The organism is Trabulsiella guamensis ATCC 49490, from assembly GCF_000734965.1.
Taxonomy (GTDB): domain Bacteria; phylum Pseudomonadota; class Gammaproteobacteria; order Enterobacterales; family Enterobacteriaceae; genus Trabulsiella; species Trabulsiella guamensis.
In genome coordinates this window covers 1-57,671 of the sequence record NZ_JMTB01000128.1, presented here as the reverse complement: position 1 = coordinate 57,671, position 57,671 = coordinate 1, and the positions used below count along the sequence as shown (strand labels likewise).

The window sequence follows — 57,671 nt, the reverse complement described above, 5'->3', positions numbered from 1 at the left end:
GCTCACCAGGGATTCGCCGCGTGCTGAACGGCAACCTGCGTGCCGGGCTACACGAAATGAAGAATTCGCTGTGTAAAAGCGGTTATCTGCGGCTGGTGCAAAAGTACTGCCCCAGCCTGCGTGCCGACGATTTACAGCCCTGGCCCGCGGGCGTCAGAGCACAGGCGGTTTCACCGGATGGCAAGCTCATCGACGATTTTCTGTTCGTCACCACACCACGCTCGATTCATACCTGTAACGCACCGTCGCCGGCCGCGACGTCGGCCATTCCTATCGGCGCGCACATTGTCAGTAAAGTGCAGCGTCTGCTCGACAGCCAGCAAACCACGACTATCGGGAGAAAAAAACATGGGACAATCGTCTGAATCACATACGCTTGGCGGCGGGCTAAAGTCGCGTCATGTTACGATGCTTTCCATCGCCGGGGTGATCGGCGCCAGCTTATTTGTCGGATCCGGCGTGGCGATTGCCGAAGCAGGACCTGCTGTGTTACTGGCTTACCTGTTTGCTGGTCTGCTGGTGGTGCTGATCATGCGCATGCTCGCTGAAATGGCGGTCGCCTCACCCGATACCGGGTCGTTTTCGACCTATGCCGAACGCTCGATTGGCCGTTGGGCCGGTTACACCATCGGTTGGCTCTACTGGTGGTTCTGGGTGCTGGTGATCCCACTGGAAGCTAACATCGCCGCAACCATTCTGCATGGCTGGATCCCCGCGGTGCCGATCTGGCTCTTTTCGCTGGCGATCACCCTAGCATTAACCGGCAGTAATTTGCTGAGCGTTAAAAATTACGGTGAGTTTGAGTTCTGGCTGGCGCTGTGCAAAGTGATTGCCATTCTGGCGTTCATCGCCATTGGCGCGGTGGCGATCAGCGGTTTCTGGCCGTCGACGGAAGTCAGCGGTATCTCGCGACTGTGGAACTACGGCGGTTTTATGCCCAACGGCTTCGGCGCTGTGCTGAGCGCCATGTTGATCACCATGTTCTCGTTTATGGGCGCGGAGATTGTCACTATCGCGGCGGCGGAATCTGATACGCCGGACAAACACATCGTGCGGGCGACCAATTCGGTCATCTGGCGGATTTCCATTTTCTATCTTTGTTCGATTTTTGTGGTGGTGGCGCTGATCCCGTGGAACTCACCTGGGCTTCGCAGCGTGGGCTCATACCGTTCAGTGCTGGAACTGCTACAGATCCCATACGCCAGAGTGATTATGGATGGTGTGATTTTGCTGTCGGTAACCAGTTGCCTTAATTCAGCGCTGTACACCGCATCGCGTATGCTTTATTCCCTGAGCCGTCGTGGTGATGCGCCCGCCGTGATGGGTGCCACCAATCGCAGCAAAACGCCGTATGTGGCGGTATTGCTGTCAACCGGCGCGGCTTTTGTCACGGTAGTCGTCAATTACTATGCGCCGGCGAAGGTATTTAAGTTCCTCATCGACAGTTCGGGCGCGATTGCTCTGCTGGTTTATCTGGTGATTGCGGTTTCGCAACTGCGGATGCGCAAAATTCTGCTGGCTGAAGGGGGCGACATTAAACTACGCATGTGGCTTTATCCGTGGCTGACCTGGCTTGTCATCACGTTTATTACGATGGTGCTGGTGGTGATGCTGTTCCGTCCGGCGCAGCGCATTGAAGTTATCTCTACCGCGTTGTTAGGGCTGGGGATTATCTGCACGGTGCCGGTTATGTCTCGCTGGAAAAATCGGGTATTGTGGCAAAAATCACCACTACAGAATCTGCGTTAAACGTGACGCCCTGCAGGAGCTTTTGCTATGACAGCCTCGATCCATTCAACCGCGTTTGACGGTTACCGGCGGCTTAAGAACGACATTATTCGCGGCGTCTGGCAACCGGAAGAGAAACTGCGAATGAGCCTGCTGACGTCTCGTTACGAACTGGGCGTCGGGCCGCTGCGGGAGGCGTTATCGCAACTGGTGGCCGAGCGACTGGTTACAGTAGTGAATCAAAAAGGCTATCGCGTGGCGCCGATGTCAGAAACGGAGCTACTCGATATCTTCGATGCGCGCGCCAGTATGGAGGCGATGCTGGTGGGGCTGGCAATTGCGCGGGGAGGGGACGCATGGGAAGCGGAAATTCTGGCGCGGGCGCACATGCTGAATAAACTCTCCGCCAGCAAAGCGAGCGAAGGGATGCTTGAGGAGTGGGACCAGCGGCATCAGGCGTTCCACACGGCGATTGTGAATGGCTGCGGCTCGCAGTATCTGTTGCAGATGCGCGAGCGGCTGTTTGACCTTGCTGCGCGCTACCGGTTTATCTGGCTGCGCGAAACGGTGTTATCGGTCGAGATGCTGGAAGACAAACACGACCAGCATCAGGAACTGGTCGAAGCGATACTGGCGCGCGACGCCAGTCTTGCCAGCGAACGGATGCGCCAGCACTTGCTGACGCCCATTCCCATTATCCAGCAAGCGATGGCGCAGAGGCGTCAGCAGAGTGCAGTATGATTCCGGTTAGCAAATAAGCAATAGCGCAGTAGAAACGCCGGGTTGGGGGAAAAGCCATTGACTCAGCAGGCGTTGACCGTATAATTCCAGGCGTTTCACACCGCGAAGTTTCTGACTTCTCAGTGCGCCCTTAGCTCAGCTGGATAGAGCAACGGCCTTCTAAGCCGTAGGTCACAGGTTCGAATCCTGTAGGGCGTGCCATTTCCTTGTCAACTCTATTATTCCCCAGTCAAGCGGTTTCAGTTTGCCTTCAGAAAATCCCCGACGGTTTGCATACAGCGTTGCCGCTCTTCGATATTGGGCATATGGCTGGAGTTCTCAAAAATGACCCACTGCGCGCCGGTTATCTTGTCCATAAAAGGCTGCACAACTTCCGGGTTGCCTCGTCGTAACGTCCGGAAATGAGCAGGGTTGGCACCGCAATTTTCCCGAGCCGGTCAACAATGCTCCAGTTTTTCAACGAGCCAATAATGTTAAATTCCGAGGGACCGTTCATGGCCAGATACACACCAGGGTTGGACTCCAGCGCTGCAAAGGTACGCAAGAGTTCTTCTGGCCAGGGATCAAGGCGGCAAACATGGCGCTGATAAAAAACCATACTTGCCGCTTTGTATTCCTCACTGTCGAGCGTTCCCGCTTTTTCATGTTCCAGCAACGTGGCCTGCACTTCCGCTGGCAGCTCAGCGCGGAGTCTGGCGGCAGCCTCCATCCACAGCGCCATGGACGCCGGAGTGTCGGCGAGGATGAGCGCTTTCAGGCCTGATGGCTGCGTGACGGCATGTTCCGCCGCCAGCATTCCGCCCCAGGACTGACCGAGCAACGCGTAATCGTCCTCAATTCCCAGCGTCAGAAGCAGGTTAGTCAGCTCGTCAAGAAAAAGGGATGGTTGCCAGAATGAGGGATCGACATCTGGCAGATGGGTTGAACGTCCGTTTCCCAGTTGATCGTAATGGATAACGGCGCGTCCGGTTTCGGTAATATCTTTAAACGCATCAACATAATCATGAGTACAGCCCGGGCCGCCATGAGCCACTACCAGCGGCGTCTGCCCGTTATGCAGATCGCCGCAGATGCGAAACCAGGTCTGATAGCCCTGAAAGGGTGCAAAGCCTTCGCGAATGGTGTACATGGGACGTTTTCCTTTGAAGTGAACCAACTCTCAGGGTAGAACGTCCAGGGCCGCGTTGAATACTAGTAAAAATGCTAGTTCTTAACTGTCGAGCAGGCGGTAGTGCATCGCGCGTACCACAGCCTGTACGCGATTCGTCGCGCCGAGTTTTTTCGCCGCCGTGTTCAGATGCAGCGTGATCGTTGCGACCGATCGATGCAGTTTACGGGCGATTTGTTTTGCCGTCAGCCCTTCGGCGGACCACGCCAGACATTCGCGCTCGCGGTTGCGTAGTCGGATGTGGTGACAGGTACGCATTGAGGCGTCAAACAGTGGAAAAGCTGTCTCCTGAAAGTGATGTGCAAGAAACATCATCCGGGCGAGAGTATCATTGATACCAGGAGGCGGATGCTGGCTGGTTAAAATGCCTGTCAGGGTAACAAATCCGCCATTCGGTAGATGCAACGGTACGGTTGCGCCACTGGACATATTGTTCTCGCACATGTAGCGGCTGACTTCACGCGCGTTATTGTCCAGCATATGGCGCAGCACGCTGCTTGCCGGGTGTTGATATGACCAGACAAAAGGCGCGCAGCTCTGCAATGCGTAATGTTGCACCGGGTCGGCCTGATAATAGCCGCGCTCGCACCATAACTGGTGCATATCGTCCGGCGCATTACGCATTTCCAGTAGCGAAGGGGTAATCAGTTCCCCCTCAGGCGAACGCGGAACCGGCGTATAGTGGTAAATCACTGCATCAAAACCCAATGATTGCGTCCGGGCAAACAGCCTGGTGAACGCCTCTTTAAGCCTGGTGGAATCCGTGTTTCCAGGGCGCTTGATCTCAACTTTCATGCTTATCCCCTCACGTTGAACGGTGCCACGCCACGGGCATGGTTTGTGCAAACTCATACTGAATTATGCAATTTTGGTGCCGCTCAGGGCGCCGGTAAAAACGCGTACTTTTGCTGATTACCCGGCTCCCATTGATAACGTTAGCGTAATTGAATTCTTCCGAACAAAAACCGATAACGGGGGGATGATGTTGCACTTTGTGGGGGGGCGCATAGCGCAGCCGTCATCGAAATAAGCAACTGGCGCGGAACGAGTGGGGTATAGCGGTCAGAGTGATGATAAAGACGGTAAGACCGTGACCGGGTAAGCGAATCTTTAGTGGTCACAACTCTGAATACAGAGCTGCAACGACTCACCAATGTCAGAACAACGGAAATTCTCTGTATACATTCCGCTGACCAGCTACCCGCGATTACAAACGTCCGGTCAGAAAATTACTACAAGTTTTATTCTTGATATCCCAGAATTTTGGTTTAGACATTAAATCTAATTCCTGAGGGGGTATGTCAGGTAGTCTATCTAAGAATTCTTTTGCTGTATTGTCAGGAATGATTACTATTGACGTATCGTTAATATAATAAATTTTTTTGGTTCTGGTATGAATGAACGTGATGAGATATAACTTCTATTATCGCTATAGCTAATTGTTCTTAAAGCATATGTTCTATTAGGCCTTATGGTATATCTTTTTAATTCAACTGACTCGTTACGTGTAAACGTATCGAGAGTTGTTAATTGCTCTGAATTTTCTTTTTCATAACAATTATCTTTATTGTTGAATGTATAGGTGACGAGAGAATGCTCACTTTTGTTGTTAGTGTGCAGGTATATTGTTGAAGCATCCGCTCCAGTATAGTTTTCTAGATCAGGTGTAAAAGTTCCTGATGTGGGACATCCCGTAATAGAAAATGCTATAATAGGTAAGAAAAGAGTTTTTAGATAAATTAACTTCATTAATTCAATCCTTATTTAAATCAGTTTTAAAGTCTACTCTTTTTGATGCCTGGATACAATTGAGTCGTTGTAGGACAAATTGAATTTTTTGCTACATCTAGGCTAAGGTCATCGAAAATATAACGAGAACAGCGGCATCCACTGGTTCTTTGTCGTTTCCGCATCCTTGCGGTTCAGGGGATCGCGTTTCTGCTATTCTTCCGACGTCAGTTCCTTTTTTTATTAAGATACATCTGGAGACTTATCTCTGAATTAATGAGATAGTTATTCTCAACATAGTTTGTGACTACTTAAGTTTTTCTCTCAATCCTTCATAGATATCAAGTGCTTTCATCACATTAGCCTCATCCATCGATATTTCAGAGAAATCTATAAACCAACCGCCAGAATGATGTTTATTGACGACAAATAATTTTTTATTGTGAACGAAGCGATATTCAACATCGTAGTCTTTTTGAAAATATGACACTGTGTCTGGAATAGTGAACTTTGTCATCTGCTCTGAATTCTTTGGATCCCATTTTAAAAAGCCAGTATAAAGATTAATCCAGCTTTCAAGATTGCTTTTTGTAACATAGCCAAAATGACTGACGACATTACCTCCATTATAGATAACAATCACTGCATAATCGCCGTCATCGTCGAGGCGTAACGTCCCATGAAAAGCATTATTGTATTCAGGATTTTTTGGTAGTTGAATATTCACACCAGTCCAATACTGAGTCCAAGGGTAGTAGAAAGCAGGCTTGCCAGGTCTAGAGCATCCTACTAATACTAACAAAAATATAACTACCAATATTCTTTTCATATCCTTTCCCCAAAATATAATGTTAAATAGTTACGCCGCTGTCATCATTACCGGCAGACAAGCCCGGGATTTAGTTAATTATCTATAAAATTCTCTTGGTTAAAAGGTTCTGTCCAAACGCATTTCGAATTCTATAGTTTCAATCTCAAAAAGAACAATGTTTATTAAACTCACCATAAATACCCACCATAAGGTATTTTTTATGTTTGAAGGAGAGCTCCCAATAGTTTGTTTTTTATTAATATTACGCAGAAGCGAACGAAGTTTAATCATCGCAAAAAAACACTCTAGATCCCAGATCAAGTAGCTGAGTTTCTTTTCTACGTTTAGGCTCTACGTCACCCTGGTCTTATTCACAGCATCTAATAAATCTTCGAGTTCTTTCCCGTAATCATTTGGCTCAAAACTTTCAGTGATGCCATTCAGCATAAATTCATTAGATATTAAGTTGCAAAGTTCCTCAATCTCATCTGTTGTAAGCATTCCAACAATAGCTTTTGCAGCAAGGGCTCGCTTAGAAGCACCTCCACAACTACATAAACTAGTAATCAAATTTTGCTGACGAAAATTTAGAATCTCATTCATTTTGCTGTTCCCGATGATGATTTAGCCCAACCTGTAACTACCTTTCTATCCTGGTTTACAACAATGGCGGCATCCTTCCCTGTATATCTAAAGGTTGGTCCGTATTTTGATGGAACATATTCTATTTTCAATGGGTTTGACCGGGCATTATCGATTGCACTTTTGCTTACACCTATACCATCCTTGCCCGCTATTTGCTCCAAAGCATATTGAGAATAACTAGTTATCCTGGTGGGAGACCTGGCCCCAGCAGCCTGCTCAGCAGCAAGTTATTAATTGAGCTTTCTGCCTGTGCACTGCCACTACCCGGTTTTGCTGAAGATCCGGAAGGTTTCGCTCCTGGTATTAATCCATCATCCGCTGCTTTACCAGCGTCGATCCCGGCAATACCACCTGCAATATACATCGCCCCAAGCTGATAGCTCACCGCTGATTTGGTTGCATCCTCGCTCATCCCACTACGAACATATGCGGCCACCATGCCATTATAGAGTGCCTGGATCTGCTTCGCCTCGTCACTGGTGCCATTAAGTAACTGTTGTATCTGCTGGTAACCCGTCTGCGTTTCTTTTTGGTTCTGATAACCCAGACTCTGGTAGGTTGCCTGTTTCTCCATCGCATCCAGCCGTGGTTTCGACATCCTTACGGTTTAATTGATCGCGATCCTGCTGTTCCGCTGGTGTCAGATTCTGTTTGTTATTCAGGTAGGTCTGACGACTCTTGTCCGGACTATTGATGTAATTGTTCTCAGCAACAACTCTCTCTAACATGGATTGTGGTGACGAAAACAATTTTTCCCTGTGCTTTCCGTCAGTTACCACCGTTTTTGCCTTCTACATTTCCGGAGTGGCAACTTTTTGCCCGACGCGCCTTTTTCACCTGGACAAGCTGCCGCACGGCGAAGAGCCCACAGGGTAAATAGCCTGATTCTCCGGATCTGACACAACACAGCGTATTTCATCCATTCAGAGCTGTTTACATCTATTTTTGCCAAATCTTGGCCATTCCACTGCTGTACGTAGGCTTTGGCTTCATCACTGGTCATTACTTCTGCGCCAATGTTACCCAGCCAGGGCGCTGTGTCATATCATATCCGCCCCCCGCAACTTCCTTATCCCAGCCAACAGCTGTTAAAGGATCGTCCTTCAGCCATTCATCAACGGTGGCACTCTGCTCATCACTGACTTTCTTCCATTTATCAATAACAGCCTGACAGTCACCACCGGATTTTCGGCAGTCCGACAACTCCTTGTCAAAAGTCAGTGCCTGAGTGCTGCTAAGATAGTTATTCTCAACGACTATTTCTTCCTATGACGCTCATGCAACTTATTTTTCAACCATACTGCTGTACCTAATATTATTCCAGCAATGCTCCCTTTTTTTAATGCAATATGTAATGCCTCCTCCCAAGAAAAAAGGAATGATCCATCATTAAAGTAGAAAATTGTTGATACTCCTAGCTGGCATATGAAAAGAACAACAGAGATTAAAGTCGTACAGTACACAACCAAGAAAAGAAGCCAAGGGATGCTAACCTTTCGGAACAGATTCATTGCTTCTTCTCCCGCTTGTCTAACTCATCTTTTACAGCTTTTCCTGTAAGTTCAGATGCAGTAGAACCTGTAACGGCACTAATAACATCCTTTGTTACTTGATCGGTTACCGGAGACAATGAATCAACAACTTTTCCCCCTAAACTACCAGCTACGCTACCAAAGCCAGTACTTATCACAGAGTTAGTCGGATCTTCCCCTTTAATAGCACTACCAATCGCAGCACCACTCATATTGATGGCCGCTGATGTCTGCCAACTTTTACCTGTTGTAGCTGCCGACGTTATTCCAGCCATAATGGCATCAACATAGCTGAATGGTTCATTTCCACTGAGCTGAACACCAGTATTTACTGCTGTACCTATCGCAGCATTGAGAGCCATACCATTTCTTATTGTGGTACCAAGGACACTGCTACCAAATAACAATGCCGGGTCTCCAATGCTGGCGTTAGATTTATGGTAACTCCAAGTATTCATGATAGTCTGTGCTTTTTGTTGTGCTTCAGTCTGTGGTGCTGATTTCAGATAATCCTGCCCAAGGAACATTCCGGCAATTAATTCTTTTGTTACCGCTTCACCATATTGTGCCTGCATCTCAGAAGCATAGATTTTCAGATAACTCACTAACTCAACACGGTCTGCGCTACTCATTGAGGTTGGATCTTGGCGGAATTTGGCAACCAGTGCATCACTGCGTGCATCCGCATTCTCTAGCTGCAAAAACTCCTTGGCTGTTTGTAGGGATTTATCACCTTTAAGTATTTTTTCTGCCAGCTCATCTCGTTTTGTTGATGATGAGCTACTCAGAAAATTGTTGTCCACCGAATTTTCCCCCGCCTGAGCCCCAGTCAATGCACCGGCTGTACTGTTGCCAGCAATACCCCCTGCAAGACCAGACGCTACGGTGCTGAGCGCCACAATCAGCTGTTTCTGTTCTTCGCTCAGCTTATCTTTCGGGATATTTGGGAAGAGCTGGTGCGCAATCAGTTCTCCGGTTACCGCTCCCGCTGCACCTGCGGCGGCACTGCCACCGTTCAACTGAGCGGTGACTGCACCCAGGATGGCATGAGCAACGGCTTTTGCTGCCTCATTATTGTCAATCCCCATGCCATGACCGATAAGGTATGCCAGCTCCGGTGCTGATGCCCCGGCCAACGCCCCGGCGATATTTCCGCCCGCCAGCCCCTGAAGCGCTGCGGTCGCTGCCTGAATACCACGCTGCAAATCACTACCGGTACCATAATCCTGCATGGCAGTCCGGCCTGCCTGGTCTGCAATTTGCTCTTGCGTCGGGTTGCTGTTACCTTCCTTCAGCAGCTTGTCTTTCGCCGCCGCCAGCGCTGCAGGATCTTTCATTGCTTTCGCTTTAGCAATCTCCCCCTGCGTCCTCGCAATGTCCATGGCCTGACTGCCAATCTCTCCAATCAGTTGAATTTCCTGCAGGCGGTTCTGTTCTTTCTCCTTATCAAATATCGGGCTGATGCTGCCGTTGGCATGTTCCGTGTCGCGGCTCAGGTCAGCCACATCCTGTTTCTGGCTGTCCTTGTCACGGATGATGATGGTGCCGTCGCTTACTGCTGCCTGTGTGGTACCTTCTGCATGACCGCTGTTACCACCTCCAGCCAGCAGGGTGTTTGCCATGTTTCCGGCGAGCTGCTTGTCGATACCGCTACCCGTACTGAAGCCAGCCCCCTGGTGCTCGGTTTTGTAGTCGGCTTTGTTGTGAATGTCGCTGAAACCCAGTGTGTCGGTATCCAGCCGGTTTTTATCTGCCGGACCGGTGGAGGCTATCACGCCGCCATCCAGTTGGGTGTGGTTACCCACTGTCACATCAAAACCACCGTCCCCGGCGAAGAGACCCGTCTGCTCCTGCACCGAATCATAATCGCTCTTCATTTTGTCACGGCTGGCACTGATGCTGGCTGAGAAGGTACCAGCACCAAAGGTGTAGCCCACGCCACCACTAATACTGCTCTGCTTGCTGTCGTAGTGATCGCTGTCCTGGGTACTGGTGATGGTTAAATCGCGACCAACATCAGCCGTAATCTGATTACCACTGACCTGCGCACCCGCAAGAGTGGTATCCCTGTCACTGTTGATAGTGACCTGATGACCGGCATCTACCGTGGTTTCGTTCTGCCAGGTGCCGTTTCCTTTCTCATGACCTTTACTACTGTTGGCATTAGCCGACACGCTGATCCCCATACCGCCAGAGCCAGCGCCAATACCGGCACCAATGCTGCCGCCGCTACTGCTGTTTTTGCCGGTGGTTTTTTGTGTATCCTGCGAGGCAATCAGATTCACGTCCCGCGCAGCATCCAGCGTGATATCTTTACCGGCCTTCACTTCACTGCCCGCGATGGTGATATCTGTGTCTGTGGCGGCAATCGTGACGTTGTTGCCAGCGTTCAGTCGGCTGCCCGTCGTCGAATCCTGCTCCATATGAGAGGTCGATTTTGACGACTGTGTTCCCAAAGACGCACTGATACCGATGGTATTGTTGTTAGATTTATCACCGCCGCCTTTTGCCTGATCCAGTGCGACTGCCTGTCCGGCCTGCACGCCTGAGAGTACGGCTTTAGTCCCCTGTAAAGCAGCCAGCCGGGAGTCGCTGCTATTCTTCGCGCTCTGGGTCGCCGAGACGACGTTGTTTACCGCACTGCCAGCCATACCTGACAACGCCACCGTCAGACCGCTGGTTTTTTGCTCAAACCGTTCGTCGCGGGTGCGTTTGTCGTGCCCCGGTTCGATCAACACATTGCCGCCAGTGACAGCAAGATCCTTTTGAGCGATGACGTCAGCGCCGCCAAAATACGCCTGGCTGCCCGCAGAAATCGCCACGCTACCGCCCGTCGAGCCCACGGTGCTGAAGCTCTGACTCTGTGTGGTACCTTTCTCCCGAAGATTATGCGTGGTCTTACTGCTGCCGATGCTAAACCCGATGCCGCCAGTACCCATCAGACCTGATTTTTTCGTTTCCTTAAAGCGCCAGGTGGTATTGGTGTTAGTGGCAGCGATGATGTCCACATTGTTACCGCCATTCAACGCCACATCGCCATCGCCCGCGACAGCAGAGCCTTTGACCAGCAGATTATTTCCTGCGCTGACCGTCACCTTATCGCCCGAAAGCAATGAACCGATCTCACGGGTAGCACTGTCTTCTTCAATGGTGTGAGTTGTTTTTTTGCTGAGAAAACCGCCGCTTTTCTTCTTCTCTTCTTTGTAGTGATAATCACTTTCGGTGGCGGTGGTCAGCGTAACGTCACGTCCGGCGCTGAGTGCAATATCACCGGTAGTGGTCACGGATGAGGCTTCTGATGAGATATCCCGTCCGGCAACAATGGTGGTGTCGCCACCGCTGGCGATTTCCGTTCCCTGCTGACGTACCGACTCATTAATTACGGTTTTCTTACTACTACGACTGCTGTTGCCTTTTGTTGTAGCTTCTGCCTGGAGATTGACGTCACGGCCTGCCTGCATCGAGACATCGCTTTCTGCGGCAATGCCAGCGGCTTCACTGGTGATGTCTCGTCCGGCAGCCAGCGTCAGGTCATCACCGGCAGAAACCGTCGTACGTACTACGCCAGTGGCGTGGCTTTCATTTTTGCCGTTGCGGTGATTTTCACGATGAGTTCCGGCGTTGAGATTAAGATCGTTGCCAGCAGCGAGCCGGGCGCTGTCGTCCGCGCTGACGTTGCTTGCCGCCACGCTCAGGTCGTTGCCCGCCTGCATAGCGAGACTGCCACCCGCGGTAATATTGCTGCCCTGATGGCTCACCGAGCTATTGTTGATATCGCCTTTGCCTCTGAACCTGGTGCGACTCTCGTTCTTTGCGATCTCATTAGCAGTAACGTTGATATTGCCTTCCGCCGCCATGGTGAGGGCGCCGCCAGCAGCGACGTTAGCGCCAGTGACGTTGATATCTTTCCCGGCGGAAAGATCGAGGGAATCCTTCGCGCTGATAGAGGCCGTCGGGCCGACGTCTGTCCCTGAAACATGGACATTACCGAGACGCCCCTTCGCATTAATATCCCACAGATCTGTCTTGGTGACATTGCTGATGCTGCCAGTCACGCTTTCCAGTTGCACGGCTTTGCCGCTGATCACTGAGCTGATGTTATTGATGTCACCCAGCGCGCTCAATGCAAGGTTCCCGCCTGCATTCAACAACCCTGAGTTCAGGTTGCTGAGGCTATTGCTGCTGTCGATAGCTAATGCGTTCTGCGCAGTAATGGTGCTGCCATCGTTGATGACAGTACCGCCAGCCAGTTGAACGTTGTTACCGCTGATCACGCTGCCGTTCTGCACGGCAACGTCTTTCGGTGACAAATACACTTTCGGAATCATCACCGTCTGGCCGTTGATGGTCGCGGATTCCCACCACAGGATGCTCTGATCGAGCGCGGCGATCTGCGCGGCCGTCAGCGCGACGCCAAACTGCAGGCCAAGTGCGTCCTGCGCGGCCGCAGCGTTATCCATCAGGTAGCGCATCTGATCCAGATCGGATCCAATACCGTTGATGTAGCGACTGCCGGTCTGGTTGAGGATGTAATTACTGACGTAGCGGGTATCAAATGCCGCATCACCGAGGAAACGATAGTCGTTGTCCGGGTTGAGGCCGAGATGGTCGAGAAAATACGACGATCCCAGGAACTGGTTCTGATCGGTAAACGCACTGTTCGTTTCACGTGGTGCGTCGCCAGGTTGCATGCCCAGCAGCGCATAAAGGTCGCCATACAGGCTGGGGTCGAGCTGACCGAGTCCGTCGAGTTTCGGGTTAACAGTAATAAGATAAGGGCTGTCCGGATCGGTGGACGTTACAAAATAGCCGTTATTGCCCGAGGGGAGGGGATAAGCGCTGGTACCTGAATTATCCAGCGGATCGCCACCAGCCAGGTTTTGTAATGCATCATTGACTTCATCGCGCCATTTGGGGGAGTTGACGGCGACAGTGTCCGCGTCCGTGAGCGATTGTGTGTGTTCCACATCACTAACGACTTGCGTGCTGAGAGTGTTCAGCGAAGGAGCATTGATGGTATTGCTGATTTGTCCGGCATTTGCTGTCGTAGTGGTATTGCTGATGTTACTGGTGAAATTGGCGTTAACATTGCCACCCGCCTGAATAACAGAACGATAAAGCGTTGACGGCGATTTCTCGGAGACTTCTTTTAGTCCGGACTGAAGAGTGTAGGTGAAATTAAGATACTCAACATCGCTACCATACGTATGCGCAATGCTTTTAATGGTGCTATCAGTGAGGCCAAATCTCAAATCCTGTTCGCAAGCGTAAGTATATGTGCATGTATAATTATAAACACCGTAATAGCTGGTTTTACTGGTTTCAGCAGAATAGTTATTGAATGTCTGACCGGATAAACTGATGTTCCGCGATGCAAGGATATTACTGGCTTTATTATCAAGTGCATCCGCTGCAATCGTAACGTCACGCCCGGCAGCGATACGTGCAGCACCTCCGTTTGCGGTCGCTACCACGGTTTTTTCTTTAACCAATACCTGCTGTTTATCGTTCTCGGACAGAACAAACTGTACGTTCGTAGAACAATGCTCATTCGCTGCACCTCTACATTCTAAATACAGGTAGTAACCAAGCTTCTCGATGGGTACATCCATTATATTAACCACAAGCGTACTTTTCGGAGCTACTGGGTTAGTGTATTCAGATTCCACCACCGACAACCCATCACGCTCATTCAGCAAATGCCCTGTCGCTATCGTAATATCTCCCTGTGTGGTCTCGATATTACCGGAACGGTTAACTACTTCTGTATTCGTCGCGCCCGCTGCATTCTTCTGCATCCACAGGCTATTTCCTGCCAGAATATTGCCGTAGATGTTATGCAGCTTGTCAGCAAAAAGGGAGAGATCGTTACCGGCATAAATCAACGCGGTGTTCAGCAGCGTTCCGGCAGCGTTCATCGTCAGGTTGCCTGCAGCACCGAGAAAACCATTCACCGTGATATCGCCACGGCTGGTCATCTGCACATCACCATTAGCCGAAAGCGTTCCCGTTTCACCAAGCAAAATGCTCTGCGCATTGAACGTGCTGTTGGCCGTGCCGGTAGCCAGTTGACCATTATTGGTTAATGCGCCGCCAGCGCTGAACATCAGACCGTTGCCTTGCATGATGCCGTTACTGGCGATGGCTCCCTGCGATGTCACGGAGAGCAGATTGCCCGCCGCCAGCGTACCGCTATGGGTGAGGGCGCTAACCAGTTTCAGGGTGGTATCACCGAGTGCGACGACCTGACCGGCACTGTTGAGGGTGTTGCTGTCGAGCAACAGATTTCCGGCACTGAACAGTTTACCGCCTGTCTGGTTGTTGACGGTATCGCCCTTCACGGTGAGAGCAGTGGTGCCAAGCACGGTGCCGCTGTTGGTGAACGTATCCGTCATTACCTGCAGATTTTCGCCCTGCAGCGTGCCTTTGTTGGTCAGCGTCGCGGTGGACATATTGAGGGCGTTCTGGCTCAACAACACGCCATCTTCGGTGTTGTTCATATCGCCATTGCTATGCAGGGTGAGGGAGTCTGCTTGCATGCGTCCGCTGTTGTTGAGGTTGAGCGCACTGAGTGTCATCTCGCCATTCGAAATGAGCTTACTGCCTGTCGAGTTGGTGAGGTGGTCTGTGAGGTTTGCTGTCAGCGTCTCTGCTGCCTGAATCACACCGCTGTTATCCAGCGATTGCGCGTCAATCAGTACCCGCTTTCCTTGCCACTGCCCCTGGTTATTGATGGCTTTCGTGGTGACGTCCAGATCTCCGGCGGTCAGAAGGGTACCCGTGGCACGGTTATTCAGCGTAGTACCCGAGAGGTTTAACGCCCCGGTAGAAAGCAGTTTGCCCAGGTTGTCGGTGCTCTCCGCCTTCAGCGTGGTGCTGCCCTGGCTCATGATATCGCCAGTATTGATAAGTGTGCCGGTATTTGCGAAGAGATCGCCGGTCGCCAGCAGGCTGCCGCTGTGGTTCCAGTCCGTGCCGGTCAGCGTGACGTTTTCACCCTGTAAGGTACCTGCCGTGGTGAGCTGCCCGGCGGTGATATTCAGCGCACCCGCGCTGTACAGTGTTCCGGCCTGCTGGTTGTCGAGTTGTTGGGTATTTAGCAACAGCGTCGAATCCCCCAGCAACAGGCCGCTGTTGATCAGCGTTTGCGATTGTGCATCCAGCGTGGTGGCGACCATCACCCCCTGGTTAATCAGTGCCGGAGCACTGACGTTCAGCACCTCTGCACTGCTTTTACCGCTGTGGGCCAGGCGTTCGCTGGCGGTGATGTTTAACTGGTTTCTCGCCGCCTGAGTCCCGGCCAGTGTGGCCTGTTTAGCATTGATCGTCAGGTTGCGGCCCTGCATCTGCGAGGCGGTCGTGGTGGTGAGGTTCTGCCCCTGCACCGCGATATCGCCGGTTGCGTTTATCGCACCGTTCAGCGTCTGGCTGGCGGCATTCAGCGACAGGGCATTACCGGCGACCAGTTCACCGCTGTGGCTGAGCGTACCGGTGGTGACGCTCAGGTTCTGCCCGGCGGTCAGGCGACCCTGCGTCGCCACGCTGTCGCTGGCGTTCAGGGCGATGTGGCGGGCGGCATCGGACTGACTGTTACTGTCCTGAGTGAGGGTTTTCGCTTGCAGATTCGCATCCCGTCCGGCAGTCAGTTTTTCATTCTGCTGAGTGATGTTGCCGCTGGCGGTCAGGCTGAGGTCGTTGTCGCTGTTAAGCGTTCCGTTGCCGAGGGCAATATCGCTCTGGCTGCTGACAGTCAGGTTGCCGCCTGCTTTATGGTCGCCGGTGAGTGTAATGCTCTGGCCTTTTGCGCTGATGGCGCCCATGGCGAGGCTGTTGTTGACGGTCAGTCTGCCGTTCGCATCCAGCGTAATGTCGCCACTACGGGCATTCAGGTTACCGAGGTTCACCCCGACGCCGCTTTCGCTGGAGACCAGGTGGATGCGGTTGGCGTACATCCCGCCGAGGGCACCGGTATCAATAGCGACTTTCGGCACCTCGCCTTCACCTTCCAGTGCGCTGACACGACCGTCCGCCGTCACCTGGTTGGCACCGGTGATAACCGTCAGGTCTTTCGCATGCAGCGCAGCGTTAATGTCCGTGGCGCGTGAGAGGATCGACACCGCATCGCTCTGGCTGCCGTCGAGCCCCTGGCCTTCAATGGTAATATTGCCTTGAGTGACATCAAACGACTGCAGATTACCGCTGGCATCGAGCACCGGTTTCCCGGTGGTCAGCGTCACATTTGGGGTATTGATAAATCCGCAGCCGTTACAGGTGATGCCGTACGGGTTGGCGACGATCACGTTCGCCGCTTTGCCCGCCACTTCGGTATAACCCTGCAACTGTGAACGGTTCGCGCCGATGACTTCGTTAATAATGCCTTTTGCTTCCTGCCCGGCTTTCAGGTTGGGGTTGCTCTGGATAATGCCGCCGAGTTGCGTCTGTGTGAGTTTGCCGGTGGCGTTATTGAGAATTAGCCCCTCTTTGCCGACATTGTAGTCGTTGTATTTGTTATGCGAGATGCCGGATTGATTCGGTGTGGCGATATTCACCACCGGCACGCCGTTGGCCGCTTTGTCCATCTGCGTGTTACTGGTGGGGGTGACGGTGGCCGCCACGGCAGGCAGCAGCGGTTGTGTTGCCAGCAGAGTACTTAACAGCCAGCTCAGGATGCGCTGAGAAAATCGGGTCTGATTGTTATTCATCGTTTTAGCCCTTAAAACGCCACCGCCACGCGGTAATAAGTAATGAAATGATCCGGAGCCAGCCAGTCCGGGTATTTCACGGGGGTTCCCACGGTAAACTGTGTCGAAAACCAGCGGTTCGCGCTGGTCAGCCCGCCTGCCGCCCCCCATAGCGTGCCGCTGGCGTACGGATCCTGTCCATCCTGTTTCAGCCAGCCGCCATCCAGTGCCGCCATCACGCCGATTTGCCCCATCCACGGCAGGGTAAACAGCGAGTAATTCAGCTCATTTCGCAGATAACCGCCATTGTTGCCGGAAAGATACTGTTCTTTAAAACCCCGCACCGAGCTTTCCCCGCCGAGGGTCAGGCGCTCGCTGCCGTAAAGCCGGTCTGGTGACCACTGAAAATAAACGCTGCTAAGCCACCAGAGATCAGTCGTTAATGGCCGCTGGAAACTGCCATTGAGGCTCCATTTGCGGAACTCCGCTTTCGGCACATCGCCATGTTTATCGTGATCGTCTTCCGCCCCCAGCCAGGGCACACCCTGAGTGAAGGACGGATTGAGCGTCGCCACGCCGCCGAACATTTTTTGTGTGTGGTTGATACCGAGCATCACGCTGGAGAGCTTGCGGCTGCTGGAGCCCAGCAGCACGTCGTCAAGGTAGTTGTGGTTGATGCGGTGGGTGATGCCAGTGGTAAGCCCGGTTTTGATGTCGCCATTGCGGAATACCACCCACGAGCCGGTGAGGCGGTGAGTTTCGCTGTCACCGGTGGAGCGCCACGGCCAGCCGTTGTTATCAATGGTGCTGAGGTAATTGCTCCAGCTGTAGCTGTAGTCGAGCAGGCTGTAGCCGTACGGCACGCTGACGCCCGCAGCAAAATTTTGCGCGTCTTTCGAGTTTGAAAAATCACTGCTGCGCCCGCCGCTGACGAACCATTTATCCGCCAGACCGAGCAGGTTATTGCCGGTCAGCGCGCCGCTGAACTGGCCGGTACCGGTGCTTTTCTGCCCGCTGTTGTCGAAACTTACCGAACCACTAAGCGGAAATTCCGGGGCAGTGGTGAGATTGACAATCGACCAGCCCTGCGACTCACCCGGCTGGATTTCAATCTCCACCGGAACCTGTCGCACCCGGTTCAGTTGCTCCATGCCCTGTTCGATATCGCGCAGGTTAAGGATTTTTCCTTCCAGCCCGGGAAAGGTCATGGCGAGCGTCCGCTGCGGCACGCCGTCGAGGCGGATTTGCTGCAACCGGCCTTCCAGCACGGTGAGAGACAGCACACCGGAGGAGAGGTCCTGCTCAGTCAGAAAAGCACGACTGGTGATATAACCCCGGCTGATATACCAGTCGGAGACGGCGTTAGTGACCTGCGTCAGTCGTGCCATGTCCAGGCACTGGTTCAGCCACGGCGCGGTAACGGTATCGGCGTCGCGTGAAGAGAGCAGAGTGGCACCACGCACCTCAATACGGGAAATGGTAAAGCACGGGCCTTCTGTGGTCGGCGTCACGGCAGGCGCTGACGGGCGGGGCAGCGGCGTGCTGCGCTCCAGTTCATCACGCTGACGCTGGTTCTGCTCAAGCAACTGTTGCTGCTGCTGCTGAATAGTATCGCGGTCGGCAGGGGAAAGCGGAGCCGCCGTGGCACGAGAGAAAGCTACCGCCAGAATGGCGACACAGAAGAGGCACCTGACGCCGGAAAATCCGCGTAGTGGATTCCCGTCCATTGCTTATCCTTAAGATTAATTTCGTATGAAATGTGGGCGCAAAATAAGACAGAAAAATATATTTGTAAATATCTGCAAAGTGACACTATTCGCATTACCAGAGACATCAACATATTGTTCGGAATATTTGACATTATTCAGGTGGCAAACGTGCTTATTAAAACCAGCGTGCGCTGTGTCCTGGCACTCGCAGCCTTGTCACTGACTCCACCTTCAGGTTAATCCTTTCCCGTCCCGGAAAAATACGTTTTACTCCGCGAGTAAACTATGATATCACACGTTAAATATGGGTGATTAATTTGTAAAATAAGCATCATGCCAACATTCAAAAATGTAGATTATTTTTTTGAAAAGCTGGAGACCCAGACCGGGCTTGATTTCATATTACGTGCCAGGGAAGGTGTGCCGGAAAATGGGATGTATATAAAACCCCATGTTCATCTTGAGCATGAAATTATGTGGTTTTATAAAGCCAGGGGCAGTTATAGCATTGGCAGGGAAAAATTTCACATCCAGAATAATACATTAATCTACGTCAGCCCATTAACGCTTCATGATATGGAACTGGAGTTCACCGGCGATCATGAGCGTTTTATTTTGCAGTATGATCACACCGTACTCAATAGCCTACAATATCCAGTTCCGACAATGGAGCCGCATATTGGTATTGTTGCTTATCTCGCAGGGAAGGACGCTGACAGACTCCATTTTTTATTCCGCTGGTTTGCTGAGGTCTATGAGTCAGGGCATGCCGGGGACGACATTAAACCATTAATGATTCTGTTACTTAACACGGTGCTTCAGCACGCTGCTGTCTCTGATAACGTGTCGGCGGAGACCGATCGCCAGTCCATCTTTGGCCTTATAATCAATTTTATCATTGAGATGGAAAAACGCACGTCGTTTAACATTAGCCTGAATGACGCGGCTGATTTTGTCGGGTTGTCACCGACTCATTTTTCAAGAGTATTTAAAAAAGTGATGCAGGTCAGTTTTAAGGAGTATCTGTTGAGGAAAAAAAATCTCGCTGTCAATTCACCTGCTTCGCAATACCGATCTCAGCATCACCGACATTGCCTATAAATGTGAATTCACCGATGCCGCTTACTATTGCTATCAATTCAGAAGATTTATTGGCGTGACCCCTAAGAAATTCAGAGAGGGTAGCCTCACCTCAGAACAGCTCAAAACGAACGAAACCCCTTCGCTGAAATAACCTCTGAAAGATCCCTTCCCATCGTGTTCTTGTTGAAAGTGTGATCGCCATAGGTCGGTTCGCGCAAAAAAATTATATAAAAGGAACTTTTGCATACATTTTTTAAAGCTCGTTGTACTTATCTTTTATATAGAGGCCGGCCTCTTGTTCTGAAGAACTCTTAATCCTCTTATGTAAAAGGTATTTTTATGAATAACCCAGGATTCAAAGAAAAGATCGGTTATGGATTAGGTGATGGGGCATCCAATATTATCTGGCAGACCATAATGCTGTTTATGGCCTACTTTTATACAGATATATATGGGTTAAGCGCTTTTCATATGGGAACCATGTTTCTCCTTGTGCGGGCTTTTGATGCGGTTGCAGATGTATATATTGGTTATCTCGCTGATCATACGCAAACTAAGCATGGTCAGTTCAGACCTTATATTCTCTGGTTCTCCCTGCCTTTTGGCATCTTCGGTGCGTTAACTTTTTATACGCCTGATTTTGGGGAGACCGGTAAGATTATTTATGCTTATGTATCTTACACCGCGTTATCGATTTTTTATTCCCTCGTCAACGTTCCGTATTGTGCATTGATCAACAATATCTCTAATGATGCCAAAGAACGTGTATCAATGCAGTCTTATCGTTTTGCCTTTGCTGCGCTGGGAGGGATCATTGTTTCCGTCGTTGCGCTGCCGTTAACGAAATTGCTGGGCGCAGGTGATCTGCAGAAAGGCTATTTTCTTGCCATGATCATCATGGGTGGGATCAGTACTATCATGTTTTTCTTGTGTTTTTCCATGACGAAAGAACATTACGTTAAAGAAGTCGATAAGAGCCGCAAATTCCGCGGGATCTACAATGAACTGCTCATTATTATTAAGGACCACAACTGGCGTTGTATTTTCACGCTTAACATTGCAAGTCTTATTGCAGGAATATTAAAAACGGGCGGTGCTATTTATTTCGTTAGCTACTACATGAAAAAGCCCGATCTGGTCAGTATGGTACTGGTCATTATCCTCTGTACCCGATTTGTAGGGGCGTTGTCCACGACGTTGCTTTACAAAAACCTTGATCGTGTCTTTGCCTATAAAGCATCGCTGGTGCTGCAGGCGATTATTTTGGTCTCGCTGTTTGCTGTCCCTTCAGAATACTCGCTGGCAATCTGCGCGATTATCTGTCTGATTCATTTCATTGACTCCAGTTCCGCGCCACTACAATGGAGTTTACTCAGTGATATCATCGATAACGTCGAGAGAAAATCGAATTTGTCTTTAAGCGGCCTGGTATTCTCAACAAACCTTTTTGCTATCAAGATTGGTATCGCCGTTGGCGGCGCCATCATTGGCTGGCTGCTGACTTTTGGTGGTTATGTCGGTAATGCGGCCACGCAAACCGATCTTGCGACATTGGTTGTCAGGTTGATTTTTACCATTATCCCTGCCGTTTTCGTTCTGATCATGTTCTTCATTATGAGCCAGTATCGAACTTATGCCCGGCAAATACAGTGATGCGCTCCCGTTATTACATCGCCTATACGACTATTACAGGATGAGTCTATGACCACAATCGTGAACCCCATTATTCCAGGATTTAATCCGGATCCTTCAATAATCAAAGCCGGTGATGCCTGGTATTTAGCGACATCGACCTTTGAATGGTTTCCAGGCGTCTGCCTGTATAAATCATACGATCTCAAAAACTGGCGACTGATTTCATATCCTTTGAACCGTAAAAGCCAGCTAAACATGCGGGGAAACCCGGACTCAGGGGGAATCTATGCGCCGTGCCTCAGCTATGATGCAGGGAAATTTTACCTCGTTTATACCGATGTGAAAAATGTGACCGGCCGTTTCTGGGACACGAATAATTACATCGTGACGACGGATAATATCGAAGGCGAATGGTCAGAACCGACATATCTCAACAGCAGAGGCATTGATCCCTCTTTGTTCCATCACAGCGATGGCACGAAATGGCTGGTGAGTATGGAGATGAGTTATATGGATGGTGGGGAAGCGGGTTTCCCGAAATGGAATGGTATCATCATCCAGCAATATGACGAGCAGCAAAAGACCCTGATCGGAGAGTGCCGCAAAATCTACGCCGGAACTTCGCTTGGGATCACCGAAGGACCACATATTTATGAACTTAACGGTTGGTACTATTTGCTGGTGGCGGAAGGTGGCACTTTTTATAATCACGGCGTGACGCTGGCGCGTTCAAAACATCTGTTTGGTCCTTATGAAACGGACCCCATCGGTCAAATGATGACATCCCGCTTTGACTGTCGTCAGCCATTGCAGCGTGTCGGGCATGCCGATCTGTTTGAAAACGGTCTGGGGGAATGGTTTATCGTGCATTTATGCGGGCGGCCATTGCCCTCGAAAGGCCGCAGTCCCATGGGGCGTGAAACGGCAATCCAGCAGGTGTACTGGACGGAAGATGGCTGGCTGCGGTTGATCAATAAAAAAATCACCCCGGATGTGATGGTGCATACGCGTCTGGAAGAGCGTCCTTGGCCAGAACAACCTGCAAGGGATGATTTCGACAGTCCCGAAATACCGCTTCACTATCAGTCGTTACGCATTCCGTTAAGTGAGGAGATGTGTACGCTAAAAGAAAGACCGGGATGGCTGCGATTACGCGGGCATGAATCCCTGAGTTCGCACCACTATCAGAGTCTGCTGGCCAGAAGACAAACCGATTTCACCTTCACCGCACAAACCTGTGTCGATTTCAGCCCCCGTTCCTTCCAGCAAATGGCGGGTCTGGTCTGTTTCTACGACACGACAAATTATATTTATCTGAATATATCCTGTGATGAGAAGGGTGAAAGGACCGTCAATCTGATGATCAATGACCTTAATAAATTTTCATTACCCAGCGGGAAGGGAATACGGATACCCAGTAAAGGGCTGGTTTATCTCCGGGTCTGTGTCAAAGATGATGGCGCTAATTTCTACTATTCGATGGATGAAAAAAAATGGTTCCCGGTAGGGGGGCATATCGAATACAGCAAACTCTCAGATGAATATTTTAAAGAGCGAGGCATTGAACGTTTCACCGGTGCCTTTACAGGCATGTGCTGTCAGGATTTCACCGGTGAACATATCTGCGCGGATTTCGATTACTTCGACTATTCCGCGACAGTTCCGGACCATGAACATTCAGCCCCTCTGATGCCGGAGCATTTTAGCGCCTGATTTCCAGGCATGGCGTCACGGTCACTCACTGTAACTGCAAGTCCGTCAGGCACGTCTGGCTGTCATCCTGGGTTGTAACAGGGTGAACAGCCTTTTTGCCGTTGTAGCTCACCTCTAGTGAACCTTCCATGTTGCGCGGCAGCCACAGGCCGATAAAGCCATTCTGGTAGCTTTTCATTTTTTTCTGAATAACGGTGTTCCCTTTATTATCCGTCACTTTTACATCAAATATGGCATTGGGCATTTCCCCCTGACAGCCTGAAAGACTGTGATTAAAACACGGGTGCGTTTGTGTTTCATAAGGTGCAGCGGAAAGATAGAATTTCTCACCCAGCGGGAGTGTAAAGGTTTGCCCGCCATCAGACAGTTTAAGGGCGGTGCTGGTGACCGAAGCGGAATAGGGTAATGGACGGTTTTGCGGCGCCTGATCAATCGTTTCGATGATTTGCTCAACGGATTTACCCGCGAATCCGTGTGAGGCAAGGAATTCAGATTCCGGCGTGGCGGCGAAGGCGGTACTACTAACAAGCAGACTTAAAAACACTAATTTTGAGAACACAGACATGATTTCAATTCCACATGAAATGAGTGGGTTTGATTATAAAGCTTCCCCTTAGGGAAAGGTCAAAGTGGATGCGCGTAAAGTAGTGCAAAGATGAAAGGAACAGACCGGGATCACAAAGGCTGGCTTGCGCCAGCCTGTATTATGCGAAATTAAATCACCATGCTGGTCAGTAAAATAAAAATTAACCCACAAATTGACAGCAGGGTAGACATCAGTGTCCAGGATAATAAGGTCTCTTTTGTGGTGAGTCCGAAGAAATCTTTAATCATCCAGAAACTGGCATCATTCACATGCGAACAGATACAAGAACCCGCGCCGGTAGCCAGAGTGATTAACGCCAGATTGGTGGTGGGATGCGCGGCCAACAGTGGGATCACCAGTCCTGCCGTCGATATCGCCGCGACCGTCGCTGAACCCAGGCAAATCCTCAGAAACGCGGCCACACCCCACGCCATCAGAATCGGGTTAATATCCATGCCCGAAACCATCGTGGAAATAAACTGCCCCACGCCAGAGTCGATCAACACCTGTTTGAACGCACCGCCGCCACCGATAATCAATAACAGGCCAGCGATCCCAGCAATTGCCTTACCGCACGAATCCATCAGTTCAGGAATGGTTTTCCCTCTCCCCAGGCCCATGGAGTAAATGGCGAAAAGCAGAGAAATCAGCATCGCAATGGTGGAGTTACCCAAAAACAGGAACACGCTATAAAGGGTGCCTGGTTCACCGGCATTCGCCGGACGCGCCATCTGCATAATAGTGACCAGCGCCATTAATATCACGGGTAGCATTGCTGTCAGGAAACTGATACCGAACCCTGGCATCTCGCTTTCACTAAAGCTTTTGGTGGCACCAAGTGAGGCAATATTTCCCTCTTTTTTAAACGCATCCGGGATTAAGCGCTGGCAGACTTTGTTGAGCAATGGACCGCAAATAATAAAGGTCGGAATACCCACCGCAATACCATAAAGCAGGACGACACCGACGTCTGCGCCATATTCCCGGGCAATAACGGTTGGGCCAGGATGCGGAGGCAGGAAACCATGCGCCACCAGCAGCCCTGAGAGCATCGGCACGCACATATACATGGGCGAAATTTTGGCTTCCCGCGCGATAGCAAACAGAATGGGGACCAGCAAAATCAGGCCGACTTCAAAAAATAAGGCAATCCCGACAATAAAGGCGGAACACACCACCGCCCAGTCCAGCTTTTTAGCGCCAAAATACTTCAGCATGGTCAATGCAATGCGTTGGGCGCCGCCCGCATCGGCTAATAAACGCCCTAACATTACACCAAAGCCAAATATCAGACCGATATGGCCCAGCGTACCACCCAGTCCGGACTCGACGGAGGTGACCACTTTATCCAGCCTCATCCCACTGGCGATGGCGACGCCAATAGAGACGATGATTAAAGAAACAAAAGTGTTTAGTCTAATTTTTATAGTTAAAAGCAGGAGTACAGCGATACCTGCCACAACGATCAATAGCGGCATAACGTCCTCTCATTCATCAGAAAGTTATCCACCATAATCCAGGCTGAATGCATAATATGACGGCATTCGGCCTGAATTGTTGCGGATAAAGGTGTTATTTATTTCAGGACTTTTTAATAGTTTGTTGCAAAGCCTGATTTATTTTATCTACATCATATATACATCCAGTCCATGTGCCCCCACTGACGGCCTGGAGCATGGCCCATAATCTGGTATCATCGGGCAGGTCAGGGTCAGGCATTAAATCAGGATGTGTATCCCTGGTATTTAAAATAACAGTTGCCTCCTCTCGTGAGAGTGGTTTTTCATCGAGACCGGTTCCAAGGAAATTAACTTCACCCTGGAGTTGTTTGCAGTCAATTTTGATTTCGATAATATCGCCAGTGCGTAGTTTACCAATCGCGCCACCGGCAAGCGCTTCCGGACCAACATGACCAATGCACGCGCCGGTAGATACGCCAGAGAATCTGGCATCAGTAATCAACGAAACATGTTTGCCATACGACAAATGCTTCAGCGCGCTGGTGACCTGATAGGTTTCCTCCATCCCGGTACCGGATGGGCCGGCACCCATAATGACCAGAATATCGCCCGCTTTAATTTTTTCGTGTTTGATATCGTAAATAGCCGCTTTCTCTGAAAGATAAACTTTTGCGGCACCTTTGTGGTAATAGATCCCCTCTTCATTAATTACCGAAGCATCAATGGCTGTCGATTTAATAACGGAACCTTCCGGGGCAATATTCCCGACAGGGAAAGTTATTGTTGAGGTTAATCCACGGGTTGACGCCTGCTGCGGCGACATAATAACGTCTTCCGGCTCAACGTTTTCTTGTTTACGCAGAAGATCTTTAAACATCTGCCGACGCTCAGAATGCTCCCACCAGTCGAGGTTTTCTTTCAGCGTATTGCCGGTCACTGTCATCACATCTTCATGCAGTAAACCCAGTTCGCGCAGATGCAGCATGACTTCCGGTACGCCGCCCGCCATGAACGCATTCACCGTCGGGTGATAAACAGGACCGTTTGGCAGCACACTGACCAGACGAGGTACCTGCTTATTGATGCGGATCCAGTCATCCACTGTTGGTAGACGACAACCTGCCTGATGGGCAATGGCCGGGATATGCAGTAGCAGATTCGTCGACCCGCCAAAGGCGGCGTGTACCATCATGGCATTCTCAATGGCTTTGTCCGTAAGGATCTCTTTTGTGGTAATTCCCTTTTTGACCAGCAGCAACGCCGCGCGCGCCGAGGCTCTGGCTATTTCTTTCCATACCGGTTCCCCGGAAGGTGCCAGTGCGGAATGCGGAATGGCCAGCCCCAGACCTTCAGCGACCACCTGTGAGGTGCCTGCCGTACCGAGGAACTGACAGCCGCCGCCAGATGACGCGCATGCCTGGCATCCGGCCCGGCGAGCGGCTTGTAACGATAACTCGCCATTGGCAAAACGCGCGCCGATGGTCTGTACCTTGCCATTATCCTCGCCATGCAGTGCGGGCAGGGTGGCACCGCCGGGGATGAGCACTGTGGCTTTATCATGTTGGGACGCAAGAGCCATCATGGTTGCTGGCAGCCCTTTATCACAGGTTGCCACCCCGATCACCGCCCTGGCATCAGGGAGCGAACGGATTAACCGGCGCATCACCATAGAGGCGTCGTTGCGATACGGTAAGGAATCAAACATGCCGTTTGTCCCTTGTGTACGACCATCGCACGGGTCGGAGACATACACGGCATACGGCAGAGCCTTGTTGGCTTTGATCGTCTCCGCTGCCGCTTTCATCTGAATATCCAGCTCGTAATGACCCTGATGTAGCGCCAGGGCGACAGGTTTGCCATCTTCACCGCGCAACCCGCCCAGCGTACTCAGTAACAGAATACTGTCACGATCAAGTTCATCTGGCTTCCAGCCCATCCCCGCATTCATGGTCATACCGAAGATGTCGCCGCTTGGTCGATTGATGAGCATATCCGCGGTCAATGGCAGTTCACCTTCCGGGCCAGCGGCATGGGTTCTGACACGATAAATATCCCGGTTATCGTTATCAAAAATATCACGAACAGACATATTGCCTCCTCAGGCGTTAACGATCCCCTGCGCGACAAGTAATGCGTGGACCTTATCTTTCGCCTCTTTTGAGGCTTCCAGTATCGGCGGCAGGCAATACGTCTCAACCGGAAGCCCGACGCATTGCATGGCATGTTTTATCAGCGAGACGAAAGGGGTCTCCAGTGCATAAATGGACGGTAATTGCAGCAGTCGTTTATTGAGAGACGCTGCCAGCGCGAGATTGCCTTCCTGCCAGGCTTTGTAAATGCCGACAGAGAGTTCAGGGGCGAAATTTGCGCTCGCCGTAATGGCGCCGTCACCGCCCAGCAGAAGAGTATTCAGTAAATGATCATCGTAACCGCAGAATACGGAGAAGTCGGGGCGCACCGCTTTTATGGTATTGATCATCGCGCGCAAATGCCCGACGCTGTCGATCGTGTCTTTAATACCGACAATATTTTCATTTTGCAGGACTAACCGTTTAACAATGTCAGGGCTAAGATCCTGACCGGTCAGATCCGGGAAATTGTAAATGATAACAGGGAGTTCGACGTTGCTGGCGATCTGGTGGTAGTAATCGTCCAGATTGCGGGACGCGACTTTCCAGTAATACGGGTTAATGGCGACGATACCGTCCGCACCGCAAGCCTGCGCGTGGCGCGCCAGTTTTACCGCTTCATCGGTCGAAGGGGAACCCACACCGATTAATACGGGGACTCGACCGTCCACTACAGAGACCGCCGCTTCTGTAAACGCCATTCGCTGACTGGCGTTCATCTGGCTAAACTCTCCGCCTGTGCCTAAGTAGAAAAGGCCATCTACACCTTTGTTAATCAAAAAGTCTGCAACCTGTTTCATCGCGACGTTATCGATAGCACCATGACGGTCGAAGGTACTGGAGACCGGCGGAATAATCCCCCTGAATTTTTTCATTACATCAGTTTCCTTTTCTTAAAGATTCATTTCGGTATCCCAGTCCACTGGAAATTTGCCCGGCGCATTGCCTTAGCAGTTCGAGATACCTGTCAACATTATTTCCTGAATACACTTCCGGATTACCCGAAAGGGAAATTGCATAATTAACCCGGTTATACATATTAAAAACCGGCATACTTAAACAGACAGCGCCATACGTTGATTCTTCATTATCGATGGCCCAGCCGCGTAAGCGCGTTTTCTGTAACTCTTCCCTGAATGCTTTTTTGTCGGTGATCGTATTTTCTGTGTGTTTTTTTAGCGTCAGAACATCCATAAAATAATCGAGCTCATCCGGCGTTTTCCATGCCAGCAATGCTTTCCCCAGCGCGGTAATATGTAGCTCCAGCGTTTTACCGATCCAGCTCTTGCGTGTTGGAACAGAATCGTGGCTTTCTACTTTGTCGAGGTAGATAGCCGAGTGACTCTCCATCGCCCCGAGATGGCACACAAGCCCACTTTTTAATGACAGTTCATGCATGGGCCTTTTGGTGACTTCAAAAATATTTTTTCGGTGCAACGCCTGGCAACCCAGCTCGTAATTTTTAATTCCCAGTGCGTACTGGTTATTTTCACTCTTAATTAAAAAGCCACAATCAATCATAACATTTAATAAATTTAACAAACTACTTTTGGGATACTGGAATTCCTTTAACAGCTCCATATAGCTTGCTACACCGACGTAAGCGATATGAGTCAGTATTTTTTCGGCACGAATTAATGAATTACACCCTCTGCTACTCATAATGGCCTCGCGTTAACTGGTATTGAGTTTATAAATATTGAAATGGCGAAAATACCCTTAGTTCAACAGGCTGAACCATGTTGTCGCCGAAAAGTGTGATCAAAGGCATATTTCAGCGATGAAAAAGAAACTGACGGATTATTGGCAGGAAATACCAGTCTGGGATAATTTCATGGGACACGGAAAATAGACAAAACACCGTTTTAATGAAAGATCATCTGAGCATTTTCATCTTGTTATACTCTGCCATTCAGCCGTCATCTCTCTGTGCTATACCGTGACTTTTCCTATTGGGATGGATGCGTTATGACTAACACCCTGTATCTCTTCGATTTAGACAACACCCTGTTTGAGGGCGACAGCAGTACGTACTGGAGTGAATATCTGGTCCGCGAAGGTCTGGTCAACGATGCGGGCTATCTGCAGCAGGAAGCGCGGTTAATGGCCGACTACGCCGTCGGCAAAATGGACATTCATGCCTATGTGGCGCTGACGCTGGCACCGCTGGCGATGATGACTAAAGAAGAGGTTGATCGCCGCATCACGCAGTGGGTCACCGACACCATCATGCCCCGCGTATACCCGCAGGCACGGGATCTGATCCAGACATTACGCGCCAGGCAGCAGCAAATGATGATTATTTCCGCCTCGGTAAGCCTGCTGGTAAAACCTGTCGCCCGCGCGCTGGGGATCGATCACGCGACGGGGGTTGATCTCCGGATTGACAACGGTCATTACAGCAACGTGATTAGTGGTACGCCGAGCTACCAGCAGGGGAAGGTAACCCGTCTGAGGGAGTGGCTGGCGATGCATCCGCAAAGGATCGGCAGGCTGGTATTTTACACCGATTCCATCAATGACCTTCCGTTATGCCTTGTCGCTGACGAGGTGGTTCTGGTGAACCCCTGCCCACAATTACTGGCTCAGGGAGAGCGTCGCCTGTGGCCCGTGGTGAATTGGGCACGATGAATGAATATAGTGTTCTGTGCCGCAAGTATTAAATATTGAATAAACTTGTCGGCCAGTTATTCCTTTTTACATGCTGCCAAAAAGAATTATTATTTCCTGGCTCCGGCATGCTATTGGTTAAGCTTCACTGATGTTACCGAATGTAATTTTAAATACATTTATACAGGTGACATTATGTTTAACGTTTATGTTGTTAATTTCTCATCGCTGAGTCATGAAAAGTCAGAAGAGTTTTTTATGTTAAGGAAGAATATTTTCAAAGATCGTCTGCAATGGGCTGTAAGTTGTTTCGATGGAAAAGAATACGATCAGTTTGATAATGAAAAGGCAGATTATTTGTTTGGCATTAAAAACGGAATGATAATCTGTGGTACGCGGATTATAGATATGAAATACCATAATATGCTGGATGACACATTTTCAGTGTTTTTTAACGACGTTAATATTCCAGAAGGAAATTTTCTTGAATCAACACGTTTCTTTGTCGATAAAGACAGGGTAAGCGAATTCCTCGGAAAACGCTTTCCGGTGACGCTGGTGCTGTTCCTGTCATTAATTAACTATGCGCGGCGCCATCATTATGACGGCATTCTGGCCGTGGCAAGTCATCCCATGATGCATATTATCAGGCGCTCCGGCTGGAATGTGACGTTACTGAAAACGGGGATGTCTGAAAAAGAAGAACCTGTTTATCTGCTGCTTGGACATGCCGATGCGGCAAGTCAGACAGCATTGAAAGACAGAATATGTCGTCTGGATGACAGTCAGGATGAAAACAGTCTTAATGACTGGCCGCTGTCATTTGGTACTCAATTGTAATCATTCAACCGGTTTAATCAGCTGAAGCTCCGCGCCAAGACGTACAGCATGCCGGGCATTGGCGACTCCCATTTTTTTAACGATATTGGACATATGAAATTTTACGGTGCGCACGGTGATCCCAAGGATCATACCGGTTTCCTGATAGGTTTTTCCCACGCTGGTCCAGTAGAGGATCTCATTTTCCCGGGAGGTAAACTGGTTCTGTTTTTCTGGCTTATCAGTGTATTTCTCAGACAAAGAGGTTAACGTCAGGTAGGTTTCATGTACGGAGGCGAGTAAGAGGGAGATGTCTCCTTTATTTTCAATCAGTGTCTGCATGACTTCTGTTCTTGTTAATTCAGGCACGATAAAAGATAGTGTCACAAGGTTATTATTATAATCATGAAGTACGAAGGTATATCCATTAATCAATCCAAACTGGCTGGCCTGGTTGAACAATTTGGCGAAATTATATTCAGAATGCGCCATCAGTTTTTCATCCCAGGGGAAGGGCGTTAATTTGTTCAGTGCGGTGATGACCACCGGATCGGTATACTGAAGTCCTTTTTCCCTGTAATGCGTGACCCACTCATCCGGATAATTTGTAACACCAAAGATACATGACATATCCTTTTTGGAGAGAACCACATACGCCCAGGTTAATTCACCTAAAGTGTTCAGCGTGGCTTCAAGCTGACTTCGAATAACAATTTCTACATTTTTTTCTCTTTCCATTAACATTTCAATCTCCATGCCTGCATGAACGGCGTTTGATATAAATATAACACATACTGGAGAGCACGCTCCCTGCTGCCATTTACTTCGGTTAAATAGGGTACAGGTCAAAGGTACAGCAAATGAACTGTACCTACAGACAGATGTTTTTTGGGGAATTTCGCACTATTATCAGTAATTAATGAACTGCGAAGCACTTATTACAATAAAAAAAACCCGAACATCAGATTACAGATAGTTCGGGCGGCCAGCGGCCAAACACCAGGGAATATTACTCCACTAATAATCATACAAAAGTACAGACGGCACAACATATTTTGTTGTGCCTTTTTTTATTTTTGTCAGCCTGCGATAGTTTAATAAAATTAATTATTGATCCTGGTGAATGAATATTGCTATCTGCTGATCCATACGTTTCCTGAAAAAAGAAGCCGGAGATCCCGGCTTCTTTAATCACTTCAGGTCAAAACGGGCGATGGTCACTTACCAGCTGTATTTCACCCCCAGCATGCCCTGGGTGTTGCTGTAGCCTTTGTCACCCATCTGCACACCCACGTTGCCCCACACGCTCAGACGGTCGTTCAGTTTGCCTTCCACGCCGGTGCGGATTTCGCCCAGGTTGCGGGCGCCGTCACGGCTGACCCGGGTACCGTCCATCTTCACGCCAAAGGCTTCGGTGTTGTGGATCCAGTTCACTTCCACGAACGGCTGGAACTCACGCTGTTTACCGTCATCCATTTTGTGGTGACTGTTCAGGTACGTTCTCACGCCCAGACGGGTCTGGATGTTGCCGTCGCCCTCGGTCTCGATGCGGGTGACGTCGTTCCGGGTGTGCGTTTTATCCTTCACGCCCATCCAGGTGACCTGCGCCTGCGGCTGGATATACCAGGTGTTCAGCGTGCCCTGGCTGCCGGTGAACTCACCGGCTTTCAGGGTGTAACCGGCTTCCAGGGAGGCCGTCAGCCCTTTCGATTTATACTCATCGCTGTCACGGTTTTCTGCGGTCACGCTGCTGTCGAACCAGTTGTACAGCATCCAGCTGTCGACATACGCCCCGGTTTTGTCCGCGTCATTCTGGTACCAGGTGCCGTACAGACCGGCACTGTAACCACTGACACGGCCGTCTGAACCGTAACCGGCACGGTCACTGCGGGTGTTACTGTGCTCATTCGCATAGCCCCCCATCACGCCCAGATGCCAGCGGTCGAGGCCGTCGGAACTCCACTGTGCAATGTCGCCGCCCAGCTGCAGCACGTAGCGGTTGCTCTGTGTTTTCAGCTGGCCGTCACCGGCAGAGGAACGCTCGTGGCCGCCGACGTGACGCATCCACATGCTGGTGGCGTTGTCGGTGTACTGCGGTTCACCGAGGCGGTCATGCAGGCGGTGGTTAAACAGCGTGTTGGCTGCCGCGACATTGCTGATATAGCTGCCCGCTTCCGGACGCAGTGCGTCAGGGGCGGTCGGGTCAACCACGGGTGGTTTGACCGGTTCGACTGGCGGTACCGTTCCGGTCCATTTACTGGTCAGATACCAGTTTTTCGCTGCAGTACCGGTGCCTTTCGCCAGGGTATAGACATAAGCGCCTGCTTCCACGGTGCCGGTGGTCAGGGCGAAGTTACCGGCAGAGTTGCCGTCCACATGGACCAGCTCAATGCCGTTCACCGTCTGTGCGCCGGTGCCGCCTGCGCGGGTCACGCTGACCCGGGTATTGCCCGTCGTGTCACCGTGAACCGTCAGTTTATCTGTCGGCGAGTCATCACCGTCAAGTACCGTGTTAAGCGCCAGCAGACCGTCGCTGCCGGTATAGTTGCCGTTGACCACTAGCTGGTTACCGGTTTTGCCGCCGGCGAGATTCAGCGTGCCACTGCTGGTCAGGTTGCCTCCCAGCGTCAGGTGACCGGCTGGCCCGGTTTCATAGCCGGGCAGGGCGTTCATGGCGCTGAGCATGCCGCTGTTCACGACATTGCCTCCTGCCATACCCTGACCGCCCAGCGTACCGCCCTCAGCCACCGTCACATCGCGGGCTCCCTGTCCGCCCAGCACGGTGTCAGGCGAGCTCAGTACCACAGTGGCGCCATCAGCAATCATCACACCGGCTGTCATGCCATTGTTCACACCCTCCACCGTCAGGATGCCGCCGTTCACGTTCAGCTGACCGTCTCCGGTCATCTCTCCCTTCACGTTACCGCCCTGCGTGAGATTCAGCGTCCCGGCATTCAGCGCCAGCGTACCGTCCGGTTCAGTGTTCAGGACGCCCGCTGTCTGGAGGGTACCGTTAAGGTCGGCAGTGGCACCGCTGCTGATGTTCAGCTCGCTGGTATTGCCAAGCGCGCCGTCTGCATCGGTACGCAGAGTACCACTCAGGACTGTGGTGTCGCCGGTGTAGTCGTTACCACTGTCCGACAGGGACAGTACATCGCCGTCTGCCGTCAGGATGGCCAGATTACCGCTGCCGGTGATGCGGGCAGACTGATCCGCGGCTGCACCGGTGGCACCCGGGTCTCCCTCAAGTGTCAGGGTCTGACCCTGCAACAGTTCCAGTTCTTTCAGGCCATAGTTGACGTACAGACCGTCCTGGTTACCGGAAGTCCCGGTTGTTGTCAGGCGGTAATCGTATGTACCTTTCGCCACGGTGCTGCCCCCCTGGGCGATATTCACCTGCGTGGCATCGGTGATGATGTTGCCGTTCTGGTCCCGGAGTTCCAGGTTACCCCCACTGCCGGTGACCTGTGTGGCGCTGACCAGTTGTACCTCAATACCGGCCTCGTCCTGCGTCATCAGGGATGAGGTGGTGCTGGTCTCATGGTCAGGGTCATACGATGCCGGAACCGTAATCTGTACCGTACCGGTACCGGATGCCTCCAGTGTCGTGGTTGTCATATGACTGGCTGCCACTTTCTCATCCGGGAGGGTCGCGTTAAAGACCATTTCTCCTCCGGCGAAGGTGAGACCGCCGATGACCTGCTCACCATCCGCCACGGTGGTGATGCTGCCGGTGTTCGCGTTCAGGATGGCGTTTGTCAGGGCATCGGTGTTCACGCCCCCCAGCGCCAGGGTCGCATTGCTGAGGTCCACCGTTCCGGCAAACGCGCTGCCTGCCGTGGAAGCGAAGTCAAAGGCTTCACCGGCCGTGTCTGCCTTCAGTATCCCTGTGCCGGTCAGCTCATTCTGCAGGGTGTAAGCCCCGGCCGTGGTCAGGTCCGTCAGCCCGTTGTCGTTCAGTGCCGCTGCCGAAGCCAGGGTGGCATCGGTCACATGCAGCGTACTGCCGGACTGGACGTCGTATGTTCCGGTAAACTGACTCCCCGTTTCCGTGGCCGTGACATCCGCATTGCCTGTCAGCATCACGGTACCGGCACCGGTGACACTGTTGTTCAGGTCACCGTGATAACCGTCCAGCGACAACGTGCCGGTACCATGAGTACGGACCGTCGCCGTGCCCGCATTCTCCTCACTGGAAAAATGCAACAGGGATGCATCCTGAACATCCCAGACGCCGGCAAACAATGCATTATCTGCCGTGGCTGAAATGTCCGTTTCGTTGCTCAGTGCGACTGTACCAGTACCGCTGAGGCTGTTAACCAGCGCCCCGGTCACGTTGTCCAGCGTCAGGGTGCCGTCATCGGAGATATCACCAGTGCCTGCGCCCTGAACATCATTAATGCTCACTTGTGCGCCGTTACTGATAGTGGTGGCAACGCTCAAATCACTGTTGGCACCGCTAATCGTCAGCACACCCCCATCGATAGTCAGATTACCGGCGCCAGTCAGACTACCGTCACTGAGACCGCCGTTCTGCAGAATCAGCGTACCGCCGTTAACGTTGAGAATGGAATCTGCCTGGCCTGTCAGCATACCGACAGTCTGCACCGTGCCGTTAAGGTCAGTGATGGCATTACTGCTGATGTTCAGCTCACTGGTGTTACCCAGCGCGCCATCTGCATCGGTACGCAGGGTCCCGGCCTGTACCTGTGTGGTACCGCTGTAGTCATTCAGCCCGCTGGACAGCGAGACGAGACCGGTTGTATTTACCGCGAGGTTTCCGCTACCGGAGACTTTCGCTGACATGTCCGCATCCGCCCCGGTGGCACCCGCAAACTCAGCCAGCGTCAGTGTCTGCCCGGCATGGATATCCACTTCCTTCAGACCGTAGTTGATGTACAGACCGTCACCGGGTGCGGTGGTCATACGGATACCATACAGCCCGTCAGCGACCACCGTGCCGTTCTGTGCAATGGCGACAGTTTCGTCAGTCCCGAGGGTATCCCCGTTCTGGTCGGTCAACATCAGTGAACCGCCGGAGCCGATGACGGTATCTGCCTGTACCAGTTGAATATCTGCGCGCGTGTCATCCTGCTGCAGCAGGTTCAGACTGGTGTCCGGGTCAGCCATCAGTCCCGGGTCATTCCACGGGTCAGCCAGCGTCACCTGAACGTTACCAGTGCCGCTTGCCTGGAAATCCCGGCCATTGCGGCTGAAAGTCCCGGTCTGCAGAACACCGTCAGACTGTGTCGCACCGGGCAGGGAGATATCCAGCGCCAGAGTGCCGCCATTAAAGGCCAGACCGTCGGTATGCTGAACCCCGTCGCTCACCGTGGTGGTGTTCCCGGTACTGGTCATCAGCATGGCATCTGTCAGTGCTGCGGCGTTATCGCCGGAGAGGGCAAACGTGCTGTTTTTCAGGTCAGCGACCCCGGCGAAGGCGGTGCCGGCAGACGGAGCAAAATCAAACGTGTCTGCGGCTGACGCCAGGTCCACACTCAGCAGGCCGTTACCCGTGAGCAGGTTGCTGAAAGTGAAATTCCCTGAACCGTCTGTGGTGGCGCCTGCCACCTCCAGCGTCCCGGGCGCGGCAATGTTAACCGCGCTGGTGCCGAGACCGGTATTGCCGGTAGTTGACTGCACGGTGGTGGAGAGCGTACCACCATTGACCTGTGTGGTGCCGCTGTAAGTGTTCTCTGTATTCAGGACCGTATGCCCGGCGTCCTGCATCACCGTGCCGTTGCCGGTAATCAGCGGGGTGAACTGGTAGTCAGTGCTGGTATGGTTAAAGACGAGGGTGCCCGTTCCTGCGCCCATGTTCACACTGTCAGCACCGGTGATAAATCCGGCACCCGCTGCCGACTCACCGTGTGCCGCACCGATGTTGAGGGTGCCGGAACTGCCGGACTGCATCGCCAGTTCTACGGGGTTCTCTGTTTCCAGGGTACCACCGTTACTCAGGGTAAGTGTGCCGGAGCCCATCATGCCAAGATAAACGAGTGGAGAACGTAACAGGGAGTCAGCACCGTCGACGGTGATGGTGCCATTTGCAGTGGCTATCATCCCGGTGGCTATGAGCGTTTTGTTACTGACTGCGCCCCCGCTATGGATATTAACAACGCCGGTTCCTGACATTCCCACCATGAGATTACCTGCACCGTTCTGGGTCAGAGCCGAACCCTGTCCCTCCACGTTCAGCACCCCGGTGCCGCCTTCACTCCCTCCCACGCTGAGCGTGGCCTCGTCAATACTTACAGTACCTCCTTCCGTGATATTCAGGGTACCGCTACCATAACTCCCGATAGCTGACGCGTTACTCATATCAAGGTGACCAGCCTGACTGACGTTAATGACGCCTGTACTGCCAGCGTCTGCACCGGCAGTGACTGTGTGAGTACTGGCCGTCCCGGAATTCGTGATGTTCAGTGTGCCCGTTCCGCTCTGGCCCACAGTTAAACTGTTCTGAGAGTCCAGAACAGAACCAGCGCCATCGACATTAAGGGTCCCGTTACCAGTCGCCGCGTTACCCAGGGTGATGGAAGCCTGCCCGCCGGAGACATTACCACCGGTGTTGATGTTAAGGGTTCCTGTACCGGCATCGCCCACTGTCAGTGAGGTCTGCGGATTGTTACCGAGATTCCACTGGGCCCCTGAGCTGACAGTGGCGGTTCCTGTGCCATCAGCGCGTTGTCCGAGCGTGCCGCCTGATGAATTCACGGTGGCACTGTTCGTGGCCGTCAGTTCACCCGTACCGGAATATCCCAGCGTCAGGGCACCGTTCAGATTCAGCGCGGAGCCTGTGCCGTCCACACTCACCGTGCCGCTCCCCCCGGAGGACCCTGCAACAGTACCCATGGCAACATTCGCCACGCCACCATCCGTAATCGTCAGAAAGCCGGTGCCTGTGGCGCCTAATATCAGCCCCCCGGCACTAATATTCAGTACTGAGCCGTCACCGTCCACATTCACGCTGCCGGTGCCTGTCGCCAGTGCACCGACCAGCATGCTGCCTGCGTTTACGGTCCCGGAATCAGTGACATTGAGAGTGCCGGTAACCCCCGTACTGTTTACGACACCGCCGTTAGCAATGATTAACGTACCCTCGCCATCATTACCCACTGTCATACCAGCTATGTTCAGTATCGAACCGGCCCCATCTACTGTGACGGTTCCTGTGCTGCCGGCTACTGACCCAATCGTACTGTAATCACCGGTTACGGTACCGCCATTGCTGATGATGAGCTCTCCCGTACCGCCATTGGTACTGCCCACGATAATGTTTCCTGCATCTGTGACGGGATTATCTTGTGTAACGGACAGGGGACTGTTACCCAGACTGCTGTCCACCGTCAGGTCAGCTGAAGCCATACCAGGCAGCGCCATCAGTACCAGCAGAGAAAGCAGGCGGACTGGTGAAGGGAGGCGGAATGAAAGTGGGATATTTTGTCGAGAGGTGGCCGCGGGTACCGTCAGGTTTACGGCTGATCCCGGCTGTTTCCCGTTCACCAATTCGGAGCAAACCTGAAAAACCCGCAGGGTGCTGTTCCAGATAACACGATAGATTTTATTCATGTTGCACACTCGTTAAATATTTGAGTCTGCCTGTTTAGATTATTGCTTTTATAGAAAATAACAGGCTTGTATTGTTAAATAATAAATAGCACCTGCCGCTTTCAGTGAATCCAACTGAACGGTAGCCTTTAATGAGTCAGAACTTTCGTTAAGTGAGGTGTTTTATTTACACTCCCATGGTTTAATTCTTTAAAAAGGAAATAGGTAACAGAGAGATGTGATGTACTTTTCCTTAGGTATTAACGAGTTAGGTCCATTGCTGTGTAAAGCGACGCATTGAAGAAATCGTTAATATTATTAATTGGTTCTTTGTCTCATCTTCAGTTTCCTGTGGAAATAGAATAACAATTTTATTCAGAGAATATGTCTGAAAAACATGCAGATGTCAGATGTTCTGCAGGCATTTCAGAGGGGCATCCCGTTCACTAATTTATTATGTATACCCTTAGAATGCTTTTTCAACGCAGTTTTACACTGCATAAAAATCATTTCAATATGACCTGGAGAATCGATGAGAACCGTTAATAACGGAGCTAAATTATTAAAGCAGGTAAATTCTTAGATTTGCTAATTTGTCAGGCGTGTTTTTCCGCGCTTTGCGTTGGCCGCAGGTGGGGAATTTAAGATATTTAAATACATTACCAGGAGTATCTTATATAAATGATCGTTGTATGAGTTTTTAGTCGATAGCACTAATTGCTAAAATAAAAAGAGGAGGATGAATTGATTAATTATCTGTTTGAAAAATATCTGTATTTTATTCGGTGATTTCCTAAGAGATATATCTTCCTTACCTGCACTGATGGCATGGTAGCTGAAATACTCCCGGGCGATGCGATGGCCTGACAGCACTAAATAACGGGAGCTATTTAGTGCTATTTTATTCATATTGAAGGCGAAATCATCATTCCTTTTCCGGCGAATCGCGAAGATCGGGGGTATTCGTCACCGCCATAATGAGCCCTTCAGGGCTGAGAAAACGGGTGACGGTCTGCCCCCAGGGCTCTTCCTGTAAACGGGTGAGCAAGGTATAGCCTTCGCGTTCCAGAATGTCGGTTGCACTGTGCATATCGGCGACTTCAATTTCAAGCCAGGCCTGAGGAGCTGGTAACGTATCAGGCCATTCTTCGGTACCAAAACATGAGAGCGCCACTTTATTCAGCGGCCAGACCGCGAAATACTTAATCCCCGGAATACGTTGTGAATGCAGATATCCCTCATAGCCATCAATGGTTTCAAGCGGCAGTCGTAACAGATCTTTGTACAAACGCTCACTTTCTTTCGCATTCGTAGTGACAGGGCCAAGCCCCGCCATGAACAATACTTCAATCCCTTCAGGTAGACGGGTCATCTTTACCTCCTGGTGCGCACATGATCACACGCTGGTTTCGTTCCATTAAAATCAGCGTCGATTGCCCGGCTGTGCTAACAGCCATAAAATATCCTTCTGGATAACAGGAAGCGTACGACACAATCCAGATTTCGCGTTGTAAAAAAGGGACGTATCAGGGAGACATGGACGATGAATTCATACTCTGGCGGGCTGGAGCCCATCGCAGGTAACCGCCACAGCGGAGTGACACAGCTTTTCTTCGCACCGTCGTTGCCATTGCGTGACCATATCTCACATTACACGGTGCAATTGCGTAACGTCTGTGAGCTACCGTCAGCACGCCCGCTGACGATCATCCCGGATGCCAGCGGCTGCCTGGTGTTCACCTTGAGTCACGGAGGGGTGAAACCGGTGTTCTGGGGCCCTGGCAGTGAAACGCATCAGGTGGCACGGGATTTCAACACTATCACGCTGCGTCTGCTGGTGGAGTTTCTGCCGGGCGGGGCATTTGGGCTTTTCGGCAGTCTTCCCTTGCATGAACTGCAAAACAGCCAGTGTCTGCTGGACGCCATCGACCCTGCGCTGGACAGGCTCTTTCGTTCTGTCGTGGAACGGCATTACCAGGACTGGCCGGTTCTTCTTCAGGCCGTCAACGACGCGCTGGTGCGGCACTTCGGTGCGATCGCGGAAAAACCGCTGCTGCGTCAGGTACTGACTCATGCTTCCCCGCTGAACGGGAGCATTCGTCTTAATACCCTGTCCGAGATGACGTCATACAGCGCCCGGCATATTAACCGCTTGTGCCAGGAGAGGATTGGCGTTTCCTGGAAATCGTTTGTCCGTATTCTCAGAGTAAATGAAGCGTGCCGGCGCATCCGTCACGGCGTTGTCGATTTGCGCACCCTTGCCTGCGACCTCGATTTCCATGATCAGGCCCATTTCAGTAAAGACTTCAAAATGCTATGCGGTGTAACGCCGTCTGACTATCAGCGGGATCTGTCGCATTTCTATGCCGAGGAGACGAAACTGTGCATGAATCTGCCGGGCCGCTATGCCCGGTGACGATCACGCGCTACGAATTTCCCCACTTCTCACAGAACGCCACAATATTGTCATCCTGAAAATCAGCCAGCCGTTCGATAATGGTCTCCAGAGGCCAGTCCCACCAGGCAATTTGCTGAAGCCGGGCACCGATGTGCGGTGAAAAGCGTAAGCGAATGGTTCTGGCGGGAACGCCGCCAACGATGGTGTAGGGCGCGACGTCTTTACTTACCACAGCGCCAGCGGCAATGACCGCGCCGTCACCGACGGCTACCCCCGGCAACACAATCGCGCCATGACCGATCCAGACATCGTTGCCGATGGTGACTACCGCGTCACGACGCTGAGAGAAAAACGCATGATCGCGAACGGCGTGAGGAGAATAGTATTCGGGGCAATAGGTGATGCGATGCTGCGACGGACGCTCCATCGGATGGTTCGGCGCGCCAATGCGGACGTTATTGGCAATCGCCACAAACTTGCCAATTGTGGCATCGGCCACCGTGACGTATTCGCCGAGATAGGAAAAATCACCCAGCGTACTGTATTCCATCACGCTGCTGGCAAGTACTTCACACTGTAAACCGATACGGCATTCACGGATCCGGACACTGGGGTCAATCCAGGTTTCTGCTAATTTTGCCAGCTTCATGGTGATTTCTCTTATCTTTCTGTTTCGGGAATTAAAACAAGGAAATCTGACAAAAATATGACCGGGTGATTTTCGCGTTGCTGGGGCTTAAACGCCGCGTTCATTTTTTGTTCGTCTGTTTGTCATTAAAGCGTCATCAACGACGTTGTTAATATCCCTCGAATGACATAACTCTCTGGACAATATGATGAACAGAGCACAAGCACAAAACGTAATCATTGAACATGCCCCGGCGGTGTTGCCGAAGGTGAATTACCTGCGACTGCAAAATAAGAAAGTATTAAGCGTTAAGCATTTATACAAATCTTATAATAATCATTCACCTGTACTCTCAGATATTAATTTCGATCTACATGCCGGTGAAATGGTGGGGGTTATCGGCCGCTCCGGTGCGGGTAAATCAACCCTGTTGCATGTGCTGAATGGCACCCATCCGGCGACCTCAGGTGAGATCCTCGATTACCCGGATGTCGGCATGCCGCGGGATGTCGCTGTGTTGCGCGGGCGTGAGCTGAACCGCTGGCGCAGCAAATGCGGGATGATTTTCCAGGATTTCTGCCTGGTGCCGCGTCTGGATGTCCTGACCAACGTTCTGCTCGGGCGTCTCAGCCAGACATCGACGCTGAAATCACTGTTCAAGGTTTTCTCACAGGAAGACAGGGCAAGAGCCATCGACTTGCTGGAATGGCTGAACATGCTGCCGCATGCCCTGCAACGCGCGGAAAATCTCTCCGGCGGGCAGATGCAGCGTGTAGCGATTTGCCGGGCACTGATCCAGAACCCTTCCATTCTGCTGGCCGACGAACCGGTCGCGTCACTGGATCCTAAAAATACCCAGCGCATCATGCGCGTGCTGAGTGATGTCAGCGAGCAGGGGATCAGCGTCATCGTCAACCTTCATTCCATCGATCTGGTGAAAACGTATTGCACGCGTGCGATTGGCATCGCGAAGGGTGAGATTATTTTCGATGGTAATCCCGCCCTGTTAACCGATGATATTTTGCACAAGCTTTATGGCGATGAAATCAGCCAGTTACATTAATTTCTTTCCTACGACTACGGACACGCATAATGAAAAAATCGATGACTCGCGCATTTAGGATTTCCACTCTGATGGCAAGCCTGGTATTTGCCTGGCAGGTCAATGCAGCTGAACAACCGAAAGAACTTAACCTGGGTATTCTTGGCGGGCAAAATGCGACGCAGCAGATTGGTGATAACCAGTGTGTGAAGCAATTTCTCGATAAAGAATTAAACGTTGATACCAAACTGCGTAATTCTTCTGATTATTCTGGCGTTATTCAGGGGCTGCTCGGCGGTAAAGTGGACGTGGTGCTGAGCATGTCGCCGTCTTCTTATGCCTCGGTGTATATCAGCAACCCGAAAGCGGTCGATATCGTCGGCATCGCGGTGGACGACAAAGATCAGTCCCGTGGTTACCATTCCGTAGTGATTGTGAAAGCGGACAGCCCGTACAAAACGCTGGAAGACCTGAAAGGCACCGCGTTTGGCTTTGCAGACCCGGATTCCACCTCCGGCTTCCTGATTCCGAACCAGGAATTCAAACAGAAGTTTGGCGGCTCTGCGGACGACAAATACAACAACCACTTCTCCAGCGTGACGTTCTCCGGCGGTCACGAGCAGGACATTCTCGGCGTGCTGAATAACCAGTTCGCGGGGGCCGTGACCTGGGCGTCGATGGTCGGCGATTACAATACCGGCTATACCACCGGCGCGTTCAATCGGCTGATTCGCATGGATCATCCTGATCTGATGAAGCAAATCCGCATTATCTGGCAATCGCCGCTCATCCCGAACGGCCCTATTCTGGTGAGCAACAGCCTGCCGGCAGACTTTAAAGCCAAAGTAATCGCTGCCGTGAAAAAACTGGATAAAGAAGATCATGCCTGCTTCACCAAAGCCATGGGCGGCACACAGCACATCGGTCCGGGAAGCGTCGACGATTTCAAACAGATCATCGAGATGAAACGCGAGCTGGTTACTGCCCGCTAATCCCGTCCTGCCTGCTCCCCCGGCCTGTAGTCCGGGGGATTTTTTTAGTGATAACCCAGTGAGTGAACATGCGAAACACCGAATTTGAACGTTACTTTCGGGAGATAAAGTTACGCCAGACGCGGGATACCTTTACCTGGTCACTCTTGTTACTGGCGCTGTACTTCGCGGCGGGCAATATCGCGGAGTTTAATCTGTTGACTGTCTGGCACGCATTGCCGAATTTTCTCGATTACATCGTCGAAACCATCCCTACGCTGCATGTCTCCGTGCTGTTTGCCGACTCGCATACCAAAGGATCGCTGGCCTACTGGGGCTATCGGCTGCCAATTCAGTTACCGCTGATCTGGGAAACCCTGCAACTGGCGCTGGCAGCGACGCTCGCTGCCGCCGGGCTGGCGACGGTGTGTTCTTTTCTTGCCGCCAGCAATGCCTGGTCGCCAGCCTGGGTACGTTACAGCATCCGGGCGTTAGTCGCTTTTTTACGTACCATGCCGGAACTGGCATGGGCGGTGATTTTTGTAATGGCGTTCGGTATCGGCACGATCCCCGGTTTTCTGGCGTTGCTGCTGCACACTATCGGCAGCCTGACAAAATTGTTTTATGAAGCCATCGAAAGCGCGCAGGACAAACCCGTACGTGGGCTGGCCGCCTGCGGCGCCACGCCTTTTCAGCGAATGCGTTTCGCGCTCTGGCCGCAGGTGAAGCCTGTCTTCATTTCCTACAGCTTTATGCGCATGGAGATTAATTTTCGCTCCTCGACCATTCTGGGTCTGGTAGGAGCGGGCGGCATCGGCCAGGAGCTGATGACCAACATTAAACTCGATCGTTACGATCAGGTGAGCATGACGCTGCTGCTGATCATTATTGTGGTATCGCTGCTGGATATGCTCTCCGGCCGTTTACGTCACTGGGTGCTGGAGGGCAACAAATGAAAACCTGGCAGACTGAACCTGATCTGATCACCAGCCGGCAGAAACATGCGGAGCTGTACCATGCGCAGCCTCGTTATCTGCGCCGTATCGGCCTGCTGGCGCTGGCGATAGTGCTTTATTACGTCTGGTTTTTCCTGCAGTTTGGCCTTCCGCTCACGCAGGTATTTAACGGTGTGCAGGAACTGGGGCGCTATTTCCTGCGCATGTTTGTCTGGCGGGATTTTCTCAACTGGCCGTTTCAGTATTACTTCACGCAAATCCTCGTCACCCTGGGGATTGTTTTTGCCGGCACCATGACCGCGACGGTGATCGCGTTGCTGCTCTCATTCCTTGCGGCGCGCAATATTATGCAGGGCCCGGTGACGCGCATTATCGCGTTGCTGATGCGTCGTCTGTTTGACGTGCTGCGCGGCATTGATATGGCCATCTGGGGGCTGATCTTCGTGCGCGCGGTTGGGCTGGGGCCGCTGGCTGGCGTGATGGCGATCATCATGCAGGACACCGGGTTGCTGGGGCGTTTGTATGCGGAAGGGCACGAAGCGGTGGAGCGTTCACCGGGCCGCGGCCTGATGGCGGTTGGTGCGAACGGCCTGCAAAAGCATCGCTTCGGCATTTTCACGCAATCTTTCCCGACTTTTCTCGCGCTCAGTCTGTATCAGATTGAATCCAACACCCGATCTGCGGCGGTACTGGGTTTCGTGGGAGCAGGGGGGATCGGCCTGATTTACGCTGAGAATATGCGTTTGTGGAACTGGGATGTCGTCATGTTTATTACCCTCGTGCTGGTGGCGGTGGTGATGACCATGGACACCCTTTCGGCCTGGTTACGCCGTCGTTATATCCACGGCACGCCGATTCCGATGTTTGACGACAGGAAAAAGTAGCGGGTTTATCGCGCCTTTTTAAACAGGAAGATTATTTCTCGCAGGCGGGAATAAACGTCCCGCCTCTTCGTCTTATAGGTTCAACGTTTGCAAGGTGAGCCTGATTATGACGACCACTTCATTAACCCCCGGCCAGAAAATCGCCCGTCTCGCGCTGGTCGCCCTTGTGCCACTGGTACTGATTGTATTGTTTTTGTGGGTCGGCGGCTGGCTGACGCCGCAGCGCCTGACCTCCGATAAGTTGATCACGGTGTTGCAGCAGTCCGGCGGCGAACATCCGGGTTATCGCCGTAACCATGCCAAAGGTATCTGCGTAACCGGCAATTTCATTTCCAATGGCAACGCCAGCGCGATTTCGCGCGCTTCGGTGTTTTCACCAGGCGAAACGCCGGTCACCGGGCGCTTTGCTCTTGCCGGTGGTAACCCTGCCGCGCCGGATTATGCCGTACCTGTGCGCAGCATGGCGCTGGCGTTTCAGTTACCCGACGGCGAACAGTGGCGCACCGGCATGAACGCCATGCCATTCTTCCCGATCTCCACAGTAGAAGATTTCTACGAGCTTCAGGTGGCGACGCTGCCGGATCCGGCGACCGGCAAACCGAACCCGGAAAAATTTAAGGCGTTTATCGCGAAACATCCGCAGATATTGCCTTTTCTCGCCTGGTCTAAGCAGTATGTTCCGTCATCAAGCTGGGCCAGTGACCGTTTCAATGGTCTGAATGCTTTTCGTTTTATCAATCGGTCCGGCGAAACGCATCTGGTGCGCTGGAGCATGGTGCCGCATGCCAGCTATCAGCCGATCACTGCGGAAGATAAAAACAACAGCAATTTCCTGCAGACTGATCTGCAACAGCGACTGGCGCAGGGGCCACTGAAATGGGATCTGCTGATCACCGTCGCTCATGCAGAAGATGATGGCAGTGATGCGGCAAAAAGCTGGCCCGCAGATCGGCAAGTCATTAATGCCGGCACGTTAGTACTGACCCACGCCACTGCTCAGGCGCAGGGGCCGTGCAATGACATCAATTACGATCCGCTGATTTTGCCAGACGGCATTGCCGCCTCCGACGATCCTTTACTCAATGCGCGTTCCTCTGCTTATGCCAAATCCTACAACGCGCGCACCCGTGAACAGGCAGGAGAGCATTTATGAAACAGGTTGCGTATTTTCACCCGGCGCTACGCCTGCTGCACTGGTTAATGGCCGCAGCAATACTGACTATGTTGTTTATTGGTGTGGCGATGGTCGCCACGGTATCGTCACTGCACGGTTTGCTGGTGGCTATCCACAAACCGCTGGGGCTGATGATCCTCGTGCTGGTGGTGGTGCGTCTGGGGTTACGTTTCTCAACTGCCACACCGCCGTTGCCGGATTCGTTACCTGGCTGGCAGCGTGTGGCGGCGCACGCGTCGCACTGGGCGCTGTATGCGATGATGCTGGCGCAGCCGCTGATCGGCTGGGCGATGCTGTCGGCAGCGGGGTATCCGATTACCCTGGGCGGGCGCTTCGTGTTACCGCCGATCCTGCCGGTGAGCAACGACAGTTATGCGATCCTGCGCCCGCTGCATTCTCTGGTTGCGCTGGCGCTGTTTGCCACCGTAATGTTGCATCTGGCTGCGGCGCTACGCCATGCGCTGATACTCCGCGACGGCGTATTCCAGAGCATGTCGGGAACCCGTAAACGGTGAAGGAGTGTTATGTCACAGCTGACTGATTCTGAGATCCGCCAGGTGATGCCGCATCTGCACCGTTTTGCGCTGTGGCTGACCCGTAATCCGCACAGTGCGGAGGATCTGGTGCAAAGCTGCCTGACCAAGGCGCTCACCCGCCAGCCGCAACATGACGACGCGCACAGCCTGCGCGCCTGGCTGTTCACCATCCTTTACCGCCAGTTCATTGATGGCGAGCGGCGGCGCAAACGCTATCTGAAGCTCCTCTCTTTTTTTACCGGTGAGGAGGCGGTGGGGTATTCCACCGAATCGCTGGCGATAACCGACGATACGCTGGCGCAGTTCGCCACGCTGCCGACCGATTATCGCGCCGTTTTGCTGCTGGTGAGCGTTGAAGGGCTGAGTTATAAAGAGGTCGCTGAAACGCTGGATATTCCGCCCGGCACCGTGATGTCACGGCTCTCCCGGGCGCGTAAACTGCTCCATGAGAAATTAGAAGGTAAGGTAACGCCGTTACCGCTGAGGAGACTGAAATGACTTTGCCCCCGGATGAACACGATCTGCATGCCTGGATGGATGGCGAAGCAGATGACGCGACCTCAGCGCGCGTGGAGCGTTTTCTGGCTGAAAACCCCGACGCGGCAGCCCGGGTGGCAGGCTGGCGCCAGGACGCGCAGCAGTTGCGTCAGGCGATGAACCGCCAGACTGTCGCACTGGAAAGCCCTGAACCCCATTATTTCCGTCGTCAGGTTCGCCAGCAACGACAGTGGCGACTGGCCACCGCCTGCGCGCTGGTGCTGGCGCTGGGCGTCGGTGGGGTGACTGGCTGGCAGATGAAAGCATCGCAACTGTTGATGAGCCATCAACCCATGGAAGATGCGGTGCAGGCCTATAAGCTTTTCGACAACGCCGCGCTCACCCCCATGGATGTGGTGGCTACCCGGCAGACTGAACTGAGTCGCTGGGTTGCACGCTATTTTATCAATGGCGTGCCGCCGCCGGATCTCGAACAGTACGGATTCAAACTGCGGGGCGCACGGCTGATGGCGACCGCGCAAGGCCCGGCCGCACTGGTAATGTATGAAGATCCGCAGGGAACCCGTGTCGGCTGGTATATCCGCCCGTTAAGCCCGGTGAAATTACCGCAGGGCGAGCGCCAGGGGGAAGAGGTGATGGCGCAATACTGGAGCGACGAACACTATAACTATGCGTTAGTCACGCCGCTCAATGCCAGCGGGGTGAATGGGCTGCGAAAAGCTATCTCACAGGCGACCAGCTGATCACACCGTAGGGACGGTGCCGCCATCGATCAGGTATTCCGTCCCCGTAATCGCCCGCGCGCGATCGGAAGCCAGGAAGGCAATCAGGTTCGCCACCTCTTCGGGTTTTGCCGGGCGTCCGAGCGGGATCCCACCCAGTGAATCCATAATGATTTTTTTACCCCCGGCATAATCTGTTCCCGCCTGCTCAGCCAGTCGCTCTGCCAGATGCACGGCGGCTTCGGTTTCAATCCAGCCCGGCGCGACGCGCAACACGCGAATGCCTTTGGGCGACACCTCTTTTGACAGGCTTTTGCTGTAGGCCGAGAGCGCGGCTTTCGCGGCAGCGTAGGCGGTCGTCGCTTCCGGCAAGGGCATCAGACGCTGAATGGACGAGACATGAATGACGACCCCTGCGCCACGCGCAATCATGTCCGGCAGCAGCAGCCTGTCCAGCCGCACCGCGGGTAGCAGATTAAGTGCCAGTTCCTGTTGCCATTGCTGTTCATCCAGCGCGGCAAATCCCCCGGCAGGGGATGACGATCCTCCCAGCATATGCACGATGATGTCCACGCCGCTGAGGCGTGCCTGTACCTGCTGCGCCAGCTGCCGGCACCCGGCGTCAGTGGTTAAATCAGCGGCGACAAACAGCGTATCATCCTGACTATTTTCAGGGCGGTGACGTGCCACGGTCATCACCTGCGCCCCCAGTTCACGAAACAGCGCGACCGTTGCCGCCCCTGCGCCTTTGGTACCGGAGGTGACCAGTGCGCGTTTACCTTCCAGCGACAGAAATTCCGCCATTTAATTCTCTCCCGATGCGTTGTTGTTCATTTCAGTTATCTGGTTAATCGTGCTTGTTAACTCTAGGGAAGGGCGATAATTTGGACAACAGGGATAAACATAAACGCCTTGATGAAGGAATCGGGATAATGTCGCGTGTTACGCTGAATGATTTACAGGCGGTACTCACTATCGCCCGCCGGGGAACTTTTCGGGCGGCGGCGATCGATTTAGATATGTCGACCACCGCGTTGAGCCATACCATCGCACGGCTGGAGGCGTAGCTTGAGGTGCGACTGTTTAATCGCACCACCCGCAGCGTGGCGCTGACCGAGGCCGGGCAACTTCTGGTTGAGCAACTGGGGCCGTCACTGCAGGGGGTAAATGATGCGCTGGAGGCGGTACGCGCGCGTAAGGGGACGCCGTCCGGCGTGTTACGCATCAATGCGCCGCCATTTGCTGCACTCACGTTGTTTTCGACGCTGATCGTCGAGTTTCTGCGCCGTTTCCCGCAGATGCATATTGATCTGGTCACCGAAGGGCGGCTGGTGGATATCGTGGCGGAAGGGTTTGATCTCGGCGTCCGGGTTGCCGGTCTGGTGCCACAGGATATGATTGCCCTCTCTCTCGGGCGACCGCAGCGTTTTGCGGTGGCTGCGTCACCGGGTTACCTTGCACAACACGGCACGCCGACGACGCCCGGCGATCTGCTCAGACATGCCTGCCTTCGCGTGCGTCTGCCGGACGGCGCGCTTTATCGCTGGCATCTGGAAAAGCAGGGGGAGGTGGCGCATGTGGAAGTGAACGGGCCGCTGACGCTGGACGATGCGGCGCTTTCCCGCGCCGCCGTACTTGAAGGGCTCGGCATCGGTTTCTTCCTCGAACAGAACGTGATCGACGATATTGCCGCCGGGCGCATGGTGCGCCTGCTGGATGACTGGACGCCACCGTTTCCGGGGCTGTGTCTTTATTATCCTGGCAGACGCCACCCCTCCGCCGGACTGGCGGCGTTTCTGGCGCTGGCGCGCGAGGTGGCGCAGCGGTAAGTTATACCCGCACGACCCCGACGGTCAGAATAATATTGGCGAAGCGTCGCGTTTCGCCGGAAGCAATCACAAGCAGCGTATCGGAAGATTTGGCCTCGGCGTAAAATGCTTCGCGCGCCAGCCAGTTAAATTCCGTATCGGGTGATAACAGGCGCTGATACTCTTTTTCAATGGTATTATCAAAGTCGGCGGGGGAGGCCATCAGCGTCGCGCTTTCCACATTGATATATTTCAGCAGTTTCTCAAGAATTAACGGGCTGTTGATCATCCCGGGAGCAAAATTCAAATAGATGATCGTGGCGGTGGGGGCAGAATTAGTCACGAAAGAATAGTTGCTATCGGCGAGCAATATTTTCGTTTTATGTCCACATTTTGCCAGGACGCTTAATAGCTCCGGGTGAATAATGTCTGTTTTAAGCATAATGATCCCTGTAAAACGTGCCAGGCCATTATTGATCCTGGCATGTTTAAATTGACGGTTGCCACTGCTTTTCCGTCACATACGATAAATGCCGCCGTTAATATCAATAGTGGCACCGGAAATAAAACCATCGTATTCAGAAGCAAGGAAACGAATGGTGCGCGCCACATCTTCGGCGGTACCCGCACGTCCCAGCGGAATGGCGCTAATGGTTTCATCAGCGGATTCTTTAGTGGTATGGACATTATGGAAACGGGTGCCAAGAATCAGCCCAGGCGCGACGGCATTAACGCGAATACCATACTGCCCCAGCTCAGCTGCCAGCGAACGTGTCCAGGTCAGTACCGCGCCTTTGGTAGTAGAGTAGACCAGTGAGCCAGAATGCCCGCCAGAGCGGCCTGCCAGCGAGGCGAGGTTGACAATGCTGGCACCATCTTTGGCAGCTTTGAGGTACGGCAACGCGCTTTGCGTGACGTTCAGCATGGTGGTCATGTTGACGTCAATAACGGTCTTCCAGAAGGCCTGGTCAATTTCGCCCATCCATTTTCTGGCAATAATCCCGCCGACGTTATTGATCAGAATATCAATACCACCGAGGAATTCCGCGGCAAGAGAAACACATTTCGCGGCATCGACTTCATTGGTTAAATCCGCATGACCGTAAGCCGCTTTTTGCCCCAGAGAGGTTGCCAGCGCCGCCAGTTCTTTCGGACCTTCTTCTCCGCTAAAGTAATGGATATAAATATCGCATCCGGCCTCGATCAGCGCTTTCGCGGTCGCCTTGCCGATCCCTTGTTCTGCGCCAGTAATCAGCACTTTTTTTCCGGAAAGATTACCCATTTTAAGCTCCTGTATATGATTTTTGCGATTAACAAACTGCAAATCTGAATTATTATTTTGTGGCCTTCATTACTTTTTTAAGGCAATAACGGCCCCTGGCCATTTCTGACCAATAAATTTCCCTGGTGTTGGCAGCTTTATTTACGCCGCCGCTCTTTCCTTAAAGAAAATTAAGGCTCTCCCTTCTCAATTACCGACTGGCGGCTAATGAGTTTGGGAACAAATAAAAACTCCTCCGGTGTAAGATCCGGGTTTTCAATGCGTGTCAGCAGGCGATCGACCATCATCGTGACCATATCAGCCAGCGGCGGCATCACCGAGCTCATCGGCGGCTGTACCAGATCAGCGAGCGGGATGTTATCAATGCCGATGACCGACATATCCTGCGGGATGCGTATTCCCGCGCTGCGTAACCCGGCCATCAGACCAATGCCCATCGCGTCGTTGATGGCGACTATGCCATCCGGGCGAGGCGATTGTTCAAGCACTTTGGCCGCCAGCGAGCGACCCAGTTCGGTCATTTCAGCATCGCCGTAGGCTTCCCCGGCTTTGCCTTCAATAACCTGTGCGCTCTCCTGCAGACCATGGCGGTTGACGGCAGAATAGAAGCCCTCAATTTTATGCAGACGGCTTGGCAACTGTGTGGCTTCGGTGACGAACACCAGCTGTCGGCAACCTCGTTCAATTAAATGCTCTGCCGCCAGTCGTCCTGCTTCGACGTTATCCATCGATACACTGTCAAACGGCGGATTACCGTCCGGCGCATGTACTGACATCAGGCTGTCGTAGTTCACCATTACCATGCCGTGGCGGGCAGCGTTGGCGAAGTGGGGGCGATCCATTGCCGTTGCGACAACAATCACGCCCTTCACGCCATGGGCAAACATATCTTCCAGAAAGGCTTTTTCTTCGTCTTCCTGGCGATAGGTATTCCCTAACAGTACCCGGTACTGATTGGCTTTGGCGACGCGATCAACTTCACGCGTCAGCATGGCAAAGCTGGGGTTCACAATCGACGGCACCAATAAGCCAATCATTCTCGCCTGGCCGGTTTTCAACTGCTGAGCCACCCGGTTTGGCAGATAATTCAGGTCACGCATGGACTGCCGGATGCGCGCAAGTGTCTCGGGGCGCATCTGATTGGTGCGACCGTTCAGCACATTCGACACGCTACTGACGGAAACACCAGCGTGATTCGCGACATCCCTGATATTAGCCATACTGCCCTCATTATTTACGCGTTTACTTAATTATCTGTTAATACAACCCTTTTAGCGATCAGTATCCTGCCAGACCCGGTAACCAGGTGGTGATGACAGGGATCATCGCAATCAGGATGATGCCGAACAGAGATACCAGCAGATACTTCACCATCGGGCGGATCACGTTCTTCATCTCCACCCCACAGATGGCACAGGTGGTATATAACCCCAGGCCGATAGGCGGTGAGAACAAGCCGAAGCCCATTGCCAGAATCATCACGATACCGTAGTGCAGCGCGTTAAAGCCCAGCTGTACGGCAATTGGCACCAGGATCGGGGCGAAGATGATAAGCGCTGGCGCTCCTTCCAGAACCGCACCGAAGACAATCAGGATGATAATGGTCAGCAGCAGGAAGACCCAGGCACCTTGCGAGTGGCCAATGCCGACCAGCAATTCCGCAATTTGCTGAGGGATCATCTGGATCGTCAGCACATACGACAGGCTGGTGGCGCAGGCGACGATGAACAACAGCACGCCAGACATTGCCGCAATGTCGATAAACATCTTCACGGTAGCGCGCAGTGTCAGTTCACGGAAAGCCAGGCGACCAATCACAATCGCATACACCACCGCAAATGCGGAGATTTCCGTTGATGTCGCGATCCCCATCATGACTCCACGGCCAATCATGAAGATCATCGCCAGACCGACAATCGCCCCTAACCACAGTTGCAACAAAGGACGCATTTGCGGGTAGGCTTCGCGAATGTTGATCTTGCCACCAAAACGGTTAGCCGCGATCAGCATCAGTACCAGCAGACAGGCGGCAGGCATCAGACCGGCAATAAACAGCGCACCGATGGAGATGTTAGCTACGAAGCCCAGCACAATCAGGTTAACGCAAGGGGGAATGGTCTCCGCGACGACCGCGGAAGCAGCAAACACCCCCGCCGCTTCTTCAGAGTCTTCTTTCGCACGACGAACGGCTGGCATTAACACACCACCCACGGCAGCAACGTCCGCCAGTTTCGACCCGGAAATCCCGGAGAAGAAGGCCATCGACAGCACCGTGGTCATGTTCAGACCGCCGCGGAAACGCCCCATGCCTCGCACGACCAGTTCCACCAGGCGCGTTGACATGCCATTGATTTCCATTGCCGCACCCGCCAGCAGGAAGAACGGAATCGCCAGCAGCACGAAGTGATCCACCCCGGCGACGACCTGTTGGGAGAAGAAGACGAACGGCAGGGAAGGGTCGCAGATGAAAAATGCCATCGCGGACATCCCAAGCGTAAAGGCAATCGGTACGCCAGCGAGAATGCCCAGCACAAAACAGATCAACATCAGTCCGGCGGCAGCGGTTGCCGGGTCTGCCATCAGGGAGAGTTTCAGCCATCCCAGCAGAATTAACACCAGAATACCTGCGCCACTGATCAGGACAACTTTCGCCGGCGCTTTCAGCGCGTGTTCCAGCGCGGCGAGCATCATCACACTGGTGCCGATAAGCACCGGAATGACCGAGATAATTTGCGGCAGCCCGGTTTCCGTGGTTTGCAGGCGAGCCGCCATCAGCAGATCGTAGCTGGAGACCACCAGTCCGATAGCGACCAGCAGCAGTATCCAACGACTGGCATGCACAATATAAGGACGGACAGATTCCGGAATGAAGCGCAAAAAGAGATCAACACCGATATGTCCGCCGCGCCCGGTCGAGGTCGCCACGCCGAAGAATACCAACGCAATCATCATGGCGCGCGCCATCTCTTCCGCCCATTCGATCGGGGAGTGGAGGGCATAGCGCCAGATGACGGAGGCGAAAACCACCAGTACGTTGATCAGTAAAACCAGCCCGCCGGCCCAGGCGGTCAGTGTTGTCAGGAATTTATTCAGCCGGGAAAGATAAGCCAGCGGCCGCGCGGGGGTTTTGATTGCCATCGATGTGTCAGCCATATCGAACCTCGTTATAAAGCTCCCGTCGGTGGCGGCCAGCCAGATGCCGGCCGCCAGGATGAATGAAAGGGGCGGGAATTACTCCGCTGCAGTCACTTCATCAACGACAGTTTTCATATTTGGATATTTTGCCAGGAACTCATCCCAGACGGGTTTCACATCTGCGCGCAGGGCATTGCGATCAATCTCATGGAACTGCATACCGAGAGTTTTCAGTTGCGCCACCGCTTTCTCTTCGATCTTATAAGATTGCTGACGTTCGTATTCGGTTGCTTCGCGAGCCGCCGCCAGGAATCCAGGACGCAGTTTTTCCGGGATTTGCTGGAAGCTGTTTTTGTTCATCGCAATCATGATCGGGTTATAGATATGCTGCGTCAGGCTTGCGTTTTTGGCGATCTCATAGAACTTGTTCGCGAGCACGGTTGCGGAGTCATGCTCCAGACCATCAATGACACCCATTTGCAGACTGGAATAAACTTCACCGCCTGGCATCGGAATAGAAACGGCGCCCATATGGTTAATGGTGGCGATGAAGTTAGGTACCGGCAGAACGCGGATTTTCAGGTTTTTCAGATCTTCCGGTTTTTCGACCAGTTTTTTGGTATAGATGTTGCGAGCACCAAGGTTGTAGGCGTAATCGACAACCACCACGTTGGCTTTTTTCAGCATCAGATCAGACAGCTCTTTACCGGCTTTACCGTCCAGTGCTTTGCCCACCTGATTCCAGTCTTTAAACAGATAACCCAGATCCAGCACGCCGATTTCAGGCACCAGCGTTGCCCAGATAGAAGTACCGGAAATCATCATGTTGATGGCGCCGATACGCACTTGTTGTGTCGCATCCGCTTCTTTACCGAGCATCGCGTTAGGGAAGTAGTTGAGTTTAATCTCATCCTTCAACTGTGGATCTTTTTCGATGTTCGACTGCAAACGTTTAAACCAGATGTAGTGTGCAGAGTTGTCATCTGCCGTCAGCGACGAGTAAACACGAAAGGTCACTTTTGCTTCGGCAAGGTTGGTCACTGCACCAGCCGCGAACAGCATAGAGGTAAGTAAGGTTCCGACGAGAGTTTTACGGAAAAAAGGTTGCTGGATGTTCATCATGTTAATCCTTGTGTGAAAACAGTTGTTCTATTGTTCCCGACCGATAGCACGGTCTGTCAGGGCATGACTACGACTTTCTTATTCTTCTGTAACGTTACACTAAATCGTTACAGAGGACGTTATAGTGTAATTTTCGTTCAGACAAGTCCTGGGCGAAAGGAAAAATGAAATTTGTGAGCGGTGATAAAAAAATCAAAGAAACGGAAATGAAACTCGTCGGCAAAGATAAATGTACAGTCACTGTTTAGCGGAATGAGGAGGATCTTCAAAAAGACAGAATTGTTACTATTTTGTAAATTTCCATCGACATTGAATACTTATTAAATCCTCATTTTGCTTTTTTCTAAGGAAAAAGCAGCATTTTTTTGGGGGGTATAGTTTTGACGATATTTCTTGTGTAATTTTCTCCTGGTAAACAGTGCTTTATGAGGTTTTTTTTGCGAGTTTATTAGGAGTATTGATCATAGTGTAGGGAATAATTAAAAGAAATAATAGTATTATTTTCTGAGATAAATAAAACCAGGAAATATTCTCTATGATTATTGTCTTAGTTTGTATTAGAATTTTTATAAGTATTAATTGGATTTGCTAAGCAATACTGATAAAAAAAACAGTACATCTAAGAATTATCTTACGTGAATGCGGTAAATATAGTAAAAAAAAGTACAAGTTTCGCCTGGGAAGTGTTTTGTTGTGTATGAAAATTGACGTTTGTATTGACGCTAGTGAATGCAAAAGATTGACTATTTTTGGTATTAAGGATATTCTCATGATAGTAATTCAGAATTTGTAAAGAATTGTGTCAATAACGCGTCAAGTGTTATCGGCATTGTTTTAAACATTTTCAAGGAAATGACTTACGCCTGGAAAATCTCATCTTCGTATCTTCAATATTTATCGACTTCAGATACAGACTTTTTATCCCTATTGATGAGACGAAATGTATTCAGTGTCGTGTAACACGATGTTTACTTTAGTAGGCAGCGCTGTCTGCCTGTTCATATGACGATAAAAACCTTTAGGACCCTATTGTAAGGAAACGATAGGGTCAGGCACTTGTTAGCTATTAGCATTACTACGACTTTTAGCATCAAGGCAAATAGGGATGATTTATGAAAGCATTATATCTGGGTGAAAAGAATCTCGGCAGTCTGGGCATTATCAGCATCATTGAGGCCAGCTACCAGATGGCGTCGGTTACGTTGAAAAGTATCGAAAATTTTCTCGAAGAAGGTACTGAACCGCAGCAGTACAGCATAGCTATTATTGACGGTAAGACATTGCATACGTGTCCTGCGTACCAACTGAAGCAAATCTCACAGCTGCTCAACTGCCCCGTTCTGTTTCTGGTGGAAGAGGAACAGCCATGGCAAAAGTATCTGGAGCAGATCGACCATGTTCATGGTGTGATTAAGCGTGAGAGTGACATCGATTTTTTTATAAATACAATCAACATCATACGCAATGGTGGTTATTGTTATTCATGGGATGTCCACTCGATAATGAATAATGGCTCAGCAATGTTAAATGATGAGTACTACGCTTCGGCAGGCCTTACACGCAGGGAGATTGAAATCCTGAAAATGTGCCTTGACGGCGCTACTAACAAGGCGATATCTATCCGGTTGTCACGAAGTGAAAAAACGATCAGTGCGCATAAATCCAATATATTGCGGAAGCTTGGTGTGAAGCGCTTCTCTGATCTCTTTTTCCATTGTCGCTGACATTTTTCCTTAAAAACACCATTCTGAAACAGGAAAAGCAATATCATTTTGATATTGCTTTTCCTGTTTGCTTCGCTGTATTTGTGAAACGTGCAATCAGATACAAAATGATTTTGTGATCAAGAAATTATTACGGTGAATTTAAGAACATCTTAATTTATTTGCATATTACTTATTTTTTCTTTGTTTCGATAAGGAGAATGCCGCTCTGTCAACGCAGTACGCAAGCGGTTGCCTGTGAATTTCGTTATAAAACATAGGATTATGAGATATTTCAGAGGTAGGAATGACTAAGGGCTATCAGGCGCAGCTTAGCGAAGAGGAAATTCTGCGAGATGGTGTTCATGTTTTGATTAACTAATTGATGATAAGTTAGCGCCAGCTCTTCCGAATAAGGGACCTTTTGCCTGTTCAAGAATGGAAGCGTCCTGGCTACATATCATGATGTCTGGAGTATATAAA

42 protein-coding genes, 1 tRNA gene and 3 pseudogenes (1 of these 46 running past the window's edge) are annotated in these 57,671 nt (G+C 51.8%); 22 read left to right on the top strand and 24 right to left on the bottom strand.

Annotated features, from left to right (window positions below):
- The 4 genes and pseudogenes from lhgO to GTGU_RS22790 form a co-directional block, all read left to right on the top strand.
- Positions 1–320, top strand: a pseudogene (gene lhgO, locus GTGU_RS22805) (L-2-hydroxyglutarate oxidase); its annotated part reaches 880 nt to the left of the window's first position; the annotation flags it as partial.
- Between the two features lie 28 nt (positions 321–348).
- On the top strand, positions 349–1,749 hold the full coding sequence (gene gabP / locus GTGU_RS22800) for a GABA permease (RefSeq protein ID WP_038163102.1): 1,401 nt from the start codon (positions 349–351) through the stop codon (positions 1,747–1,749).
- A gap of 27 nt (positions 1,750–1,776) precedes the next feature.
- The gene (csiR, locus tag GTGU_RS22795; RefSeq protein WP_038163099.1) at positions 1,777–2,469 is read left to right on the top strand and encodes a DNA-binding transcriptional regulator CsiR; all 693 of its coding nucleotides are present in this window, start codon (positions 1,777–1,779) and stop codon (positions 2,467–2,469) included.
- 124 nt (positions 2,470–2,593) lie between these two features.
- Positions 2,594–2,670: transfer RNA gene (locus GTGU_RS22790), tRNA-Arg, on the top strand.
- A 38-nt stretch (positions 2,671–2,708) separates the two neighbouring features.
- Here GTGU_RS22790 and GTGU_RS22785 read toward each other — a convergent pair.
- The 9 genes and pseudogenes from GTGU_RS22785 to GTGU_RS22745 form a co-directional block, all read right to left on the bottom strand.
- Positions 2,709–3,598: pseudogene (locus GTGU_RS22785) on the bottom strand (proline iminopeptidase-family hydrolase).
- Positions 3,599–3,679: 81 nt separating this feature from the next.
- Positions 3,680–4,432: a helix-turn-helix transcriptional regulator gene (locus GTGU_RS22780; RefSeq protein WP_038163093.1), complete on the bottom strand. Its 753-nt coding sequence runs from the start codon at positions 4,430–4,432 to the stop codon at positions 3,680–3,682.
- A 555-nt stretch (positions 4,433–4,987) separates the two neighbouring features.
- Complete coding sequence (locus GTGU_RS25935; RefSeq protein WP_156964239.1) at positions 4,988–5,386, bottom strand: hypothetical protein; 399 nt, start codon at positions 5,384–5,386, stop codon at positions 4,988–4,990.
- Positions 5,387–5,672: 286 nt separating this feature from the next.
- Positions 5,673–6,194, bottom strand: a complete 522-nt coding sequence (locus GTGU_RS22775; RefSeq protein ID WP_038163090.1) for a hypothetical protein — start codon at positions 6,192–6,194, stop codon at positions 5,673–5,675.
- Between the two features lie 333 nt (positions 6,195–6,527).
- The gene (locus GTGU_RS22770) at positions 6,528–6,779 is read right to left on the bottom strand and encodes a hypothetical protein (RefSeq protein WP_038163087.1); all 252 of its coding nucleotides are present in this window, start codon (positions 6,777–6,779) and stop codon (positions 6,528–6,530) included.
- A 223-nt stretch (positions 6,780–7,002) separates the two neighbouring features.
- Complete coding sequence (locus GTGU_RS22765; protein ID WP_051857432.1) at positions 7,003–7,419, bottom strand: hypothetical protein; 417 nt, start codon at positions 7,417–7,419, stop codon at positions 7,003–7,005.
- Between the two features lie 283 nt (positions 7,420–7,702).
- Positions 7,703–8,075: pseudogene (locus GTGU_RS27115) on the bottom strand (hypothetical protein); the annotation flags it as partial.
- A gap of 253 nt (positions 8,076–8,328) precedes the next feature.
- Positions 8,329–17,055, bottom strand: coding sequence for a hemagglutinin repeat-containing protein (locus GTGU_RS22750; RefSeq protein ID WP_038163081.1), 8,727 nt, complete (start codon positions 17,053–17,055; stop codon positions 8,329–8,331).
- 11 nt (positions 17,056–17,066) lie between these two features.
- Entirely contained in the window at positions 17,067–18,761 is a 1,695-nt protein-coding gene (locus tag GTGU_RS22745; RefSeq protein ID WP_051857431.1) for a ShlB/FhaC/HecB family hemolysin secretion/activation protein, read from the bottom strand.
- Positions 18,762–19,076: 315 nt separating this feature from the next.
- Between GTGU_RS22745 and GTGU_RS22740 the strand changes: the two genes are divergently transcribed.
- The 4 genes from GTGU_RS22740 (at position 19,077) to GTGU_RS22730 (ending at position 23,174) form a co-directional block, all read left to right on the top strand.
- Positions 19,077–19,844 carry a helix-turn-helix transcriptional regulator gene (locus GTGU_RS22740; RefSeq protein ID WP_245609639.1) on the top strand — a complete coding sequence of 256 codons (768 nt, stop codon included), beginning with the start codon at positions 19,077–19,079 and terminating at the stop codon, positions 19,842–19,844.
- The gene (locus GTGU_RS26750) at positions 19,783–19,977 is read left to right on the top strand and encodes a helix-turn-helix domain-containing protein (RefSeq protein ID WP_342665353.1); all 195 of its coding nucleotides are present in this window, start codon (positions 19,783–19,785) and stop codon (positions 19,975–19,977) included. The genes GTGU_RS22740 and GTGU_RS26750 overlap by 62 nt, the downstream gene beginning before the upstream one ends.
- Before the next feature lie 188 nt (positions 19,978–20,165).
- Complete coding sequence (locus GTGU_RS22735) at positions 20,166–21,479, top strand: glycoside-pentoside-hexuronide (GPH):cation symporter (RefSeq protein WP_038163079.1); 1,314 nt, start codon at positions 20,166–20,168, stop codon at positions 21,477–21,479.
- 48 nt (positions 21,480–21,527) lie between these two features.
- Positions 21,528–23,174 (top strand): glycoside hydrolase family 43 protein, encoded by a 1,647-nt coding sequence (locus GTGU_RS22730; protein WP_051857430.1) that lies wholly within the window; start codon positions 21,528–21,530, stop codon positions 23,172–23,174.
- Between the two features lie 25 nt (positions 23,175–23,199).
- Here GTGU_RS22730 and cueP read toward each other — a convergent pair whose 3' ends face one another.
- From cueP to GTGU_RS22705, 5 genes are all read right to left on the bottom strand, one after another.
- Positions 23,200–23,739: a copper-binding periplasmic metallochaperone CueP gene (gene cueP / locus GTGU_RS22725; RefSeq protein WP_038163077.1), complete on the bottom strand. Its 540-nt coding sequence runs from the start codon at positions 23,737–23,739 to the stop codon at positions 23,200–23,202.
- Between the two features lie 149 nt (positions 23,740–23,888).
- Positions 23,889–25,238: a GntP family permease gene (locus GTGU_RS22720; protein ID WP_038163074.1), complete on the bottom strand. Its 1,350-nt coding sequence runs from the start codon at positions 25,236–25,238 to the stop codon at positions 23,889–23,891.
- A 103-nt stretch (positions 25,239–25,341) separates the two neighbouring features.
- Complete coding sequence (locus GTGU_RS22715; protein ID WP_038163071.1) at positions 25,342–27,309, bottom strand: YjhG/YagF family D-xylonate dehydratase; 1,968 nt, start codon at positions 27,307–27,309, stop codon at positions 25,342–25,344.
- Positions 27,310–27,318: 9 nt separating this feature from the next.
- The gene (locus tag GTGU_RS22710; protein WP_038163069.1) at positions 27,319–28,224 is read right to left on the bottom strand and encodes a dihydrodipicolinate synthase family protein; all 906 of its coding nucleotides are present in this window, start codon (positions 28,222–28,224) and stop codon (positions 27,319–27,321) included.
- A gap of 4 nt (positions 28,225–28,228) precedes the next feature.
- The gene (locus GTGU_RS22705) at positions 28,229–29,011 is read right to left on the bottom strand and encodes an IclR family transcriptional regulator (RefSeq protein WP_038163067.1); all 783 of its coding nucleotides are present in this window, start codon (positions 29,009–29,011) and stop codon (positions 28,229–28,231) included.
- 306 nt (positions 29,012–29,317) lie between these two features.
- Between GTGU_RS22705 and GTGU_RS22700 the strand changes: the two genes are divergently transcribed.
- Positions 29,318–29,980, top strand: coding sequence for an HAD family hydrolase (locus GTGU_RS22700; RefSeq protein WP_038163064.1), 663 nt, complete (start codon positions 29,318–29,320; stop codon positions 29,978–29,980).
- Between the two features lie 174 nt (positions 29,981–30,154).
- Complete coding sequence (locus GTGU_RS22695; protein WP_038163062.1) at positions 30,155–30,799, top strand: acyl-homoserine-lactone synthase; 645 nt, start codon at positions 30,155–30,157, stop codon at positions 30,797–30,799.
- Here GTGU_RS22695 and GTGU_RS22690 read toward each other — a convergent pair whose 3' ends face one another.
- From GTGU_RS22690 to GTGU_RS22675, 3 genes are all read right to left on the bottom strand, one after another.
- Positions 30,800–31,516, bottom strand: coding sequence for a helix-turn-helix transcriptional regulator (locus GTGU_RS22690; RefSeq protein ID WP_038163142.1), 717 nt, complete (start codon positions 31,514–31,516; stop codon positions 30,800–30,802). It abuts the gene before it with no gap.
- 483 nt (positions 31,517–31,999) lie between these two features.
- The gene (locus tag GTGU_RS24075) at positions 32,000–38,350 is read right to left on the bottom strand and encodes an autotransporter outer membrane beta-barrel domain-containing protein (RefSeq protein ID WP_051857429.1); all 6,351 of its coding nucleotides are present in this window, start codon (positions 38,348–38,350) and stop codon (positions 32,000–32,002) included.
- A 904-nt stretch (positions 38,351–39,254) separates the two neighbouring features.
- Positions 39,255–39,701, bottom strand: a complete 447-nt coding sequence (locus GTGU_RS22675; protein ID WP_038163056.1) for a VOC family protein — start codon at positions 39,699–39,701, stop codon at positions 39,255–39,257.
- A 171-nt stretch (positions 39,702–39,872) separates the two neighbouring features.
- On the opposite strand from GTGU_RS22675, the gene GTGU_RS26745 reads away from it, so the two are divergent.
- On the top strand, positions 39,873–40,745 hold the full coding sequence (locus tag GTGU_RS26745; RefSeq protein WP_245609638.1) for an AraC family transcriptional regulator: 873 nt from the start codon (positions 39,873–39,875) through the stop codon (positions 40,743–40,745).
- 10 nt (positions 40,746–40,755) lie between these two features.
- Here the strand turns inward: GTGU_RS26745 and GTGU_RS22665 are convergent, their stop codons facing one another.
- Positions 40,756–41,376 carry a DapH/DapD/GlmU-related protein gene (locus tag GTGU_RS22665; RefSeq protein WP_038163053.1) on the bottom strand — a complete coding sequence of 207 codons (621 nt, stop codon included), beginning with the start codon at positions 41,374–41,376 and terminating at the stop codon, positions 40,756–40,758.
- Between the two features lie 187 nt (positions 41,377–41,563).
- Here GTGU_RS22665 and phnC point away from each other — a divergent pair, with 187 nt between their 5' ends.
- The 8 genes from phnC to GTGU_RS22625 all read left to right on the top strand — a co-directional run bounded on the left by phnC (position 41,564) and on the right by GTGU_RS22625 (position 48,159).
- Positions 41,564–42,418 (top strand): phosphonate ABC transporter ATP-binding protein, encoded by an 855-nt coding sequence (gene phnC / locus GTGU_RS22660; RefSeq protein ID WP_038163051.1) that lies wholly within the window; start codon positions 41,564–41,566, stop codon positions 42,416–42,418.
- Positions 42,419–42,447: 29 nt separating this feature from the next.
- Complete coding sequence (gene phnD / locus GTGU_RS22655; protein WP_038163048.1) at positions 42,448–43,389, top strand: phosphonate ABC transporter substrate-binding protein; 942 nt, start codon at positions 42,448–42,450, stop codon at positions 43,387–43,389.
- Positions 43,390–43,457: 68 nt separating this feature from the next.
- Positions 43,458–44,324 carry a phosphonate ABC transporter, permease protein PhnE gene (phnE, locus tag GTGU_RS22650; RefSeq protein WP_425427534.1) on the top strand — a complete coding sequence of 289 codons (867 nt, stop codon included), beginning with the start codon at positions 43,458–43,460 and terminating at the stop codon, positions 44,322–44,324.
- Positions 44,321–45,208 (top strand): phosphonate ABC transporter, permease protein PhnE, encoded by an 888-nt coding sequence (gene phnE, locus GTGU_RS22645; protein WP_038163044.1) that lies wholly within the window; start codon positions 44,321–44,323, stop codon positions 45,206–45,208. The genes phnE (GTGU_RS22650) and phnE (GTGU_RS22645) overlap by 4 nt, the downstream gene beginning before the upstream one ends.
- Positions 45,209–45,314: 106 nt before the next feature.
- The gene (locus tag GTGU_RS22640; protein ID WP_038163041.1) at positions 45,315–46,361 is read left to right on the top strand and encodes a catalase family peroxidase; all 1,047 of its coding nucleotides are present in this window, start codon (positions 45,315–45,317) and stop codon (positions 46,359–46,361) included.
- Positions 46,358–46,897 (top strand): cytochrome b, encoded by a 540-nt coding sequence (locus GTGU_RS22635; RefSeq protein WP_038163038.1) that lies wholly within the window; start codon positions 46,358–46,360, stop codon positions 46,895–46,897. Before GTGU_RS22640 ends, GTGU_RS22635 begins: the two co-directional genes overlap by 4 nt.
- Positions 46,898–46,906: 9 nt before the next feature.
- Positions 46,907–47,416, top strand: coding sequence for an RNA polymerase sigma factor (locus GTGU_RS22630; RefSeq protein WP_038163034.1), 510 nt, complete (start codon positions 46,907–46,909; stop codon positions 47,414–47,416).
- Complete coding sequence (locus GTGU_RS22625; RefSeq protein WP_038163031.1) at positions 47,413–48,159, top strand: anti-sigma factor family protein; 747 nt, start codon at positions 47,413–47,415, stop codon at positions 48,157–48,159. The genes GTGU_RS22630 and GTGU_RS22625 overlap by 4 nt, the downstream gene beginning before the upstream one ends.
- Here the strand turns inward: GTGU_RS22625 and GTGU_RS22620 are convergent, their stop codons facing one another.
- Complete coding sequence (locus GTGU_RS22620; protein ID WP_038163029.1) at positions 48,160–48,942, bottom strand: SDR family oxidoreductase; 783 nt, start codon at positions 48,940–48,942, stop codon at positions 48,160–48,162.
- 128 nt (positions 48,943–49,070) lie between these two features.
- Here GTGU_RS22620 and GTGU_RS26740 point away from each other — a divergent pair, with 128 nt between their 5' ends.
- Together GTGU_RS26740 and GTGU_RS22615 are read left to right on the top strand one after the other, a co-directional pair.
- On the top strand, positions 49,071–49,205 hold the full coding sequence (locus tag GTGU_RS26740; protein ID WP_245609637.1) for a helix-turn-helix domain-containing protein: 135 nt from the start codon (positions 49,071–49,073) through the stop codon (positions 49,203–49,205).
- Positions 49,206–49,211: 6 nt separating this feature from the next.
- Positions 49,212–49,967, top strand: a complete 756-nt coding sequence (locus tag GTGU_RS22615) for a LysR family transcriptional regulator (protein WP_245609636.1) — start codon at positions 49,212–49,214, stop codon at positions 49,965–49,967.
- Between the two features lies 1 nt (position 49,968).
- On the opposite strand, the gene GTGU_RS22610 is transcribed toward GTGU_RS22615, so the two are convergent.
- The 5 genes from GTGU_RS22610 to GTGU_RS22590 all read right to left on the bottom strand — a co-directional run bounded on the left by GTGU_RS22610 (position 49,969) and on the right by GTGU_RS22590 (position 55,485).
- A complete protein-coding gene (locus tag GTGU_RS22610) occupies positions 49,969–50,388 on the bottom strand; it encodes an RbsD/FucU family protein (RefSeq protein WP_038163028.1) in 420 nt (139 codons plus the stop codon).
- 75 nt (positions 50,389–50,463) lie between these two features.
- Positions 50,464–51,228: an SDR family NAD(P)-dependent oxidoreductase gene (locus GTGU_RS22605; protein ID WP_038163027.1), complete on the bottom strand. Its 765-nt coding sequence runs from the start codon at positions 51,226–51,228 to the stop codon at positions 50,464–50,466.
- A gap of 170 nt (positions 51,229–51,398) precedes the next feature.
- Entirely contained in the window at positions 51,399–52,448 is a 1,050-nt protein-coding gene (locus GTGU_RS22600; RefSeq protein WP_038163026.1) for a LacI family DNA-binding transcriptional regulator, read from the bottom strand.
- A 58-nt stretch (positions 52,449–52,506) separates the two neighbouring features.
- Entirely contained in the window at positions 52,507–54,381 is a 1,875-nt protein-coding gene (locus GTGU_RS22595) for a TRAP transporter large permease (protein ID WP_038163024.1), read from the bottom strand.
- Positions 54,382–54,459: 78 nt separating this feature from the next.
- Positions 54,460–55,485, bottom strand: coding sequence for a TRAP transporter substrate-binding protein (locus GTGU_RS22590; protein WP_038163021.1), 1,026 nt, complete (start codon positions 55,483–55,485; stop codon positions 54,460–54,462).
- Between the two features lie 1,112 nt (positions 55,486–56,597).
- Between GTGU_RS22590 and GTGU_RS22585 the strand changes: the two genes are divergently transcribed.
- Complete coding sequence (locus GTGU_RS22585) at positions 56,598–57,209, top strand: helix-turn-helix transcriptional regulator (RefSeq protein ID WP_038163019.1); 612 nt, start codon at positions 56,598–56,600, stop codon at positions 57,207–57,209.
- The last annotated feature ends 462 nt before the right edge of the window (positions 57,210–57,671 follow it).

Coding starts and splice junctions, on each gene's coding strand:
- gabP (WP_038163102.1), top strand. CDS start 349: ATGGGACAATCGTCTGAATCACATACGCTTGGCGGCGGGCTAAAGTCG.
- csiR (WP_038163099.1), top strand. CDS start 1,777: ATGACAGCCTCGATCCATTCAACCGCGTTTGACGGTTACCGGCGGCTT.
- GTGU_RS22780 (WP_038163093.1), bottom strand. CDS start 4,432: ATGAAAGTTGAGATCAAGCGCCCTGGAAACACGGATTCCACCAGGCTT.
- GTGU_RS25935 (WP_156964239.1), bottom strand. CDS start 5,386: ATGAAGTTAATTTATCTAAAAACTCTTTTCTTACCTATTATAGCATTT.
- GTGU_RS22775 (WP_038163090.1), bottom strand. CDS start 6,194: ATGAAAAGAATATTGGTAGTTATATTTTTGTTAGTATTAGTAGGATGC.
- GTGU_RS22770 (WP_038163087.1), bottom strand. CDS start 6,779: ATGAATGAGATTCTAAATTTTCGTCAGCAAAATTTGATTACTAGTTTA.
- GTGU_RS22765 (WP_051857432.1), bottom strand. CDS start 7,419: ATGTCGAAACCACGGCTGGATGCGATGGAGAAACAGGCAACCTACCAG.
- GTGU_RS22750 (WP_038163081.1), bottom strand. CDS start 17,055: ATGAATAACAATCAGACCCGATTTTCTCAGCGCATCCTGAGCTGGCTG.
- GTGU_RS22745 (WP_051857431.1), bottom strand. CDS start 18,761: ATGGACGGGAATCCACTACGCGGATTTTCCGGCGTCAGGTGCCTCTTC.
- GTGU_RS22740 (WP_245609639.1), top strand. CDS start 19,077: ATGCCAACATTCAAAAATGTAGATTATTTTTTTGAAAAGCTGGAGACC.
- GTGU_RS22735 (WP_038163079.1), top strand. CDS start 20,166: ATGAATAACCCAGGATTCAAAGAAAAGATCGGTTATGGATTAGGTGAT.
- GTGU_RS22730 (WP_051857430.1), top strand. CDS start 21,528: ATGACCACAATCGTGAACCCCATTATTCCAGGATTTAATCCGGATCCT.
- cueP (WP_038163077.1), bottom strand. CDS start 23,739: ATGTCTGTGTTCTCAAAATTAGTGTTTTTAAGTCTGCTTGTTAGTAGT.
- GTGU_RS22720 (WP_038163074.1), bottom strand. CDS start 25,238: ATGCCGCTATTGATCGTTGTGGCAGGTATCGCTGTACTCCTGCTTTTA.
- GTGU_RS22715 (WP_038163071.1), bottom strand. CDS start 27,309: ATGTCTGTTCGTGATATTTTTGATAACGATAACCGGGATATTTATCGT.
- GTGU_RS22710 (WP_038163069.1), bottom strand. CDS start 28,224: ATGAAAAAATTCAGGGGGATTATTCCGCCGGTCTCCAGTACCTTCGAC.
- GTGU_RS22705 (WP_038163067.1), bottom strand. CDS start 29,011: ATGAGTAGCAGAGGGTGTAATTCATTAATTCGTGCCGAAAAAATACTG.
- GTGU_RS22700 (WP_038163064.1), top strand. CDS start 29,318: ATGACTAACACCCTGTATCTCTTCGATTTAGACAACACCCTGTTTGAG.
- GTGU_RS22695 (WP_038163062.1), top strand. CDS start 30,155: ATGTTTAACGTTTATGTTGTTAATTTCTCATCGCTGAGTCATGAAAAG.
- GTGU_RS22690 (WP_038163142.1), bottom strand. CDS start 31,516: ATGGAAAGAGAAAAAAATGTAGAAATTGTTATTCGAAGTCAGCTTGAA.
- GTGU_RS24075 (WP_051857429.1), bottom strand. CDS start 38,350: ATGAATAAAATCTATCGTGTTATCTGGAACAGCACCCTGCGGGTTTTT.
- GTGU_RS22675 (WP_038163056.1), bottom strand. CDS start 39,701: ATGACCCGTCTACCTGAAGGGATTGAAGTATTGTTCATGGCGGGGCTT.
- GTGU_RS26745 (WP_245609638.1), top strand. CDS start 39,873: ATGAATTCATACTCTGGCGGGCTGGAGCCCATCGCAGGTAACCGCCAC.
- GTGU_RS22665 (WP_038163053.1), bottom strand. CDS start 41,376: ATGAAGCTGGCAAAATTAGCAGAAACCTGGATTGACCCCAGTGTCCGG.
- phnC (WP_038163051.1), top strand. CDS start 41,564: ATGAACAGAGCACAAGCACAAAACGTAATCATTGAACATGCCCCGGCG.
- phnD (WP_038163048.1), top strand. CDS start 42,448: ATGAAAAAATCGATGACTCGCGCATTTAGGATTTCCACTCTGATGGCA.
- phnE (WP_425427534.1), top strand. CDS start 43,458: ATGCGAAACACCGAATTTGAACGTTACTTTCGGGAGATAAAGTTACGC.
- phnE (WP_038163044.1), top strand. CDS start 44,321: ATGAAAACCTGGCAGACTGAACCTGATCTGATCACCAGCCGGCAGAAA.
- GTGU_RS22640 (WP_038163041.1), top strand. CDS start 45,315: ATGACGACCACTTCATTAACCCCCGGCCAGAAAATCGCCCGTCTCGCG.
- GTGU_RS22635 (WP_038163038.1), top strand. CDS start 46,358: ATGAAACAGGTTGCGTATTTTCACCCGGCGCTACGCCTGCTGCACTGG.
- GTGU_RS22630 (WP_038163034.1), top strand. CDS start 46,907: ATGTCACAGCTGACTGATTCTGAGATCCGCCAGGTGATGCCGCATCTG.
- GTGU_RS22625 (WP_038163031.1), top strand. CDS start 47,413: ATGACTTTGCCCCCGGATGAACACGATCTGCATGCCTGGATGGATGGC.
- GTGU_RS22620 (WP_038163029.1), bottom strand. CDS start 48,942: ATGGCGGAATTTCTGTCGCTGGAAGGTAAACGCGCACTGGTCACCTCC.
- GTGU_RS26740 (WP_245609637.1), top strand. CDS start 49,071: ATGTCGCGTGTTACGCTGAATGATTTACAGGCGGTACTCACTATCGCC.
- GTGU_RS22610 (WP_038163028.1), bottom strand. CDS start 50,388: ATGCTTAAAACAGACATTATTCACCCGGAGCTATTAAGCGTCCTGGCA.
- GTGU_RS22605 (WP_038163027.1), bottom strand. CDS start 51,228: ATGGGTAATCTTTCCGGAAAAAAAGTGCTGATTACTGGCGCAGAACAA.
- GTGU_RS22600 (WP_038163026.1), bottom strand. CDS start 52,448: ATGGCTAATATCAGGGATGTCGCGAATCACGCTGGTGTTTCCGTCAGT.
- GTGU_RS22595 (WP_038163024.1), bottom strand. CDS start 54,381: ATGGCTGACACATCGATGGCAATCAAAACCCCCGCGCGGCCGCTGGCT.
- GTGU_RS22590 (WP_038163021.1), bottom strand. CDS start 55,485: ATGATGAACATCCAGCAACCTTTTTTCCGTAAAACTCTCGTCGGAACC.
- GTGU_RS22585 (WP_038163019.1), top strand. CDS start 56,598: ATGAAAGCATTATATCTGGGTGAAAAGAATCTCGGCAGTCTGGGCATT.